Genomic DNA, 57,671 nt, shown 5'->3' with positions numbered 1-57,671 from the left:
TGCGGCGTTTCGTGATGCCCCGGCCGCCGCCATGCCCGACCGCTCCAGAATCGCCGCCGTCTATCTGCTCGGATTCGCGATCGATCTCGCGAACATGTTCATGCTGAACGCCGCGTATCCGGCGCTGCAGCGTGAATTGCACGCATCGGTCGCGCAGCTCGCGTGGGTCGGCAACATGTACGTGCTCGGGCTGACCGTCGTGATTCCGTTCGGCACGTGGCTGGCGCGTCGCTGCGGCGAGCGGCGCGTGTTCGGCGCGTCGTTGCTGCTGTTCGGGCTCGGCAGTGCGGGCGTCGGCGCGGCGCCGTCGATCGACGCGCTGCTCGTGTGGCGGCTGGTCCAGGGGCTGGGCGGCGGGCTGCTGATTCCGGTCGGCCAGACGATCGCCTATCGCGCGTATCCGCCGCACGCCCACGCGCGGCTCACGTCGATCGTGATGATGGTCGCATTGCTCGTGCCGGCATTGTCGCCCGCGATCGGCGGCGCGATCGTCGATCGCGGATCGTGGCGTGCGATCTTCTTCGCCATGGTGCCGATTGCGGCTGCGACCGGTGCGCTCGCGCTGGCATGGCTGCCGCGCGACGGCGCACGCGAGCGTCCTCCGCGGCTCGACTGGCGCGGGCTCGGCCTGAGCGCGGCGGCGCTGGTCGCGTTGCTGCTGGGGCTCACCGCGGCGGGGCAGTCCGGCGCAACGGCATTTCCGTGCGCGATGCTGGCGGCCGCGGCGGCAGCCGGCATCGGTTATGTGCGACACGCGCGCCGTGCAGCCTCTCCGCTGCTCGACCTGCGTCTGCTCGCGCAACCGTGGTTGCGGACGGGCGTGGTGGTTTATCTCTGCGTGCCGGGCGTTTTTACCGGTGTCAATCTCGTCGCGTCGCTGTACCTGCAGAACGCCCTCGCATTGAGCGCCGCGCATGTCGGCGCGCTGATGCTGCCGTGGGCGATCGCGGCGTTCTTCGCGATCGCGACGACACGTCGCTGTTTTCCGCGCCACGGCGCGAAGCCATTGTTCGCGTGCGGAATCACGATCGATTGTGTCGGCATCGCGCTGCTCGCGACGCCGTGGGCGCGCGTCGAAGCCCTGCGCGTCGCGGCGTTCGTCGCGATGGGATTCGGCGCCAGCCTGTGCACGAGTGCGTCGCAAAGCGCGGCATTCGCCGATGTGCCGCCCGATCGGATGGGCGATGCGAGCGCGCTCTGGAACATCAATCGCCAATTGAGCTTTTGTGTCGGCGTGGCCGTGCTCGGCAGCGCGCTGAATGCGTTGCTGGCCCTCGATGCAGGCCCGTCGTCGCCGGCCCCGTACCGCTGGTGCTTCGGGCTGGCGGTGCTGCTGACGTTGCTGCCGCTCGGCTGCGTCGTGCGGCTTCCCGCGCATCGCACGCCGGCCGTGCAAGCCGTTTCATCCCGCCCTGAGAACCTGAGAACCTGAGAACCTGAGAACCTGAGAACCTGAGAGACCCATGAATCTGCCGAATCCGTTTTTCAATGAAGTCGTCGACACGCACGTCGACATCGAACGCTGGTTGTCGGGCCGTGCGGAGCACGGGCGGCTCGCGATGCTGATGGCGCGTTTTTCGCCGGGATTTTCGATGATCACGACGTCGGGCACGGTGCTCGACTACGCGGGCGTCGATGCGCTGTTTTCACGCGGGCACGGCGCGCGGCCCGGGCTCGTGATCGGCATCGACGAATTGCGTGCCCTTGCGGTGTGGTCCGACGGCGCGGTGATCGGCTATCGCGAGACGCAGACCGACATGGACGGGCGGCGCACGGTGCGACGCTCGACGGCGTTGTTCCGGCGCGAAGCGGATGGCGTGATCGTATGGCGCCACCTGCACGAGACGCCGGTCGCCGCGTAGACGGCGAGCTGCGCGCCCGCGGGGCCGTTACTTGTCGAGCTCGGGATAGTGCCGGAAGATCCCCATGTCGTTGAACGGGATGCGGCGCTCCGATTCCAGGTAGCGCGCGACGGGCGGGTGCTGCGCGACGCGATCGTGCAGCGCGACGAGCGCCGCGATCTTGCGCTCCGCGCGCTTCATCGCTTTCGGAAACGCATAGCGCAACCCCTCGATCAGCTGGAACATCGTCAGATCCGCATAGCTGAGCGCGTTACCCGCGATATAGCCGTTCTCGTGCGGATTCTGTTCGAGCAAGCGATCGCAGTAGCCGAGGAATTTCGGCAGCCGGTTCTCGAGGAAATCGGCCGCGCGCTCGGCCGCTTCCGCTTTCTGATCCTCGTAGTACAGGCCGCTGCCGATCGGATGGTGCGTGTCGTGGATCTCGGTGATGAAATCGGCGGCGGTCAGCTGGATCTGGTGGACCCACAGCCGGCCGGCTTCGTCGTCGGGCGCGAGCCCGAGCCGCGCGCCGAGAAACAGCAGGATGTTCGCGGTCTGCCCGACGACCACGTCGCCCGCCTTCAGGAACGGCGGCGCGAACGGCACGCATTCCGCTTTCGTGCTGTCCATCATGCGCATCATCGCCGACACGCCCATGCCGCGCCCCGATTCGCGCGCGACGTCGACATAGTCGGCTTCGGCCGCTTCGAGCGCGAGCCGCACGTATTCGCCGCGTCCCTGGATCTCGGGCCAGTAATAGAGTTCGTATCGCATGCTGTTCTCCTGTTCGTTGCACCGGATGCTGCCGGCTGCTTGACGGTGGGGCGGCCATGCGGCGCCCGCTGCGAATAGACAGTCTAGGAGATCGCCGGAAAAGTGCCGTGTGCGTCGTGCGTCACGCGCCGCGTTCGCGGTCTTCGGCGCCGCAAAAGAACGAGAACACCCATGTCGAGAAATCGTCGGTGAAACAGGAGAAGCGATGCCCGGCGTGCGCGTGCACGAACAGCGCGTCGCCGATCACGACGTCGCATTCGCTTCCGTCGACGACGAAGCGCGACGTGCCGGCGGCGATCACGTCAACCTCGCCGCGCGTATGCGGCATCTACCCGTCCTCGATACGCGGCCGGTACCGCACGGCTCGCGCGTGCCGGGCCGAAACGGCGTCGTGAACAGCGTGCCTTCTTCATCGAGCCGAGCAAGCGATTCGTTCAGGCCGAACGCCATCGTCGCGTGCTCCGGATCGGATCGTGGGAACGCGCGTTGCGCCCTCGTATCGCGAAATCCGGAGAGGGCCGTGCGACGCGCGACGATGCCCGCGCGTCGCGTGCTCGCCACCGGTGAAACGGCGGCTGCGTTCGCTCGCCACGGATGAAACGTACGCGTCCGTCGATGAAACGGCATGACGATCGTCAGCCTTCGATCGACAGGTTCACCGCCATTTAATAAACGCCCACTACGATCCAGCATCGTCGATCGACGGGGTGCCGCGATCCGATCCGCGCGTCGATCCTGTCGCCCGCTTTCCAGCCGTGCGACGTGCCCGATGGTCATTTCCCTGAACCCGCGATTTGCAACGCCGCGACTTGCTGCCGGCGTCGTTCGCATCGTTTCCTGTCTGTTATGAATCTGAACACGCCGGCTTCTTCACGAAGAAAATTTCTTGCTGTCGCGCCCGCCATCGCGGCAGCACCGCTGCTGAGCGCATGCGGTGGCGACGACGTCACGTCGGCACCCGTTACCGATGGCGTACTCGCCGCGCAGATGTCCGCGAAGCTGAATGCGCAGCTCGGCGATCGCGCAACGGCCGACGCGATGCTGCCGGCGCTGACCGACGTCGGCTTCACGTGGGCGCTGCCGACAATTCCGGCCGCGCAGATCGGCGCGATCGTCGCGTACAGCTTCGGCAACCGGCCGAACGCGCAGAGCGGCAACACGTCGAGCACGGGCGGCAATCAATCCGCGCTGCCCGATCCGGGGCCCGTGAACGAAGCGCTGGCCGATGCCGTCTACCGCATTCGCCAGCTCAAGCCCGTCAAGGTCTACGCGCAATGGGAAATCGCGCGCTTTCTCGTGTCGAAGTACGGGATGGGCGCCGACGTGCTGACTTCGATCGAACCGACGATCGCGAGCGACGGCTCGATCGTGTATCTGAGCACGGCCGGCGTCGCGGCCGTGGCCGTGCAGCGCGCAGGCGGCGCGGCTGCGATGGGCAACGTCGCGGTGGTCGGCCATCGCGATCACGCGAAGCGCTGCATCCAGACGTCGCAGCAGGCGGGCATGAAGGCGGCGGCGGTCGCCGAGGTAACGCTGCCGACCTTGTACGACCCGCAGTCGGGCCAGCCGTGGACGCGCAACCGCAGCCTCTACCTCGTGCACGACATGTATGCGCAGCTGCTTGGCCGCGCCGTCGCCGCGACGATGCAGGCGTTTCCGAAGGGCTGACGCCTTCCGCTTTCCCACCCGAATCCGATGACCATGACGACCCGCCGCCATTTTCTGACTTCCACTTCGTTGTTCGCCGCATCGTGCGCCGCCGCTGCACCCGCGTTTGCGGCCGATGCTCCCGTTTCGGATGCCGAACTGCAGCGCCAGATGCTCGGCAAGCTGACGAAGGAGCTGAACGATTCCGCAGTAGCCGCCGACGAGACCGGTTACTTGTTCGACACGTTTTTCTCGTGGACGCCGCCCACCGTCGATGCTGCCGCCGTCAACACGATCGCTGCGTTCAGCTTCGGCGGCCGCGCGGCGGGATCCGGCGCCGCGCCGGTGCCGGGTCCGGTGAACGAGGCGATCGCCGACGCCGTGTTCGCGTTCCGGCAGAAGGCTGCCGTGCCGATCTACGCGCAGCAGGAGGTCGCGAGCGTGCTCGCGTCGAAATACGGTCTGACGGCCGGCGTAACGTCGATCGCAACGCCGGCCGCGAGCGCCGGCAACCCGATACCGACGCCCGACGGCGTCGCCGCCGCGATCGTCAAGCAGGCCGGCTCCGCCGCCGCGCTCGGCAAGGTCGGCGTGATCACCCATGCGGATCAGGCGTCGATCGCCGTCCGCGTGTCGAAGGCGGCGGGGATGCAGGCTGCAGTGCCGGCCGGCGTGATGCTGCCGGCGCTGTACGACACGGCCGCGCAGTCGCCGGCAATGCGGCGCCGCGACCTTTACCTGCTGAACAACGCAGGCGTGCAACTCGGCATGCTGCGGCTCGACCTGATCAACCGCGAATATCCGAACGGTTGACGCGGCCGGCAGGGGGCGGCGCGCGCCGGCGGGCGCTGCCGGTGGCAATGCGCGGCCGTTCGCCACGGCCGCGCAGCAGAGACGGCAGCGCAGCGGCAGCACGCCCGGGTGTCCCGCGCCCCATTTGCCGGGTAATGCCGATACAGGTATTGGCACTACCAGCCAAACCACTGTTTTTAATGGGTTTTTTCGCGTCCGGCCTGCGCCGTGGCGCGTTGTGCGTGGCATAATCGACCGCATCCGCAAGGCTTGTAGTCACAACGACCCCGCATACCCATGGCACAGACGCTCTACGACAAACTGTGGAACACCCACGTGGTCCACACCGAGGAAGACGGCACGACCCTGCTCTACATCGACCGTCAGCTGCTGCATGAAGTCACGAGCCCGCAGGCATTCGAAGGGCTGAAGATCGCGCAGCGTCCGGTGTGGCGCATCAGCGCGAACCTGGCCGTGTCGGACCACAACGTGCCGACGACGGACCGCAGCCACGGCATCGCCGATCCCGTCTCGAAGCTGCAGGTCGACACGCTCGACGCGAACTGCGACGCCTTCGGCATCACGCAATTCAAGATGAACGACGTGCGCCAGGGCATCGTCCACATCATCGGGCCGGAGCAGGGCGCGACGCTGCCGGGCATGACGATCGTGTGCGGCGATTCGCATACGTCGACGCACGGCGCGTTCGGCGCGCTCGCGCACGGCATCGGCACGTCGGAAGTCGAGCACGTGCTCGCGACGCAAACGCTCCTGCAGAAGAAGAGCAAGAACATGCTCGTGAAGGTCGAGGGCGCCCTGCCGCGCGGCTGTACCGCGAAGGACATCGTGCTCGCGATCATCGGCAAGATCGGCACCGCGGGCGGCACGGGCTATGCGATCGAATTCGGCGGCTCGACCATTCGCGCGCTGACGATGGAAGGCCGCATGACCGTCTGCAACATGGCGATCGAGGCCGGCGCGCGCGCGGGCATGGTCGCCGTCGACGATACGACGATCGATTACCTGAAGGGCCGTCCGTTCGTGCCGACCGGCGCGGAATGGGATCAGGCCGTCGAATACTGGCGCCAGTTCAAGTCGGACGAAGGCGCGCAGTTCGACCGCGTGGTCGAGCTGAACGCGGCCGAAATCGTCCCGCAGGTCACGTGGGGCACGTCGCCGGAAATGGTCACGTCGATCGACGGTCGCGTGCCCGATCCCGAGCGCGAAAAGGATCCGGTCAAGCGCGACGCGATGGAGCGCGCACTGGCCTACATGGCGCTCGAACCGAACACGCCGATCGAATCGATCAAGGTCGACAAGATCTTCATCGGCTCGTGCACGAACGCGCGGATCGAGGACATCCGCGCGGCGGCGTACGTCGTGAAGAAGCTGAACCGCCGCGTCGCACCGAACGTGCGGCTCGCGATGGTCGTGCCGGGCTCGGGCCTCGTGAAGGCGCAGGCCGAGCGCGAAGGGCTCGACAAGGTGTTCACCGATGCGGGCTTCGAATGGCGCGAGCCGGGCTGCTCGATGTGCCTCGCGATGAACGCCGACCGGCTCGAGCCGGGCGAACGCTGCGCGTCGACGTCGAACCGCAACTTCGAAGGGCGGCAGGGCGCGGGCGGTCGCACGCATCTCGTGAGCCCTGCGATGGCGGCGGCCGCGGCGATCGAAGGTCACTTCGTCGACATTCGCCAGCTGGGGTAACGCATGACGGCATCGAAGCTCATCGCGCGGCTGGTTGCCGCGCTGGCGCTTGCGGGGCTGGGCGTCGGCCTGGCCGGTTGCAATACCGTCCGAGGCTTCGGCGAGGACGTCCATGCCGCCGGCAACGCGCTGCAGCGCGCCGCGGACTGACGCCACCCGAGAATTTGTCGATGGGCGCCGGCCGCGTGCCGGCCCTTCAACCGGATAGACGGATCATGGAAAAATTCACTGTACATACCGGCGTCGTGGCGCCGCTCGATCGCGAGAACGTCGACACCGACGCGATCATCCCGAAGCAGTTCCTGAAGTCGATCAAGCGCACGGGCTTCGGTCCGAACGCATTCGACGAATGGCGCTATCTCGATCACGGCGAGCCGGGCCAGGACAACTCGAAGCGTCCGCTGAACCCGGATTTCGTGCTGAACCAGCCGCGCTATCAGGGCGCATCGGTGCTGCTCGCCCGCAAGAACTTCGGCTGCGGCAGCTCGCGCGAGCACGCGCCGTGGGCGCTGCAGCAGTACGGCTTCCGCGCGATCATCGCGCCGAGCTTCGCGGACATCTTCTTCAACAACTGCTACAAGAACGGTCTGCTGCCGATCGTGCTGACCGAGCAGCAGGTCGATCACCTGTTCAACGAGACGGTCGCGTTCAACGGCTATCAACTGACGATCGACCTCGACGCGCAGGTCGTGCGCGCGGCCGACGGCCGCGAGTATCCGTTCGAGATCGCCGCGTTCCGCAAGTACTGCCTGCTGAACGGCTTCGACGACATCGGCCTCACGCTGCGCTACGCGGACAAGATCCGCCAGTTCGAAGCGGAGCGGCTCGTGAAGCAGCCGTGGCTCAATACCAAGCTGGTCGGCTGATCGCGTTGCGGGCGCGCCGCGCGTGCGCTCGCCCGCCTGCTTTCCCAATACCCTACCCAGTCAGGAATTTCGCATGAAGATTGCAGTGCTGCCCGGCGACGGCATCGGTCCGGAAATCGTCAATGAAGCGGTGAAGGTGCTGAACGCACTCGACGAGAAGTTCGAACTCGAACAGGCGCCGGTCGGCGGCGCGGGCTACGAGGCGAGCGGCCATCCGCTGCCCGACGCGACGCTGACGCTCGCGAAGCAGGCCGACGCGATCCTGTTCGGCGCGGTCGGCGACTGGAAGTACGACTCGCTGGAGCGCGCGCTGCGCCCCGAGCAGGCGATCCTCGGGCTGCGCAAGCACCTCGAACTGTTCGCGAACTTCCGCCCGGCGATCTGCTATCCGCAGCTCGTCGATGCGTCGCCGCTGAAACCCGAGCTCGTCGCGGGCCTCGACATCCTGATCGTGCGCGAACTGAACGGCGACATCTACTTCGGCCAGCCGCGCGGCGTGCGTGCGGCGCCGGACGGCCCGTTCGCCGGCGAGCGCGAGGGCTTCGACACGATGCGCTATTCGGAGCCGGAAGTGCGCCGCATCGCGCACGTCGCGTTCCAGGCCGCGCAAAAGCGCGCAAAGAAGCTGCTGTCGGTGGACAAGTCGAACGTGCTGGAGACGTCGCAGTTCTGGCGCGACATCATGATCGACGTGTCGAAGGAGTACGCGGACGTCGAGCTGTCGCACATGTACGTCGACAACGCGGCGATGCAGCTCGCGAAGGCGCCGAAGCAGTTCGACGTGATCGTCACCGGCAACATGTTCGGCGACATCCTGTCGGATGAGGCGTCGATGCTGACGGGCTCGATCGGCATGCTGCCGTCGGCGTCGCTCGACAAGAACAACAAGGGCCTGTACGAGCCGTCGCACGGCTCGGCGCCGGACATCGCGGGCAAGGGCATCGCGAACCCGCTCGCAACGATCCTGTCGGCCGCGATGCTGCTGCGCTACTCGCTGAATCGCGCGGAGCAGGCCGATCGCATCGAGCGCGCGGTGAAAACGGTGCTCGAACAGGGTTACCGTACGGGCGACATCGCGACGCCGGGCTGCAAGCAGGTCGGCACGGCTGCGATGGGCGACGCGGTGGTCGCCGCGCTGTAAGCGGACGGACATGAAGTCCGGCAATTAAGATGAAAAGGGCGCGAACGGGCCGTAACAATCGGCCGATTCGCGCGCGGTTGGCCGTTGTGCGGGCCACCGGCTTTGTGTAGACTCGAACGATGGCGCTGATTTCCCTGATCTCCCCGGTCCTGAAACTCCACGGCAACACTGCCCGTGCGGGTGCGCGCGCCATCGTCATCACGAAAACCATTACCACGAAAACGATCATTAAACGCTGATCGCCGTCGTGCCCGCCTGTTTCCCCGCGCGGTCACGCGGGGACGGAAATGGCGGGGAAGCTCCATTCAAGCAAAGGGTTAGTCATGAACGTAGGTTTCGTAGGTTGGCGCGGCATGGTCGGCAGCGTCCTGATGCAGCGCATGCAGGAAGAGGGCGATTTCGACCTGATCGAACCGGTGTTCTTCAGCACCAGCAACACGGGCGGCAAGGCGCCGTCGTTCGCGAAAAACGAGACCACGCTCAAGGACGCGACCAACGTCGACGAGCTGAAGAAGTGCGACGTGATCATCACGTGCCAGGGCGGCGACTACACGAACGACGTGTTCCCGAAGCTGCGTGCGGCCGGCTGGAACGGCTACTGGATCGACGCGGCATCGTCGCTGCGGATGAAGGACTACGCGGTCATCATCCTCGACCCGGTCAACCTCGACGTGATCAAGGACGCGCTCGTCAAGGGCACGAAGAACTTCATCGGCGGCAACTGCACGGTCAGCCTGATGCTGATGGCGCTCGGCGGCCTGTTCCGCGAGAACCTCGTCGACTGGATGACGGCGATGACGTACCAGGCCGCGTCGGGCGCGGGCGCGCAGAACATGCGCGAGCTGCTGTCGCAGATGGGCACGCTGAACGGCGCGGTGCAGGAACAGCTCGCCGATCCGGCTTCCGCGATCCTCGACATCGACCGCCGCGTGCTGGCCGCAATGAACAGCGATGCGATGCCGACGAGCCACTTCGGCGTGCCGCTCGCCGGTTCGCTGATTCCGTGGATCGACAAGGATCTCGGCAACGGGATGTCGAAGGAAGAGTGGAAGGGCGGCGCGGAAACCAACAAGATCCTCGGCAAGCCGGCGATGGGCGAGCCGGGTTCGATCCCGGTCGACGGCCTGTGCGTGCGGATCGGCGCGATGCGCTGCCATTCGCAGGCGCTGACGATCAAGCTGAAGAAGGACGTGCCGCTCGACGAGATCAATGGCATCCTCGCGTCGGCGAACGACTGGGTGAAGGTCGTGCCGAACGAGCGTGAAGCGTCGATGCGCGACCTGTCGCCGGCGAAGATCACCGGCACGCTGTCGGTGCCGGTCGGCCGCCTGCGCAAGCTCGCGATGGGCGGCGAATACCTGTCGGCGTTCACGGTCGGCGATCAACTGCTGTGGGGCGCGGCCGAGCCGCTGCGCCGCATGCTGCGCATCCTGCTCGACAAGTAAGCCCGCGCGCTGTCCGGCCCGCGGGCCGGGCTGCACGACACGACGCGCCGCGTCGGCCTCGAGATTCGGGGCCGGCGCGGCGCGTTTTTTCATGCGCGGTTCAGCGCAGACTCAGCGCAGGTTCAGCAGTGTCTGATCGACGGCCTGCTGGGTCTTGATCGTCTGTGCATTCGCCTGGTAATTGCGTTGCGCGGTGATCAGGTTTACGAGCTCGTTCGTGAGGTTGACGTTCGAGTTTTCCAGCGCGCTGCCCTGCAGCGTGCCGTGGTTCGTGCTGCCCGGCGCGGAGATCTGCGGCACGCCCGACGCGGCGGTTTCCGCATACTGGTTGCCGCCGATGTTCACGAGCCCGTTCGGGTTGTTGAAGTTCGCGAGCGCGATCAGGCCGAGCACCGCGCTCTGGCCGTTCGAGTAGTTGCCGGTCAGCTTGCCGTCGGCGCCGATCGAGAACGTCGTCAGCGTGCCGCTCGCGAAGCCGTCCTGCGCAAGATGGGTCACGCCGTCCTTGCCGCCGTACTGCGTCGTGCCGCCCAGATCGAGCGCCAGGTTCTGCGGATTGGCGCCGCCCGTCGTGTTCGGGATCGAGAACGCGAACTGGCCGAGGCTCGGCGTCGGCCGGCCCGTCGCGGCCGACGTCGTCGCGCTGATCCGGCCCGATGCGTCGAACGTGACGGTGCCGAGATGCGTCGGCGTCTGGCCCCGCACGCCCGCGTAGGCCTGCCACGTGCCGGCCGCGCTCTTCGCGAAGTACATCGTGACCGGTTGCGAGCCGCCGAGCGTGTCGTAGACCTGGATCGACGCGTTGTAGTTGTACGTCGTGTTGTCGGTTGCGTTGAACGGCGTCTTCGTCGGCACCTTGTCCTGCGCGTTCAGGTTGAACTGGCCGGTGATCCTGTTCGTCGCGCGCGGCGCGATATTGGCGGTCGGCGCCTGCAGCGGCACCGTTTGCGCGATGTCGATCGCGCCGCCGGCGCCTGCCGCATAGCCCATCAGGTTGCGGCCGTGCGCGTCGACGATTGCGCCATTCTTGTCGCGGTGGAACGTGCCGTCACGCGAATACGTGGTCACGCCGTTGCTCGACATCTGGAAGAAGCCGTTGCCGTTGATCGCGACGTCGAGCGACGACTTCGTCGAATCGATCGTCCCCTGGCCGAAATTCTGCTGCACCGACGCGAGCCGCGTGCCGATGCCGATCTGTGTATTGACCGACGTCGCGACCGAATTCGCGTACATGTCGGCGAAATTCGCGCGCCCCTGTTTGAAGCCGACCGTGTTCGCGTTCGCGATGTTGTTGCCGATCACGTCGAGATGGCTCGACGCACCGGCCAACCCGCTCAAACCCTGCTGATAGCCCATGTTCGGTCCCCGTAACGAGCTGGTGAGTGAATGCAGTCGTGCGACTGCGCGATGACCTTCCGGTACTTCACGGCAGCAGCCTGGCCGAGCGGGCTCCCGCCTTTCCGGCATGGGCAGGCGCTAGGCCGGAATGCGCCGATTCCTGTTTAGGGGCGATCGTATCGACGGTAATTAATTGATCTGTGTAATTTTGTGTAATGAAATTGAATTCATGTGAAAGTGGCCGCTTTCATATGAATGGTGGGGCATGCGGAAGGCGCTGAAAGCCTTGTGGGGTGGTGCTTCGGTAGTGTGGATTTTCATTTCTTCGATAAGAGCGGGAAATTGCCTTCTTATCGAAGAATTGGACGTGATTGGGGCGAGATCGATCGCCGGTCGCGATTTATTCTGATTTTCGGCTGTCGATTCATTAACCGCGGCCGGGGCGGATCGTCGAGGGGACGTTGGCGTTTCTGTCGCCGCGATCCTGCGGCGTACACGAGGCGAACACGCGGTGAACGTCAGAAAGCAGCCATTCGAACGGTGGGGCGATGCCGCTGTGAGACGGTTTTCGACTGCGCGCGCAGGTTGGCTTCGATCGATCGGATGCATGGGCCGAGGCAGGCGGACCCGCGCGGCACGAGCCTGCGCCCGCCGCCCGTTGCATCGACGGGCGACGAATTCGGCCGGAACCCGATCGTGTGAAGTAAACTACGCGGTTACGACGCACAGACCCGCCGAAAGCGTCGCGTTCCGCGCGACGCTTTTGCATTTCTGCAGCCACTTTATTGACGCTTCCAACCGCGAATCCGAGCCGCGCCCGCGCGCGGCGATAGAGCCAACGATGTCCCGAATTTCCTTGTTTCCGCGTCAGTCCCGTCTGTCGCGCGCCGTGCGTGGCGCGCTGGCGATCCTGGCGCTCGGCGCAGCCGCATCGGCATGGGCAGTCGGCACCGGCGAACTGCCGGCGTCCGCCGCCGGCGGCGCCGCTCCGCTTACCGTGACGGTCCAGCCGGGCCAGTCGCTGAACGACATCGCGAAAGCGGCCACGCAATCGCACGATCCGGCCGTGCTCGCGCGCGCGGGCCGCGCGCTGTTCGACGCCAATCCGCAGGCGTTCATGAAGCGCGACGCGAGCCGCCTGAAAGTCGGCGCGACGTTGACCTTGCCCCCGCTCGACGCCACCGGCGCGGCGCTGGTGCCGGCAGGCGCGTCCGCTGCGTCCGCCGCGTCCGGTACGGCGGCCGCTTCCGCACCCGCCGCCGCATCGGGCGGGGCGGCGAACGCGCAGCACGGCGCATCCGCGCCGCATCCCGGCTCGACCGCGCAGCCCGCGCCGATGGCGCCGGCCGTGCATGCGGCTCCGGTGAGCGGGGCGAGTGCCGCGACGGCGGCGGGGGCGTCGGCTTCGAGCGGTGCTTCGGCTTCGAGCGGGGCGTCGGCCGCCCGTGGCGCGTCGGCCGTCGACGGCATTCAGGCGGCGGCGCCCACCGCCGGTGCAAGCGGTCCGCATGTATGGAGCGGTGCGATCCAGTCGGCGCCGTCGTCCGCGAGCGAGGCCGCGGCGCCGTCGGTGCCGGGCAGCCCGGTCTTCGGCGTGCATGAACCGGCCGCGCCCGCCGTGGGTGCGTCGCAGCCGCGGCCGTCGAGCCTGCAGCAATTGCTGGCATTGAAGAATCGCGTGCTGATGGAATTGCAGAAGCACGGCATCGGCAAACCGGCAACGACGACCGGCGTCGCGCCAGCGCCCGCTTCGGCGCCTGCCGCGCCGCGTGCGGCCGCGAATGACGCCGGTGCGTCGGCCGCTGCATCGACGGCAGGCGAAGCCGCGTCGGACGCGGCAGCCAGTGCGCCGCAACCGGCATCGGCTCCGGTGCGACCGGCCGCCCCCGTCGCGATGCCTGCACGTCGTACCGAACAGATGGACTGGCGCCCGGCCGCCGTGGCCGGCGCCGCTGTGATCGTGCTCGCGGCCGGCTTCGCATGGCGCAAGCGCCGCAAGAGTCGCCGCCCGGACGATGCGGGGACGGCAGCGGCCGCAGCAGGCGGTGCCGCGGTTGCAGAAGCGGAAGCCGCGCCGTCCGTCGAACGCGAACTGCCGATCACGCCCGAGATGCCGGTCGCACGCGATGCGGCGTCCGACATGAATCTCGCCGCGGCGACTGCCGCTGCGGCGGAGACGGTCGAGCCGCCCGCCGCGGACGCATCGTCCGCGCCCGACATGACGGCGCCGCGCGACGAGTCGCCTGAATCTCCGCTTGCGCACGCTGCGGTGCCGGCCGAGGCTTCGCACGATAAGGAGCCGGCCGAAAAAGCCGCTGCCGCCGACGAGCCGGCCCAGCAGAGCGAGCCCGCCGAGCCGACCTCCACATCCGCCGCACCTTCGACGACCGAAGCGCAGCACGCGACGCTGATGCAGAACGCGATCAGCGCGCTCAATAGTCTCGACATGCCGTTGCCGCCGCGGGCAGCAGGCGAACTGTCGTCGACAGCGGAAGAGGCGTCTGCGCGGGCGGCACAGATCGAAGCCGATAAAATCGCAACTAACGGTCAATCCGTCGAGCGCCCGTCGATGGGTTCGAGTGAGAGGACACTAGAACATCCGGCCGACCAGGAAGACGACCTCGATTGGGATCCGGATGTGGCGACGCCTGCCGGCCACGCGGGCAGCCCGCCCGCGACGTCGTCGCTGCCGCCGCTCGGCGGCGCGCAGTTCGGCGCGCTGAAGCTCGACTTCGATCTCGACCTGCCGGCCACGCCGGGCGCCGCGCTGCCTGCGCTGACCCCGGACGAGCTCGCGCGCATCGCCCGCAACAAGCTGGACCTCGCGGCCGAATATGTCGAGCTGGGCGACTTGTCCGGCGCGCGGACGCTGCTGCAGGAAGTGGTCGACGCGAACGACGCCGCGACGCGCGACGACGCACGCGCGCTGCTCGCGAAATTGGCGGACGAGGCGTGATGCGGATCGCGCTGGGCATCCAGTACGACGGCGCGGCGTTCTGCGGCTGGCAGGCGCAGCCGCACGGCAAGACCGTGCAGGACCGGCTCGAGCATGCGCTGGCCGAGTTCGCGCGGGTGCCGCTGCACACGACGGTTGCGGGGCGGACCGACACCGGCGTGCACGGGCTCGGGCAAGTCGTGCATTTCGACACCGATCTCGAGCGCGAAGCGTTCTCGTGGGTGCGCGGCACCAACGCGTTCCTGCCGCCGACCGTGTCGGTGCAGTGGGCGAAGCCGATGCCGGACACGTTCCACGCGCGTTTCTCGGCGTTCGAGCGCACTTACTACTACGCGCTGTACGTGCACCCCGTGCGCTCGCCGATGCTGGCCGGCCGTGCGGGCTGGATCCACACGCCGCTCGACGACGACGCGATGCGCGCCGCCGCCGCGCACCTGATCGGCGAGCACGACTTTTCGTCGTTCCGGTCGTCGGAATGCCAGTCGAAGACGCCGGTCAAACACCTGTATCAGATCGACGTGCGGCGCGCCGGGCATTTCATTCATTTCCGCTTCCGCGCGAACGCGTTCCTGCATCACATGGTGCGCAACCTGATGGGCTGCCTCGTCGCGGTCGGGCGCGGCCGCTACCCGGCCGACTGGCTCGCCGACGTGCTGGCCGGGCGCGACCGCAACCTCGCGGCGCCCACGTTCATGGCCGATGGGCTGTACCTCGCCCACGTCGGCTACCCGGCGGAATTCGCCGTCCCGCCCGCGCAGCTCGGCAGCGTGCCGTGGAGCAGCGTCTGGGCCGATCTGGACCCACTATCATGACGGATCACGACGTGTCTTCTTCGAATTCCGCCGCGGCGGCCCTGGCGCCGCGCACGCGCATCAAGCTGTGCGGGCTGTCGCGCCGAGAGGACGTGCTGCACGCGGCGGCGCTCGGTGCCGATGCGATCGGTCTCGTGTTCTACCCGAAAAGCCCGCGTGCCGTGACGATCGCGCAGGCGGCCGAGCTGGCGAGTCTCGCGCCGCCGTTCGTGTCGGTGGTCGGGCTGTTCGTGAATGCGACCGAAGCCGAGATCGAGGCCGTCGTGCGCGACGTGCCGCTCACGGTGCTGCAGTTCCACGGCGACGAGACGCCGGAGCAGTGCGATGCGCTCGGCCGCGCGGCGCGCCTGCCGTGGCTGCGTGCGGTGCGCGTCGGCCCCTCGACGCAGCCGTCCGATTTGGTAGAATCGGCTCTTCATTATTCGAAAGCGCGCGGCCTCCTGTTCGACACCCTGGTGCCGGATTACGGCGGTAGCGGCAAGGTCTTCGATTGGTCTCTTATTCCCGCAGAGCTCGCGCGTCGGGCCGTTTTGAGTGGTGGCTTGAACGCGCAAAACGTCGGTGATGCGATCCGCCAGTTGCGTCCGTTCGCTGTCGATGTCTCGAGTGGCATCGAAGTGGCGGGCGCGAAGGGCGTGAAGGATCACGCCCGGATGGCGGCGTTCGTGCGCGCGGTGCGCGAAGCGGACGCCGGATGACGCAAGCCGGTGCGGCCTGACGAGCGGGCGCACCGACCGATCGAGAGAGACACCATGTACAACCTTCCCGATGATCGCGGCCATTTCGGCCCGTATGGCGGCGTGTTCGTCGCCGAGACGCTGATTCACGCGCTGGACGAACTGCGCGCGGCGTATGAAAAGTTCCAGAACGATCCCGACTTCGTCGCCGAATTCGAGCGCGAACTGAAGTATTTCGTCGGCCGCCCGTCGCCGATCTATCACGCGCAGCGCTGGAGCGAGATGCTCGGCGGCGCGCAGATCTACCTGAAGCGCGAAGACCTGAACCACACCGGTGCGCACAAGATCAACAACGTGATCGGCCAGGCGCTGCTCGCGAAGCGCATGGGCAAGAAGCGCGTGATCGCGGAAACCGGCGCGGGCCAGCACGGCGTCGCGACCGCGACGATCTGCGCGCGCTTCGGGATGGAGTGCGTGGTCTACATGGGCGCGGAGGACGTGCGCCGGCAGGCCGCGAACGTCTACCGGATGAAGCTGCTCGGCGCGACGGTCGTGCCGGTCGAATCGGGTTCGCGCACGCTGAAGGACGCGCTGAACGAAGCGATGCGCGACTGGGTCACGAACATCGAAAGCACGTTCTACATCATCGGCACGGTCGCGGGCCCGCATCCGTACCCGATGATGGTGCGCGACTTCCAGCGCGTGATCGGCGACGAGTGCAAGATGCAGATGCCCGAGCTCGCGGGCCGGCAGCCGGACGCGGTGATCGCGTGCGTCGGCGGCGGGTCGAACGCGATGGGCATCTTCTATCCGTACATCGATGATCGATCGGTGCAGCTGATCGGCGTCGAAGCGGCCGGCGACGGCATCGACACGGGGCATCACGCGGCATCGCTGATCGCCGGCAGCCCGGGCGTGCTGCACGGCAACCGCACGTATCTGCTGCAGGACGACAACGGCCAGATCATCGAGACGCATTCGGTGTCGGCGGGCCTCGACTATCCGGGCGTCGGCCCCGAACACGCATGGCTGAAGGACAGCGGCCGCGCGCAGTACGTGCCGATCACCGACGACGAGGCGCTGAAGGCATTCCACGACTGCTGCCGGATCGAGGGGATCATCCCCGCGCTCGAGTCGAGCCACGCGATCGCGTATGGCGTGAAGCTCGCGCCGACGTTGCCGAAGGACAAGATTCTGCTCGTCAACCTGTCGGGCCGCGGCGACAAGGACATGCACACGGTCGCCGAGCGATCGGGCATCGAGCTCTGACCCCGACCGATGCGTGACCTGATCGAAGAGCCGGGCGGCGGCGCCGCGAGCGAGGCGGAGGCGGTTCAGCCCGTCGCTGCCGTGCCGCGCGTGCTGCCTCACGGTATCGAACTGCACAACCGCGATTTCCTGACCGATGCCGCGCACTTGCCGGATGCGTCGATCGACCTGATCGTTGCCGATCCGCCGTACGGGCTCGGCAAGGACTACGGCAACGACTCGGACAAGCGTTCGGGCGACGATTTCCTCGCGTGGACGCGCGAGTGGCTCGAGCTCGCGATTCCGAAGCTGAAGCCGAGCGGGTCGATGTACATCTTCTGCACGTGGCAGTACGCGCCGGAAATCTTCAGTTTTCTGAAGACGCAGCTCACGATGGTCAACGAGATCATCTGGGACCGGCGCGTGCCGAGCATGGGCGGCACGACGCGCCGTTTCACGTCGGTGCACGACAACATCGGCTTTTTCGCGGTTTCCAAAGCGTATTACTTTGATCTCGATCCGGTCCGCATCCCATACGACGCCGACACGAAGAAGGCCCGCTCGCGCAAGCTGTTCGAAGGCAGCAAGTGGCTGGAGATGGGCTACAACCCGAAGGACGTCTGGTCGGTCTCGCGCCTGCACCGGCAGCACGCGGAGCGCGTCGATCATCCGACCCAGAAGCCGCTGGAAATCATCGAGCGGATGGTGCTCGCGAGCTGCCCGCCGGGCGGCCGCGTGCTCGATCCGTTCATGGGCAGCGGCACGACCGCGGTGGCCTGCGCACGGCAGGGGCGCGACTTCGTCGGCTACGAGATCAACGAAAGTTATTGTGCGATTGCGCACGAGCGCGTGAGTGCGCTCGTCGCGCCGGCGTGCGCGTGAGTCGCGCCGCCGCGTCGCCGAACGCATCCAGGAAAATTGCCATGTCCCGTATTCAGCAGACCTTTGCCGCGCTCGCCGAACAAGGCCGTAAGGGCCTGATCCCGTTCATCACCGCCGGCGACCCCGATCCGGCGAAAACCGTCGAATTCATGCACGCACTCGCCGCAGGCGGCGCGGACGTGATCGAACTCGGCGTGCCGTTCTCGGACCCGATGGCCGACGGCCCGGTGATCCAGCGCTCGTCGGAACGCGCGCTCGCGCGCGGCGTCACGTTGAAGAGCGTGCTCGCCGACGTGAAGCGTTTTCGCGAAACCGACCAGAAAACCCCCGTCGTGCTGATGGGCTATGCGAACCCGATCGAGCGGATGGGTGTCGACGCGTTCGCGGCCGAAGCGCACGCGGCCGGTGTCGACGGCGTGCTGGTGGTCGACTATCCGCCGGAAGAAGCGGGCGTGTTCGCCGAGAAAATGCGCGGCGCGCAGATCGATCCGATCTTCCTGCTCGCGCCCACGTCGACCGACGAACGCATCGCCGACGTCGGCAAGATCGCGAGCGGCTACGTGTATTACGTGTCGCTCAAGGGCGTGACCGGCGCCGGAAATCTGGATGTTTCGAGCATTGCAGGTAAAATCCCGGCCATCAAGTCGCGCGTGCCGGTTCCGGTGGGCGTCGGCTTCGGGATCCGCGACGCCGAAACGGCGCGCGCGGTGGCCGAAGTGTCGGACGCCGTCGTGATCGGCAGCCGCCTGGTGCAGCTGCTCGAAAGCGCCGCGCCGGAAGGCGCCGCCGCCGCGCTGAAGGCGTTCATCGCCGAGCTGCGCGCCGCGCTGGACGGCGCCGCCAAGGCAGCGCGATAAACACAACACAGGAAGCGGGAACGAGCCGATGGGCCCGCCCCGCCACGGAACAGGAAACCATACGATGAGCTGGCTCGACAAACTGTTGCCGCCGAAGATCAAGCAGACCGACCCGAAAAGCCGCAAGGGCATTCCGGAAGGCCTGTGGGTCAAGTGCCCGTCCTGCGAGGCCGTTCTCTATCGCAACGACGTGGACGCGAACCTTCACGTGTGCCCGAAGTGCGATCACCACATGCGCATCGGCGCGCGCGAGCGTCTCGACGGGCTGCTCGATCCGGAAGGCCGCTACGAGATCGGCCAGGAAATCGTGCCGGTCGACTCGCTGAAGTTCAAGGACAGCCGCAAGTACCCCGATCGTCTGAAGGAAGCGATGGACGAAACCGGCGAGACCGACGCGATGGTCGTGATGGGCGGCGCGATCCACACGCTGCCGGTCGTGGCTGCCTGCTTCGAGTTCTCGTTCATGGGCGGCTCGATGGGGTCGGTCGTCGGCGAGCGCTTCGCGCGCGGCGCGCAGAATGCGCTGGAACAGCACGTGCCGTTCATCTGCTTCACCGCATCGGGCGGCGCACGGATGCAGGAAAGCCTGCTGTCGCTGATGCAGATGGCCAAGACCACCGCGATGCTGACCAAGCTGGCCGAGGCCAAGCTGCCGTTCATCTCGGTGCTGACCGACCCGACGATGGGCGGTGTGTCGGCGAGCTTCGCGTTCCTCGGCGACGTCGTGATCGCCGAGCCGAAGGCGCTGATCGGCTTCGCCGGTCCGCGCGTGATCGAGCAGACGGTCCGCGAGAAGCTGCCGGAAGGCTTCCAGCGTGCCGAATTCCTGTTGAAGACCGGCGCGATCGACATGATCGTCGACCGTCGCAAGATGCGCGACGAGATCGCGCAATTGCTCGCGCTGCTGCAGCGACAGCCGGCCGACGCGCTGGCTTGACCGGCGCAAGGTTGTGACTCTGCGCGTCGCCTGGCTCGAGCGTCAGGCGGCGCGCTTCGTTTTTTGGCGTAGTGGCGGTACCGATCCAGATTTGATCCGATGAGCACTTTTCCCACTCTCGACGCGTGGCTTTCGCATCTCGAACGCGCGCACCCGGTCGGCATCGACATGGGCCTCACCCGCATCGGGCAGGTCAAGGCGGCGCTGCAGCTCGAATTCGCATGCCCGGTGATCACCGTCGGCGGCACGAACGGCAAGGGCTCGACCTGCGCATTCCTCGAGACGATTCTCGTGCGCGCGGGCTACAAGGTCGGTTGCCACACGTCGCCGCACCTGCTCGAATTCAACGAGCGCGCCCGCGTGAACGGGCACAACGTGACCGACGACGAACTGCTGCCGCATTTCGAGGCCGTCGAAGCCGCGCGCACGTCGCTGGCCGAGCCCGTGTCGCTCACGTATTTCGAATTCACGACGCTCGCGATCCTCCACCTGTTCGCGTCGCGCGGCCTGGACGCGGTGATTCTCGAAGTCGGCCTCGGCGGCCGGCTCGATGCGGTCAACATCATCGATACCGATTGCGCGATCGTCACGAGCATCGACATCGACCACACCGAATACCTCGGCGACACGCGCGAGAAGATCGCGTTCGAGAAGGCCGGGATCTTCCGCGCGGGCAAGCCGGCGATCTGCGGCGATCCCGCCGCGCCGCAGACGCTGATCGACCACGCCGAAGCGATCGGCGCGGATCTGTGGCTGGTCGGCCGCGATTTTCGCTACGAAGCGCAGGCGGGCGCCGAACGTCAGCAATGGAGCTACCTCGGCCGCGAGAAGCGCTATCCGGCGCTCGCGTATCCGGCGCTGCGCGGCGCGAATCAGCTGATCAACGCGTCGGCCGCGCTCGCCGCGCTCGAGGCGCTGCGCCCGGTGCTGCCGGTGTCCGCGCAGGACATCCGGCTCGGGCTGGCGAACGTCGAGCTGCCGGGGCGCTTCCAGGTGCTGCCCGGCAAGCCGGCGATCGTGCTCGACGTCGCGCACAATCCGCATGCGTCGGCCGTGCTCGAGCAGAACCTCGGCAACATGGGCTTCTTTCCGTACACGTACGCGGTGTTCGGCGCGATGCACGACAAGGACATCGACGGCGTGCTGCAGCATCTGAAGGGCGAGATCGACCACTGGTGCGTGACCGATCTGCCGCTGCCGCGCGCGGCTTCCGCAGAGCAGCTCGAAGCCGCGCTGCGCAAGGCCGGCGTGGCGGAGGGGCCCGATTCGAGCGTGACGCGTTACGCGTCGCCCGCGGAAGCGTTTCGCGATGCACTAAAAAGAGCATCCGAGAATGATAGAATCGTGGTTTTCGGCAGTTTCCATACGGTTGCCGGCGTGCTGGCCTACCGTAAATCGCAGCAACACTGACTGACGGGCAGTTTCGGACTCAGCCATTCATGGGAATTTTCTCGTTCGGCAAAAAAGACGACGACGCGCCCCCGCGGCGCGGCGGTCGTACCGGGACCTCCCGGAACGTGCGCACGGAGCGCACTGAACGCGTCGAGCGACGCTCGCGCCGCACCGAGCGTCCGGAATCGGACGCACTGCTCCTCGATCCGACCCTTCCAGAAAAGCAACGCGCGCGCCGTCGCCTCGTCGGCGCGATCGCGCTCGTCGTGGCCGCGGTGATCGTACTGCCGATGGTGCTCGATTCGCACCCGAAGCCGGTCACCGACGACATCGCGATCGACATCCCGAACCGGCCCGCGCACCAGGCGGTCGCCCCGCGCGACGACGATGCGGCCGACGTGCAGGCGGGCGTCGCGCACGACGAACCGCCGGCCTCCGACACGGCCGTTGCGGCCGCACCGGCGCCCGCGCCGAAGGAGGCCGCCAAGCCGGCCGCGAAACCCGATACGACGACCACCGCGAGCGTGACGCCGCCGAAGCCCGCAGCGAAGCCGGCTGCTCCCGCGCCGAAGCCGGCCGCGCCGAAGCCTGCGCCCGCAACCGTCGCGAATGCCGACGCCGCCAGCCCGGACAGCGGCGACGCATCGTCACCGGCATCGCCGGCCGGTGCGCGCTTCGCGGTGCAGCTCGGTTCGTTCAAGGACGACGCGACGGCCCGTTCGTGGGCGGCCAAGTTGAAAACGGCGGGGGTGCCCGCATATGTCGAGCATCGCAAGCAGGCGGATGGCAGCACGGCTACACTGTTGCGTGCCGGCCCGTTCGCGGATCGCTCGGCGGCCTCCGCCGCGATCGCGAAGGTGCGCGAAGCCGGTCTGACGCAGTAATGCCACGATGCTGACGGCTTTCGACTACGCTGTATTGGCGGTGATCGCGTTGTCGGCGCTGCGCGGCGCGTGGCGCGGCTTCGTGTCCGAGATTTTCGGGCTGATCGGCTGGATCGCGGCGATCGTGATCGCGAGCCGCTACGTCGGGCTGGTCGTGCCGTATATCCCGGCGAACTGGCCGGGCGGCGCGCTGACGCAGTGGGTGATCGCCTTCGCGTTGCTCGTGATCGGCGTCGTGCTGGTCGCCGGCGTGGCGAACGCGCTGCTGTCGCGGATCGCGCAGGCGAGCGGCCTGGGCGGCGTCGACCGCTCGCTGGGCATGATGTTCGGGCTGGTGCGCGGCTGCGTGCTGGTGGTGCTGCTGGTCGCGGCGGCCGGGCTGACCGAACTGCCCAAACAGGATTTCTGGCGCAATGCGCTATTGCGTCCTTTTGCCGAACAGGGCGTGCACGAGCTGAAGCAGCTCCTGCCCGACGGCATGGCCCAGTACGTACGCGTGTGACGACGCGGCCGGGCAGGACGGAACCGATTTTGTCATCTTGAAGGACATGCCATGTGCGGCATCGTAGGTGTTATCTCCCAATCCCCGGTCAATCAGCTGATCTATGACAGCCTGCTGCTGCTGCAGCATCGCGGTCAGGACGCGGCGGGCATTGCGACGGCGGACGGCAGCAATTTCCACATGTACAAGGCGAACGGCATGGTGCGCGACGTGTTCCGCACGCGCAACATGCGCAGCCTGCCCGGCACCTACGGCATCGGCCAGGTGCGCTACCCGACGGCCGGCTCGGCGTCGAGCGAGGCCGAGGCGCAGCCGTTCTACGTGAACGCGCCGTTCGGGATCATACTCGCGCACAACGGCAACCTGACGAACTGGCAGCAACTGAAGGACGAGATGTTCCGGATCGACCGCCGGCACATCAACACCAATTCCGACAGCGAAGTGCTGCTCAACGTGTTCGCGCACGAGCTGCAACTGTCGACCACGGGCCTCGAGCTCGATCCGGCGTCGGTGTTCAAGGCGGTGTCGGGCGTGCATCGCCGCCTGCAGGGTTCGTACGCGATCGTGTCGCTGATCGCCGGCTACGGCCTGCTCGCGTTCCGCGACCCGTACGGCATCCGGCCGCTGTGCATCGGCAAGCTCGAGACCGAACACGGCACCGAATGGATGGTCGCGTCGGAGTCGGTGGCGGTCGAAGGCATCGGTTTCGAATTCGTGCGCGACCTGGAGCCGGGCGAAGCGATCTTCATCGACAAGGCCGGCAACTTCCACAGCCAGCAGTGCGCGGAGAACCCGACGCTGAATCCGTGCATGTTCGAATACGTGTATCTCGCGCGTCCGGACTCGTGCCTCGACGGCGTGCCGGTCTACAACGTGCGCCTGCGCATGGGCGACTATCTCGCCGAGAAGATCAAGCGCGAACTGCCGAACGTGCCGATCGACGTCGTGATGCCGATTCCCGATTCGTCGCGCCCGGCTGCGATGCAGGTCGCCGCGAAGCTCGGCGTCGAGTATCGCGAAGGCTTCTTCAAGAACCGCTACGTCGGCCGGACGTTCATCATGCCGGGGCAGGCCGTGCGCAAGAAGTCGGTGCGGCAGAAGCTCAACGCGATGAGCATCGAGTTCAAGGACAAGCACGTGCTGATCGTCGACGATTCGATCGTGCGCGGCACGACCTCGCACGAAATCGTGCAGATGGCGCGCGATGCGGGCGCGAAGTCGGTGATCTTCGCGTCGGCGGCGCCGCCCGTTAAGTTCCCGAACGTGTACGGCATCGACATGCCGACGCGCGGCGAGCTCGTCGCGCACGGCCGCACCGACGAAGAAGTCGCGAAGATCATCGGCGCCGACCACCTGATCTACCAGGACGTCGACGACCTGCGCCGCGCGGTGCGCGACATCAACCCGAAGCTCGAACGCTTCGAGGCGTCGTGCTTCGACGGCAACTACATCACCGGCGACGTGACGCCCGAGTATCTCGATGCGATCGAGCGCGCGCGCCTCACGCCGGCGTCGCAGGCCGATCGCGACACGGCCGGCGACACCGAGCGTTCGCAGATGAACCTGCAACTGTCGGTCGAGTAACGCCGGCGCACGCTTTTATCGAGGCGTGATAGGATGTGGCCTTGCGTCGATTTGATATCAGCTTGCGGACGCGGGGCAACTTCCCAAAACAGCTAAAGCGAAGGCCGGCGGCAGCCGGCCCGAGTCGATCGCTGTCGTACCGCACCGAAGCCCGCTGATGCCGACGCATAGCGGGCTTTTTGTTTTTGGCCTGGGTTTTGACCGGGTCCGCGCCGCATGCACGACCGTCGGCGCGGCCATCGAATACGGAAAACGGAACATGGACGACTCCCTCAACTTCGACACGCTTGCCGTGCGCGCGGGCACGCTGCGCAGCGACTTCAACGAACATTCGGAAGCGCTGTTCCTCACGTCGAGCTTCTGCTTCTCGAGCGCTGCCGACGCGGCCGAGCGCTTCGCGAATTCGGAAGACTATTTCACGTACTCGCGCTTCACGAATCCGACCGTCACCATGTTCCAGGAGCGTCTCGCCGCGCTCGAGGGCGGCGAGGCGTGCATCGCGACGGCGTCGGGCATGGCCGCGATCATGTCGGTCGTGATGTCCGCGCTGCAGGCGGGCGACCACCTCGTCAGCTCGCGCAGCCTGTTCGGCTCGACGCTCGGGATGTTCTCGCAGATCTTCAGCAAGTTCGGGATCACGACGACCTTCGTCGACCCGACCGACCTGAACGCGTGGCAGGAAGCCGTGCGGCCGGAAACGAAGATGTTCTTCCTCGAGACGCCGTCGAACCCGCTGACCGAGCTCGCCGACATCGAGGCAATCGGCAGGATCGCGAAGGCCGCGAACACATTGTTCGTCGTCGACAACTGTTTCTGTAGCCCGGTGCTGCAGCAGCCGCTGAAGCTCGGCGCGGACGTCGTGATGCACTCGGCGACGAAATTCCTCGACGGGCAGGGCCGCGTGCTCGGCGGCGCGCTGGTCGGCTCGAAGGAATTCATCATGGGCAAGGTGTTCCCGTTCGTGCGCAGCGCGGGGCCGACGCTGTCGGCCTTCAACGCGTGGGTGCTGCTGAAGGGGATGGAGACGCTGTCGCTGCGCGTCGAGAAGCAATCGGCGAACGCGCTGGAGATCGCGCGCTGGCTAGACTCGCATCCGGCGGTGGCGCGCGTGTTCTATCCGGGGCTCGAATCGCATCCGCAGCATGAACTCGCGAAGCGCCAGCAGAAGGCGGGCGGCGCGATCGTGTCGTTCGAGCTGAAGGGCGACACGCCCGAGCAGCAGCGCGCGAACGCATGGCGCGTGATCGACGGCACCCGGCTGGTGTCGATCACCGGCAACCTCGGCGACACGCGCACGACGATCACGCATCCGGCCACCACGACGCACGGCCGCATCACGCCGGAAGCGCGCGCGGCGGCGGGAATCACCGAAGGGCTGATCCGCCTCGCGGTCGGCCTCGAGCACGCGGGCGACATTCGCAACGATCTGGCGCGCGGGCTGGACGGCTGAGCGATACGGCCGAGGTTCGTTCGGCATCGATGAAACGGGCCGCTCGAAAGAGCGGCCCGTTGTCGTTTCGGCGCATGCCGTCGCGCGCGTGTTTTCCCGTTCAGCCGGCGGCGTGCTGCCCGTGCGGAGCGGCACGCATTGCGTCCACCATCCATCGCAGCGTTTCGTCGAGCGGCGTGACAGGCAATTCGCCTACCGCGCGCCGCAGCTTGTCGCGCGACCCGCTCAGGCTTTTCACTTCATTGTGTCGCACGAAGCGCGGATCGATCGTCACGTCGATCACGTAGCCGGCGATGCGCGACAGCATCGCCAGCACTTCCTTCAGCGAATACGCGCGCTCCGAGCAGACGTTGAACGTCTCGCCGGCTGGCGCGGTTTCGACCAGCTTCAGATAGGCGGCCGTCACGTCGCGCACGTCGGAGAAATCGCGACTCACGTCGAGGTTGCCGAGCGAGATCCGCGGCGCGTTGGACGCATAGTGCGCGACGAGTTTCGGCAGCAGATACGCATCGCTCTGGCCGACGCCCGTGTAGTTGAACGGCCGTGCGATCACGATCGGAAGCCGGTCGGCCCATAGCTTGGCCGCATATTCCATCGCGAGCTTGCTGACCGCGTAGTCGTTCGCCGGGGCAGGCGCGACGGTTTCGTCGAGCACGCCGGCCGTCGAGTTGCCGTAGACGTTCGCGCTGCTTGCCAGCAGCACGGCCGACGGGCGGCGGTCGAGGCCGGCGAGCGCCGCCAGCAGATTGCGCGTGCCGACGATGTTGACCGCGTAGGTCTGCGACGGCTCGTCCTGGGCGACATGCGCGCGCGCGGCGAGATGCACGACCGCGTCGGGTCGCGCGTCGGCCGCGGCCGCGCGCATTGCATCCGCGTCGAGCAGGTCGACGGGCACCAGCGTGCAGTGTGCGAACGCCGGATCGGCGGGGCGGGGCGCGCCGGGCGCGATCGTGCCCCAGACGTCATAGCCGGCCGCCTGCAGGCGTTCGGCCATGTAGCGACCGGTGAAGCCCGTCAGGCCCGTGACGAACGCACGGCGCGACGGACGCCCGGTTTCAGAACGTGTCATGGTGTTGGTTCCGCGTCAAATCCGCTTCGACCATCATCTGGCAAAGTTGTTCGAGCGTCGTCCTGGGTGCCCAGCCGAGTTTGCTTTTCGCCTTGTCCGCGCAGCCGATCAGCAGATCGACTTCGGCCGGGCGGTAGAACTTCGGGTTCACTTCGACGAGCACGTTGCCGGTCGATGCGTCGAGGCCGCGCTCCTGCTCGCCCTTGCCGCTCCATTCGATCTGGTAGCCGGCCGCCGCGAACGCCATCCGCACGAAGTCGCGCACGGTTTCGGTCCGGTTGGTGGCCAGCACGTAGGTGTCGGGCTCGTCGGCCTGCAGCATCCGCCACATGCCTTCGACGTATTCGAGCGCGAAGCCCCAGTCGCGCTTCGCGTCGAGATTGCCCAGTTCGAGGCGGGTCGCCTTGCCCAGCTTGATCTTCGCGATCGTGTCGGTGATCTTGCGCGTGACGAATTCCCGGCCGCGCAGCGGCGATTCGTGGTTGAACAGGATCCCGCTGCTGCCGAACAGGCCGTACGATTCGCGGTAGTTCACGGTCATCCAGTGCGCGTACAGTTTCGCGACGCCGTACGGGCTGCGCGGATAGAACGCCGTGGTTTCCGTTTGCGGAATGGCCTGCACCTTGCCGAACATCTCGGACGTCGACGCCTGGTAGAAGCGCGTCTTCGGGCTCACGACACGAATCGCCTCGAGCAGGTTCAGCGGGCCGATGCCGGTCACTTCGGCGGTCGTCGCCGGCTGGTCGAACGACACGCCGACGAAGCTTTGCGCGGCGAGGTTGTAGAGTTCGTCCGGCTGCGTGCGTTCGAGCAGGCGCAGGCTCGAACCGGCATCGGTCAGGTCGTGTTCGACGAGCGTCAGATTCGGATGCGTGTCGACGCCAAGCTCGGCGATGCGCCAGAAATTCACCGAGCTGGTGCGGCGGTAGGTGCCGGTGACTTCGTAGCCCTTGTCGAGCAGCAGTTTGGTCAGGTACGCACCGTCTTGCCCCGAAATTCCGGTGATGATGGCCTTTTTACGCGTTTGGCTCATGGCGTTGTCCTGGTAGAAGCGATGGATGATGAAATTCAGGCGGTCGTGCCGGCGGCAGCCGGCAACGCACGGCGCGCAGGCCCGCGCGTCAGGCGCCGTTCGAAGCCGTACCAGCTCAGCGTGGCGTAAGCGAGCGTGATCGCGAGCGCGAGCGCGGCCGTGACGAAGCGGTTCAGGTGCAGCGGCCACAGCGCGTACAGCACGCTCAGGTGGATCAGGTAGACGGTGTAGCTGACGGTGCCGACGTAGACGAGCAGCGGGTTCGTCAGCACGCGCTGCACGAGGCCGCGGCCGCGCAGCGCGATCACGACGATCGACGTGCAGAGCAACAGCGAGATGCTGTAGAGCGCCGCATTCGACAGCGGCGTGTTCGCGGCGCGAAAGCGCGGGAACGACAGGTGCAGCCAGCCGAGGATCGCCAGCGACACGAGCGCGCCGACGATCGCGAGCGGATAGAACGGCTCCAGCGCGCGCCGGTCGCGGCGCAGCACGATCGCGAGCAACGCGCCGGCCGCGAGCAGGTCCATCCGGAACGGCGTCAGGTAGTAGATCGGCCAGAACGAATCGAACCACGGTGTCGCGATCGCGCGCAGCACCGGCGCCGCGACGATCAGCGCGGCGGCGACCCACAGCAGCGCGCGCTCCGAGCACCAGAGCACGACGAACGGCCAGAAGATGTAGAACTGCTCCTCGACCGCGAGCGACCACAGCACGTTCAGGCTGTCATGGCCGATGCTGCCGAGCGACAGCCCGATATTGGTCGAGAAGAACGCGAACCACGGCCAATGCGGCAGCCAGCTCGCGCCGAACAGCAGCGTCGACACCGCCAGCAGCAGCACGTACGGGGGCAGGATGCGGCGTACGCGGCGCGCATAGAAATGGCTGAAGTACGACTGCCCGCGCGCCTTGCGATCGAGCAGGATGCCGGTGATCAGCAGGCCGCTCAGCACGAAGAACAGATCGACGCCCATCCACAGCGGCGCCTTCAGCGCATGCTGCAGGAACACGGCGCCGACCGCGATCGCGCGCAGCCCGTCGAGCTGGACGATGCGGCCGTGTTGCGGCGGGGCGAGGTCGGCGGGGCGCGACAGGGCCGTCATCGCGCGGCTCCTTCACGACCCGCATCCGATGCGTGTACGTATTGCATGCCTTTAAATGAAATATGAAATCGAAATCGATTCTAGGGAAAAGAAATCGGTAAAAAAACGCGCGACATTTATCTGCCGGCGAACATCCAAATGCCGGTTATCACGATCGCGAGATGAAAGGTTGGCGGCCGGGCGGGCACGACGGGCGGCGCAGAGCGGAATTTTCTACACGGCGACGGCCGACGGGCGGTCGTTATTGCCGTTTCCGGGCGTCATTTACAGGCTGTTCCGGTTCGATATTTCAGGCAGAAACATCCCCAAATATTTCCAAATTTCTTGTGATTATTTTTGCTTGTAACCTGCATCGCGACGTTTGAAACCCATTTAGCGACAGGGCGCGGCCGCGGGCGATCCGTGGCGGCGCCGGTCGCTGTTGTATCGAGTCTGGAGAAGCGCATTGCGACGTCTGATTCTGGTTGGCATGACGGTATGCGCGGCACTGCTGACGAGCGCCGTGCCGGCCGAAACGGTGTTGCCCGCGACGACGTCGTGGATCGGCAACACGTTCGGCTATGGCGACGGCGCATGGACGCAGATCGACATCCGCGCGATCGCGGTGACGCCCGAGGGCAAGGTGTATACGAATGCGCCGTGGGACGAGAGCGGCGCCGAGGCGAGCGTGTACCAGGACGGGAAGATGCTCGGCTTCGCCGGCGGCACGCACGGTTGGGGCAATCTCGGCGGCAACGCGATCGCGGTCAACAGCAAATATGCGTACGTCGCGATCGGCGTGGGCAACGAGCGCGGTCACCTGCAGTCGCCCGGCATCTGGCCGGACAAGGGCAAGCAATGGTTCGGCATCTCGCGGCGCACGATCGGCGACATGAAGCAGCCGGCGCCGTTTCGCGCGTCGCCGCAAGTCGCGCCGGGCGGGCGTGCCGACGCCGGCCGCGCGCGGATGGCCGCGAGCTTCATGGTGATGAACGAGGTGCCGGCGCCCGCGCGCTCGGAAGTGGGCGACGCGAAGGCGGAGGTGGGCGGCCTCGCGGCCGACGACAAGTCATTGTTCGCGACCAATCCGTCGCGCGACGCGGTCGAGGTGTACGACGCGGAGACGATGCAACGGAAGGGCACGTGGAGCGCCCACGAGCCGGGCCGCATCGCGCTCGCGGGCGACGGCACGCTGTGGCTGCTGACCGATACGCTGGGCGGGCCTGCGCATCTGGTGCACGTGCGGGCCGACGGCAGCAAGCTCGACGACGCGCCGGCGTTGCCGGAAGGCACCGACGCGGTGGACGTGGCGGTCGATGCGAAAGGGCGCGTGCTGGTCGCGGACAACGGGCCGCGCCAGCAGATCCTGATCTTCTCGAAAGGCGGCAAGGGCTATGCGCAGTCGGGCACGCTCGGCGAGCGCGGCGGCATTTTCGCGGGCCCGGTGCCGGGCCGGCCCGGGCCGCAGCGCTTCAACGGGCTGACGGGCGTCGGCGTCGACCGTGTCGGCAACATCTATGTGTCGATGAACGGGATCGGGCCGCGCCACGACACGATCGGCGCGGGGCTCGGCGCGGTACTGGAAAGCTATACGCCGGACGGCAAGCTGCGCTGGCAGGTGCAGGGGCTGCTGTTCGTCGACGGCGCATGGCTCGACCCCGCGCGGCCGAACAGCGTGTACACGGGCAACAAGCGCTTCGAGCTCGACCTGTCGAAGCCGCCGGGCCAGGACTGGAAGTACGTCGGCTTCCTGTCGAACCGCTTCAAGTATCCGGACGATCCGGTGTTCCACACGGACCAGTATCCGGGCATGCCGATCGCGCGGCGCGTCGACGGCCGCACGTTCCTGTACCTGACCGACATGTACGCCGATCACCTGAAGATCTACCGCTTCGACGCGAAGCGGGACGGCGAGGTCGCGATTCCGTCCGGCCTGATCGCGGGCCGAGCGCGGCCGGTCGACAAGGTGCCGAACAAGCCGCCGGGCGGCGACTGGCTGTGGCGCGACGCGAACGGCAACGGCCGGATCGACGCGGACGAGTTCGAGATCAACACGACCGGCAAGGCGAAGGCGGGCGGCTGGGGCTGGTGGGTCGACACGAAGGGCGACATCTGGCGCACGAGCGACGTGCGCGGCATCCACCGCTTCCAGTACGGCGGTGTCGACAAGGCCGGCAACCCGATCTATTCGTACGACAAGGTCACGACCTACCCGATGCCGCAGCCGTTCACGCAGCTGCGCCGTGCGATCTACGAGCCGCAGACCGACACGCTGTACGTGACCGGCTACACGGCCGACGCGCCGCCGCAGCCGGGCATCAACAAGGAAGTGGGGCGCGTGCTGATCCGCTTCGACAAGTGGTCGACGGGCTCGCCGGTCCTGCGCTACCAGGTGGCGCTGCCGTGGAAGCTCGATGCGAAGCCGATCTTCGACCTGATCGGGATCACGGTCGAGGGCCGCTACATCTTCACCGTGGAGCCGGTCGGCAAGATCCACGTGTACGACAAGGACACGGGCAAGGAAGTGGGCGTGATGAGCCCGGGCGCGGAGGTCGGCAAGGCGTCCGGCTGGGTCGACGTGCCGTTCGGCATCAGCGCATTCCGGCGCGAAAACGGCGAATACCTGGTGTTCGTCGAGGAAGACGCGCGCGGCAAGGTGCTGATGTATCGCTGGAAACCGTGACGGGCGGCGCGCCGCTCGCGACGTCGTCGCCGTCACACAAGGCATGAGCATGGACAAAGGCATACTCAAGAACGTTTCGATCAACTTCATCGGGCTGATCCTGCCGACCTTCGTGTCGCTGGTGACGGTGCCCGCCTATATCCATGCGCTCGGCGTCGAACGCTACGGCGTCGTCAGCCTCGTGTGGACGCTGATCGGCTATTTCGGGATCCTCGATCTCGGGATGAGCATGGCCGCGCAGAACCACATCTCGAAGGCGCTCGCGAGCGGCAACGCCGACGAAAGCGCGCGGGTGTTCTGGAGCGCGTTCTGGCTGAATCTCGGCACCGGCATCGCGGGCGGGCTGCTGATCTACTTCGGCGCGTTCGTCTACACCGCGTATTTCACGAAAGTGTCGGCCGCGATGCAGCACGAGGTGTATCTGGCGCTGCCGTGGCTCGCGCTCGCGATTCCGCTCGCGAACGTGTCGTGGGTGTTCGCCGGCGCGATCAATGGCGCCGAACGGTTCGGCGTGTTCAACACGAACCAGACGATCGGTACGTTCCTGTTCCAGTTGCTGCCGCTCGGCGCCGCGTGGTGGATCGCGCCGAACCTGCAGACGGTGCTCGCCGCGGCCGTCGTCGCGCGGCTGATCGCCGCGGCGATGCTCGGTCACGCGAGCATCAAGGTGCTCGGGATCCGGCGCATCGACCCGCCGCAGTGGGGCACTGCGAAAGGGCTGTTCAACTTCGGCGGCTGGATGCTGATCGCGAGCATGACGAGCATGATCGCCGACACGCTCGATCGCGTGATGCTCGGCGCCGGCATGGGCGCGAAGTTCGTCACCTATTACACGGTGCCGCAGAACCTCGTCACGCGCCTGAACATGCTGCCGAACGCGCTGGTGCGCACGCTGTTTCCGCGCCTGTCGGCGGTCGGCCGCGACCATGCCGACACGCTCGCGCGCCAGTCGCTCGAATTCCTGAACGGCGTGTTCACGCCGGTCGGCATCGTCGCGATCTTCGCGCTCGCGCCGTTCCTCACGCTGTGGGTGGGCGCCGATCTCGCCGCGCATTCGGCGCCGGTGGGCCGTGTGCTGGTGATCAGCGTGTGGCTCGTCGGTCAGGCGAGCGTCACGCGCATCCTGATCCAGTCGCAGGTGAACCCGGCCCGCGCGGCATTCGCCGGGCTCGTCGAGATGCCGTTCTTCGTCGGCGGCCTGTGGCTCGGCATTCATCACTTCGGGCTGATCGGCGCGGCGGTGGTCGTCGCGGCGCGCGCGCTCGTCGACTACGGCGTGCTGCTGTACCTGTCGGCGATCCGGATGCGCGCGATCGTGCTCGACATGCTCGCCCATCTCGCCTTCCTGCTCGCCAGCCTATTTCTGGCGCAGGCGTGGTCGGGGCTCGGCGAGTCGATCGGCATGTGCGCGGTCGTGCTGGTGCTGAACGTCGCGTGGTCGCTCACGATGACCCCGGGGCTGCGCGCGCTCGTGCGCGACCTGTTCGTCCGTCTCAATGCGAGGAAAACGACATGAATCGCGATCTGGCGGAACACGCCGTCCTGAATCTCGCCACGGCCGATGCCGCCGTGGCCCACGCGGGCGATGCCGCCGCGCTGCACCGCGCGGTGCCGGCCGAGCGCGCCGGCGCGCGGCAGCCGGCGCGCGCGCTGCGCGTGGCGATCGTCCACGACTGGCTCGTCACCTATGCGGGCGCCGAGCGCGTACTCGAACAGATCGTCGCGTGCTTTCCCGACGCGGACCTGTTCAGCCTCGTCGATTTCCTCGACGACCGCGCGTTCGTGCGCGGCAAGCGGGTGACGACGTCGTTCATCCAGAAACTGCCGTTCGCACGCACCAAGTACCGCAGCTACCTGCCGCTGATGCCGCTCGCGATCGAGCAGCTCGACGTGTCCGAGTACGACCTCGTGATCTCGAGCAGCCACGCGGTCGCGAAGGGCGTGCTGACCGGGCCGGACCAGGTGCACATCAGCTACGTGCATTCGCCGATCCGCTATGCGTGGGACCTGCAGCATCAGTATCTGGAACAGTCGAACCTCACGCACGGGCCGAAATCGCTGCTCGCGCGGATGATCCTGCACTACATCCGCAACTGGGATACGCGTACCGCGAACGCGGTGGACGGCTTCGTCGCGAACTCCGCGTTCATCGCGCGGCGCATCAAGAAGGTCTATCACCGCGACGCGGCGGTGATCTTCCCGCCGGTCGACGTCGACGCGTTCTCGCTGAACGCGGTGAAGGAGGATTTCTACCTGACCGCGTCGCGGATGGTGCCGTACAAGAAGATCGACCTGATCGTCGAGGCGTTTTCGCGCACGCCCGAGCGCAAGCTCGTCGTCATCGGCGACGGCCCCGAGATGCAGAAGATTCGGGCGAAGGCCGGCCCGAACGTCGAGATCATGGGCTACCAGCCGTTCGCGGTGCTGCACGACCGGATGCGGCGCGCGAAGGCGTTCGTGTTCGCGGCCGAGGAGGATTTCGGGATCTCGGTCGTCGAGGCGCAGGCGTGCGGCACGCCGGTCATCGCATACGGCAAGGGCGGCGCGCTCGAAACGGTGCTCGATCCGCAATCGAACCTGAATCCGACCGGTCTCTTCTTCGACGAACAGACGCCGCACGCGATCGTCGCGGCCGTCGACGACTTCGAGCGTGCACCGCAGCGCTTCACGCCGGACGCCTGCCGCGCGAACGCGGAGCGGTTTTCCGCCGATACGTTCCGGCGGCGCTTCCTCGACTACGTGGAGCAAGCGCTGCCCGGCTCGACCGCGCAGCGCGGCACGGCCGCACCGATGCCGGCCGCGCGCGGCCCGGCGACGCTCGTGCTCGATCAGAGCGGCGTGCTCGGCGGCGCCGAGCTGTCGCTGCTCGAGATCATGAAGCACATGCGCGCGAACGCCGACGTGCTGCTGTTCGACGACGGCCCGTTCCGCGCAGCGCTCGACGAGATCGGCGCGCGCGTCGACGTGGTCGAGCAGGGCGCGCTCGCGGGCGTGCGCAAGCAGGGCGGCGTGTCGTTCGGCGCGGTGAAGCAGCTCGTGCGGTTGGTGCGCGACGTCGCCCGGCGCGCGCGCCGCGCCGAGGTGATCTACGCGAACACGCAACGCGCGATGGTGGTCGCCGCGCTCGCCGGGCGGCTCGCGCGCAAGCCGGTCGTCTGGCACCTGCGCGACATCGTCAGCACCGACCATTTCGGCGGCAAGCAGCTACAGGCGATCAAGTACTGCGCGCGGCTCGGCGTCACGCGCGTGATCGCGAACTCCGACGCCTCCGCGCAGGCGTTTCGCGCGCTGACCGGCTTCACGCCGCAGCACGTCGACGTCGTGTTCAACGGCATTTCGGCCGAACCGTTCGATGCGCTGGAAGGCGTGAGCCAGGCCGCGCTGCGCGCGCGCCTCGGGTTGCCCACGGACGCCTGGCTGGTCGGCTCGTTCAGCCGCCTCGCGCGCTGGAAGGGGCAGCACGTGCTGCTGGAGGCCGCCGAGCGGCATCCCGACATGCACGTGGTGCTGGTCGGCGCGCCGCTGTTCGGCGAGGACGAGTATGCGGCGCAACTGCACGAATACGTCGCGCAGCACGGGATGGACGAACGCGTGCATTTCCTCGGGTTCCAGCGCGACGTGGCCGCCTGCATGACGGCGGTCGACGTCGTCGCGCACACGTCGATCACGCCGGAGCCGTTCGGGCGCGTGATCGTCGAGGGGATGCTCGCGCGGCGGCCGGTCGTCGCAGCCCGCGCGGGCGGCGTCGTCGAGATCATCGAGGACGGCGACAACGGGCTGCTCTGCGAGCCGGGCAACGCGGCCGCGCTGGCCGATGCGCTGGCGGCGCTCAAGCGCGACGGCGCGCTGCGCGAGCGGCTCGTCGCGAGCGGGCGTGCGACCGCGGTGCGCCGGTTCGGCACCGAAACCTACGTGGAGCGGGTCGAGAAGATCCTCGCGGATACCGCCAAGGCGGCCAAGGCCGCGAACGCGAAGAAGTAGCAGTCGGTAGCGGTCGGCGCGAGCCGGCGGGAAACGGGCCCCCATGCGGCGTCGCGCTGCGCGGGGGCTTTGCCGTTCGGCGGGCGACGCGTGTGGTTTTGACGGAGAGGCGGGTTTGCGCCCCGGCGTCGGCGTCGGTCGCGAAGCGTGGCCGGTCGTCATCCGGAACGGAATCGGGCCGTCAGGAGCATGGGGCGATCGGGCGCTGCAGCCGCAGCTGCGGATATCGCCACGAGCCGCCCACGCGGGCCGTAGCGCGGTCGGACGGCAGCAGGCTGCCGTTCCCCTGGCGACGCGGCCCCAACCGCGTGACGGCCATGAAAAAACCCCCGCACGGCGAGACGCCGCGCGAGGGCTCCGGACGGGCCGACCGCGTCGGCCGGCCCGCTTCAGACGGCCTGTTCGGGCGACGACGCGACGACGCGGGCGGCGCGGGTCGGCTTGAAGCTGGCCGACCACATCATCGCCGGCCGTTCGAACATCCGGTAGAACAGGTACGCCACCGGAATCGCGACGGCCATGAATGCGAACGACGGCCAGATCGACAGTTGCAGTTCGGAGTGGAACAGCACCGAGCCGAGGCAGACGAACAGCGGCAGGTGGACGAGGTACAGCGAGTAGCTGAAGTCGCCGAACCAGCTCAGCACGCGCAGCGGCGGGGTCGGGCGGGGCGGCCGGGCGAGCGCGCGGTACAGGAAGCACGCGAAGCCGGCCGACCAGAGCTGGAATGCGCCGTACTGGCCGAAATGGAATGCGCCGCAGCCGGCGGCCAGCAGCACGGCGGCCGCGACGTACCACGCGCGCGACGGCACGACGGCCGTGCCGCGGGACTGCTGCGCGCGCACGTCCGCGATCCATGCGCCGATCGTCCAGGACAGCCAGTACGACGTGAAGAACTGCAGGTCGTGCCGTTCGAGCAGCCACGCCGACGCGACGTTGACGAGCGCGACCGCGGCCACGACGGCCGGCATGCCGATGCGCCGGCGCAGCGCGAACAGCAGCGGGTAGATCGCGTAGAACTGCACTTCGAGCGACAGCGTCCACAGCGCGCCGTTCGACCCGTACGTGTAGCCGGCGACGCCCTGCAGCGAGAACAGGTTCACGAGGAACGCGACGAGGCCGACGTCGCGGATCTTGTGGCTGACGGGCTCGATCTGCAGGCTGACCGCGTCGAGCGCGAGCGTGAACAGCAGCGCGGCGAGCAGCACCGGATAGATGCGCGCGAAGCGGCGCACCCAGAAGTTCGGCGCGTCGAGCCGGTACGCGGGGTTGGCCGCGAGCTTGAGTGCCGCGTTGCGGTGGATGCAGTAGCCGCTGATCACGAAGAAGATCGGGACGCCGGCGGAGCCCCACGCGAACGGGAAGGTCAGGTAACCGGCGATCGCACCCGGGCTCAGGGCATGACCGTAAGCATGATGGAAGCTCTGCATGCCGACCCAGACGACCTGGCGGCAGTGGAAATAGGCGACGAGCAGCGCCGCGAAGCCGCGCATCGCGTCGATCACGTGTTCCTTGTGATCGGCGACGGGCGGCGCGGCCAGAGACGATCCGCTGAAAGCTTGCATGCGATTCGGTTCCTTGCGACGGATGGACGGGAAGTTTCATCCAATCGTAATGCGCAAGAATTCGGTCAATGAATAAAAAAATCCCGCCCGAAAATTCCGGTATTCCACATCATGGGTTTATTCAGGGATGAAAGCGGGCCCGCGAGGGGCGCCAATTATTTGTCGATTTTTTTCTGATAGTTTGAAGCTCCAGTTGATTGATGCAAGGAGCGGCAAGATGGACATGCATTGGATCGCGAGCGCTGCAGTACTGTTGGTCATGGCCGTGCTGTCGGCGTACCGCGAGGCGCTGAAGAACGAACCGATCCGCCCGGGCCTCGAGCGGGGCGGCGTGCCCTATATCGAGGAATTCGAATCGTAAGAATTTGTATCCGGAAAATCGGTAATTTGTTTCTGCTTCGGCAATCGGTTCGGCAATATCGACCGGATTGAAGCGATTATATTTTTTCCGAAATAATTGGGCAATCAGTCCATATCGAAAATGAGCGGAGTGGAATTGGCAGTACCGTCGATTCTCGATATGCCGTTCGGAACACAATCGCGCCGGGTCGCGGGTCGACGCGGCGCAGTCAACGCTATCAGGATGCGAACATGTTGAAAGTCACCAAGGCCGTGTTCCCCGTTGCCGGTCTCGGCACGCGGTTCCTCCCGGCAACGAAGGCGAGCCCGAAGGAAATGTTGCCCGTCGTCGACAAGCCGCTGATTCAGTACGCGGTCGAGGAAGCGATCAACGCCGGCATCACCGAGATGATCTTCGTGACCGGGCGCAGCAAGCGCGCGATCGAGGATCATTTCGACAAGTCGTACGAGATCGAGGCCGAGCTCGAGGCGCGCGGCAAGGAAAAGCTGCTCGAACTCGTGCGCAGCATCAAGCCGAGCCACGTCAACTGCTTCTACGTGCGCCAGCCGGAAGCGCTCGGCCTCGGCCACGCGGTGCTGTGCGCGGAGAAGCTCGTGCACGGCGAGCCGTTCGCGGTGGTCCTCGCCGACGACCTGCTGCACGGCGAACAGCCGGTGCTCAAGCAGCTCGTCGACGTGTTCGACCACTATCACAGCTCGGTGATCGGGGTCGAGACGATCCCGCGCGAGGACAGCCGCTCGTACGGCGTCGTCGAAGGCCGGGAGTGGGAAGAGGACATCATCAAGCTGTCGGGCATCATCGAGAAGCCGGCGCCCGAGGACGCGCCGTCGAATCTCGGCGTGGTCGGCCGCTACGTGTTCATGCCGACGATCTTCGATCACCTGCGCAAGCTCAAGCCGGGCGCGGGCGGCGAACTGCAGCTCACCGACGCCGTCCAGTCGCTGCTCGCGAACGAGCAGGTGCTCGCGTACCGCTACTACGGCACGCGTTTCGACTGCGGCAGCAAGATCGGCTATCTGAAGGCTACCGTCGAGCTCGCGCTCCAGCATCCGGAAGTGAGCCGCGAATTCGAGGCGTACCTGCGTACCTGCTTGCCCGCGCTGGCTGCCGTCGCTTAAGCGGCCGCGCGCTCCGTCGTTTCAGGTGGTGGTTGTTCCGTTGGCCCCGGCCGCTCGCGCGCCGGGGCTTTTTTGTGTTTGCGCGTGCACGAGCCTGGTGCGCGACGCCTGCATGTGGTGCCGGCAATGTGCGGAGGGCGGCGCCGCGCGGCGCGCGAAATGTGCCGATGACGCGGGATGTCGCGCGTGAAACCGGTGCCGAAGCATGCATCGCGTGACCGGATCGGTGGACGGGTTGCGCGGCATGCATGACGCGCGCGTGGGCGTTGCCCGATGACGCAACGTGGGCTGCGATGCCATCGGCCGCCGACTTCATCGCCGGTATCGCGGCGTTGCGATTCGGCGTCCGCCGCGTGCCGCGTCCGTGTGCCGCTCAGCGCGGCGACGCGCTCGGCTGCGCGGCGAAGTGCCGGGCCAGCATCGCGGCGATCGGCTTCTTGAAGTCGAGCAGCCGCTTTTCGAGATAACGCCAGGACAGGTGCGCGAGCAGCACGGCGAGCGCGAATTGCAGCACTTCCGGCAGCGCGTCGCGGACGATGTCCGGTATCGGCACGTGCGCGAACGACGCGGGCAGCACGCCGAAGCGCGCCGGAATCAGGTTGTGGAACAGGTAGAAGCCGTAGCTGATCGTGCCGAGATAGACGAGCGGCGCCCAGTCGAGCAGCGCGACGACCGGATGCTCGGGCTCGCTGACGATCCACAGCATCAGCGCGCCGAGCGACGCGGACAGGCCGAGATCCGCGAGCCCCGCGACCGCATCGGGCAACGCCGTGCAGGCGGGCAGCACGAGGAAGAACGCGACGCCGGCCGCGCCGAGCCAGCCGGGCGGCACGCGGCGCGCGGCGGCCGCGCCGCGATCGGCGAGCGCCATCGCGCCGACGCCGCCGAGCGCGATCAACGCGAAATTCCACGGGGAAAACGCGTAGATCAGCACCGGCGACGCGTCCGACAGGTAGAGCGCGAGATGCGCGAGCGCGCACAGCGCGACGGCCGCGACGCCGAGCGCGACGTGTCGCGCGGCGGGCACCGCGAGCAGCGCGAGCGGGGCGATCAGATAGAACTGCTGTTCAACGGCGAGGCTCCAGAAGTGCGACGTGGAGCCCGGCCAGCCGTCCTTGACGACGCCGATCCAGTAATTCGACAGGAACGCCGCGTGCCACGCGAGCCCGAGGTTGACGCCGCGCTGGTAGAACAGTGCGTGCGCGATCGCGAGCGCCGCGAGCAGCAGGTAATACACGGGAAAGATCCGCAGCGCGCGCTTCGCGAGGAACAGCGCCAGCGCGTGGCGGCGCGTCATGGTGCCGCGCTCGACCGCCTGGCGGTTGCGATGCAACTCGCCGACGATCAGGAATCCGCTGATGAGGAAAAACGTCCACACGCCGAGCTTGCCGACGTCGACGGCAAGGACATGGCCCTTGTGGGACAGGAAAACGAGGATGACGGCGAGGGCTCGCAGGCCGTCGAGTCCTTTGACGTATCTGACTTCGCGCATGGAGGCATCCGGGCATTGAGCGAGCCCAGTATAGGTGCGCAAATATCGAACGTAATTCGCGTTCGGACGTATACGTGAAGGCGTTTTTCGACGTGAGGGGCGGTTTGCGCATGTGCGCTCCCTGCGTAAAACGGACCCTCGAGCGTCGATGAAGTCGGTCGCGCGCAACAAAACCTGCGGGAAACCCCGTGAAAACGCATAAAAGTACTGCACGAAGCGTCAAGGCGCTTGTAGAATCCGGCGTTGAAGCGCGCGCGTTGCACGCTTCGTGTATCCAACGACCACACCTGGTAGGAGAAACATGGCGACTTCCGCAAAAAAGGTGGCCAAGAAGGCTGCCGCACCGGCCACCAAGAAAGTGGCTGCCAAAAAGGCTGCGCCCGCGAAGAAAGTAGTGGCCAAGAAGGCTGTCGCGAAGGCAGCACCGGCTGCTCCGACGCCGCTGAAGGACAAGTTCACGAAGGCATCGCTCGCAACGCACATCGCTGAGCGCGCAGCTGTCGAAGTGAAGGCGGTCAAGGCAGTGCTCGTCGCACTCGAGAACGTCGTGCTGGGCTCGGTTCACAAGAAGGGCGCAGGCGAGTTCACGCTGCCGGGTCTGCTGAAGATCACGGCACAAGTCGTGCCGGCGAAGAAGAAGCGCTTCGGCAAGGATCCGTTCACGGGCGAAGAGCGTTGGTTCCCGGCGAAGCCGGCCAGCGTGCGCGTGAAGGCACGTGCGCTGAAGAAGCTGAAGGACGCGGCAGCGTAATGCCGCGCAACGACTGCCGAATGCAAGTCGGCAGCCGTTGCGATGTCCCGCGATCCCCGTACGCGACAGCGTGCGGGGATTTTTATTGCGCTGCGTAAATCGCGCGGCAGCAAACCGCCGGCGTGGCGACGAGCGGTTGCCCGACGCACGACGGGCAGCGGGTCGCATGCCGCGCATTCGCATCCGTATGCGCATCGCCGAGCGGCGACCTTCATGCGTGCGACGCGTTGTTTCGTCGCGTTCCGTAGCGAGCGCATCGCGGGTTTGCCGTCGTGACCGAGACCATCGCGCACGACATCGCCGGCCAGGTCGCCGCTGCGCGCGCCGCGATCGAACGGCGGTTCGGTGCGATGCTGCAAGCGATCCACCTGTTCGGATCGGCGCTCGATGGCGGCCTGAAACCGCGCAGCGACATCGATTTGCTGGTGACGGTCGCGGTGCGCCCGGACGAAGCGGCGCGCCGCGCGCCGATGTCGGATCTGCTCGGCGTGTCGGCGCCGCCCGGTAGCGGCGGCATGCGTGCACTGGAGGTCACCGTCATCGCGCACGGCGACGTGATGCCGTGGCGTCATCCGGCGCGACGCGAACTGCAATTCGGCGCATGGCTGCGCCGCGTTCCGGAAACCGGCATCGTCGAGCCGCCACGGGTCGATCACGATCTGGCGATCCTGCTGACGAAGGCGCGACAGCACGGTGTCGCGCTGGTCGGGCCGCCCGCGAACGTGCTGTTCGAGCCGGCGCCCGCGCGCGACTTCGCCGCCGCGCTGCTCGCCACCGTTGCGCAGTGGCAGGCGACTGGCGCGGCGACGCGTGCAACGTCGTGCTCGCGCTCGCACGCATCTGGTACAGCGCCGCGACCGGCGGGATCGCGTCGAAGGACGTCGCCGCGACGTGGGTGCTGGAGCGCTTGCCGGACGCGCGCCGGCCGGTCGTAGCGGCTGCGCGTGCCGCCTATCTCGATGGCGAAGCGGGCGCGGCGATCCTGTCGGACGAGCCGCTGGCCGAATTCATCGGCTACGCGCGGCGGACGGTCGAGTCGATGCTGTCGCGATAGCATCGGCGCCGACGATGCGCGCTACCGGTTGAGCGGCCAGCCGCGGATAGCGAACGCGCGCGAGCCGACTCCATGCGCGGACCGTCGAGCCGGACTGCATGCCGGCAACCCGGCGCGGCGTCGCGCGAGCGCTGGCCGCCTCGTCGTCAGCCCGCCGTGCCCGCAAAGGCGGCCTTCAGCGCGGCGTCGTCGAACTTGGTCATCTGCATCATCGCGGCGGCCACGCGCGCCGCCTTGACCGCGTCGCGATCGGCCATCATCGGGATGAGCGCTTCCGGAACGATCTGCCACGACACGCCGTAACGATCCCTCAGCCAGCCGCAGCCGTCGGCCGTGCCGCCGTTGTCGAGCAGGGCGCTCCAGTAGCGGTCGAGTTCCGCCTGGTCCGCGCAACTGACGAGCAGCGAGATCGCGTGGTTGAACGTCTCCGTGCGCGGATGACTCATCGCAAGGAACGGCTGCCCGAACAACTCGAATTCGACCATCCGCGTGCCGTCGGTGCCGGGCACCGCCGTGACGCGCACGATGCGCGAATCCGGAAAGATGCCGGCATAGAAGGCCGCTGCTTCTTCGGCTTCCGTCGAATACCAGAGAAAAGGCGTGATCTTCTGAATCGTCATGACGAGTCTCCTGTCTGTATGGGTCCGGGGCAAACCGTGTGCCGCCATCGATACGACGGACGACGCTTGCCGGAATCGACGCGCGGCGCGAACAAATTCCGCATCGGTCGAGCCGGGCGACGCCGGCTGTGCGGATGGTAGTCGTCCTACGGAGAAACGGCGACCTCTCCGGACAGGGAAAACGGCGTTGCGGGGGCATTGCAGCCGCCAGGTGCCTCTGCCGGGCCACCGACCTATGTCGGGGCCCGGCTTTGCCGCGGTGGCGGCGGCATGCGATGTCGGCTCCGCCGGCCGGAGCCGGACGAAAAAAAGCCAGCCGCGGCCGAAACCGGGGCTGGCTTTCCAGGTCGGCGGCAACGCGTCGGAGACGCCATGCCGCCGGATACTTCGTTTTTAGAACTTGTGACGCAGGCCGAGTGCGACGATTTCCTGCGAGCTCTTGCCGGCGATGCCGTACGAGCCGACCGACGCTTGCGCATCGCTGCCGTCGGCGTTGTGGCCGCTTGCGTGCTGGTATGCGCCAACCAGGTAGATGTCCGTACGCTTCGACAGCGAGTAGTCCGCGCCGAGCGAAACCTGGTGGTACTTGGCGTCCGTCTGGCCGCTACCCTTCGTGTAGATGTAGCCGACGCCCAGCAGCAGCGGTGCCGATGCCTGGTACGTGACGAACGCGCGGCCCGTGTTGTACTTCTGGTTCGTGCCGAAGCCCGAGTTCGCATCCGCCTTGTACTGCGCGTTGCTGTAGCCGAGGCCGAACGTCACCGGGCCGAATGCATACTGGCCAGCGACTTGCGCGATGCCGATCGACGATGCCGACGTGTACGCGTTGTTGATGAACGCGCCCGAGCCGTCGAAGATCGCGTCCGACGTGCCTGCCCAGCCGGTGCGCTGGCCGGTTGCGCTCAGCGGAGCCGAGTTGTTCGCGTGGAAGTAACCTGCAGCCAGGCCGAGCGGGCCGTTGTTGTACGCTGCAGCTGCCGCCCACGTCTGACCCTTGCCGGTTGCGCCGGCGACGCCGCCGAGCGCGTACATCGCTTCGACCTGCAGGCCTGCCCAGACCGGCGACGTGTACTTGATCGCGTTGCTGACGCGCAGGCTGTTGTCGTTGTTGTCGACGTCGCCCGGCGTGGCGAACACGCTGCCGAAGTAGTTGTCAGCCGTGACTGCCTGAACCAGGTCGACGAGCGGGTCGTACTGGCGACCCAGCGTCAGCGTACCGTACTGGTCGCTTTGCAGGCCGACGAAAGCCTGGCGGCCGAACATGCGCTGGCCTTGGCCCAGTGCACCCGATGCCGAGTTGAAGCCGTTTTCCAACTGGAAGATCGCCTTCAGGCCGCCACCGAGGTCTTCCGAACCCTTCAGGCCGAAGCGGCTGCCTTGCAGGTTGCCGCTACCCATCGACCACGAATTGTTACCTTGACCATCGTTGCCGTGAACATAGGTGATCGACGTGTCGATCACGCCGTACAGCGTCACGCTCGACTGAGCTTGAGCAGCGCCGGCCGCGCCCAGCAGGGCGAGCGAGAGGGTCGAGAGAGCAAGTTTCTTCATCGTTGAGTTTCTCCACGCAAGTGATTCATCGTTATTTGTTGCGGATTGGAGAATAGCTCAGTGCCATACACGCAAGAAAGCTTAAAAAATAAAGTGTCTCGAAAAGGTAACAGCGGGAAAAAGTCCATATATATCAAGCACATCAACGACTGTTCCTGTTTATGAAATAGTTGACAATTGCTGCGCCGCGATTGTTTCAATAGTTGATGCGCATGCCGGCAGACCCCCTGTTTCGGCCCATTGCGGCAGGAAAACGAGGGTGTGCAAACGTTTGCGATTGCAGGTGCGTGCGCGTCGACGTGTCGAGAACGCGCCGGCGCCGCACGTATGCGCGGCGGACGTCGGGACTGCAAAGCCGCGAGCGGGTGTGCCGGGGCCGCCGCGAGATCGATGCGCGGCGTTTTTCAGCGGGTGGGCAAATCAGTTGTCGCGCGGGCGATGCTCGGCTTGACCGGCTTGACCGGCTTGATGGGCGACTTGAGCGGACGCAGCCGGTGCCGCATGCTCGGCCGCCCGATGCGCATCGCCGCGGGCGGCCGCGAACTCCGCGCCGAGCAGCAGCACGATCGCGGAGAAGTACAGCCACATCAGCAGAACCGCGAACGATCCGGCCGCGCCGAACGCACTCGCGGTGCCCGCATGCGCGAGATACAGCGCGAACAGCTTCTTGCCGCCGGAGAACAGGATCGCCGACACGATGCCGCCGATCGCGGCGTCGCGCCACGCGACACGCGCATCGGGCAGGAATTTCATCAACGACGCGAACGCGGCCGCGAGCACCGCGATGCCGACGAAGAACTGCACGAAGTTCGTGACGACCACGTACGGCGAATTGCCCAGCAGCCAGGTGCCGATGAAGGTGATCGCGGTGTCGAGCACGAGCGACACGATCAGCAGGAACGCGACGCCGAGCACGAGCCCGAACGAGATCAGCCTTACCCGCACCAGCCCGAGCATGCTCGACCAGCGGCTTTCGGTGGCCGGCCAGATCACGCTGAGCGCCGCGCTGAGCGACGCGAACGTGGCCGATGCGCCGATCGCGAGCGCGGCGAACGAGATCAGCGTGGCGAGGCCGCCGCGCTCGCCCGCGCGGTGCGCGTTCTGCACGATCGTCTGGATACTGGCCGCCGCGTCGTCGCCGATCAACTGGTGCGCCTGTTCGAACACCTGGCCGCGCGCGGCGTCGTCGCCGTAGAACCAGCCGGCCACCGCGATCACCATCACGAGGGTCGGCGCGAGCGAGAACGCGGAGAAAAACGCGATGCCCGCGGCCATCGCGGAGCAGCGGTCGGACGAGAAGCGCTTGAACGCGGTGAGGGCCCAGTTGGCTTGCTGCTGGGCGAGACGGGTGGCTTCGGAAGTGATCTGTCGTTTCATGACGGTTCGGTTGCGCGCGGAACGCGGATCATCGCAGTTAGTCGGACAAATCGGTATTGATCCGAGGATTCGATCATAGTTGCCTGAACTGTCTATAATTCCTTTCAGTTTCACCCCACCCCACAATAACGCCGAGACCGCCATGCTACAAATGTCCCGGCGCCAGTTCCTGAAGGTGACGGCCACGTCGCTTGCCGGATCGAGTCTTGCCCTGATGGGCTTTTCTCCGTCCGACGCGCTGGCCGAAGTCCGACAGTACAAACTGGCGCGCACAGTCGAAACGCGCAACACCTGTCCTTACTGCTCGGTGGGTTGCGGCATCCTGATGTACAGCCTCGGCGACGGGGCGAAGAATGCGCAGCCGAGCATCATCCACATCGAAGGCGATCCCGACCACCCCGTCAATCGCGGCACGCTGTGCCCGAAGGGCGCGAGCCTGATCGACTTCATCCACAGCCCGAACCGCCTCACGCATCCCGAGTATCGTGCGCCCGGCTCGGACAAGTGGGAACCCATCTCGTGGAACGACGCGCTCGATCGTATCGCGAAGCTGATGAAGGCCGACCGCGACGCGAACTTCGTCGAGACGGCCGAAGATGGCGCAAAGGTCAACCGCTGGCTCACGACCGGCATGCTGGCCGCGTCGGCGGGCAGCAACGAGGTCGGCTACCTGACGCACAAGACCATCCGCAGTCTCGGGATGCTCGCATTCGACAATCAGGCGCGTGTCTGACATGGCCCGACGGTGGCAGGTCTTGCCCCGACGTTTGGCCGTGGAGCGATGACGAACCATTGGGTCGACATCAAGAACGCGGACGTGATTCTCGTGATGGGCGGCAATGCAGCCGAGGCCCATCCGTGCGGTTTCAAGTGGGTAACGGAGGCAAAGGCGCACCGCAAGGCGCGGCTGATCGTCGTCGACCCGCGCTTCACGCGTACGGCCTCGGTGGCCGATTACTACGCGCCGATCCGCACCGGCACCGACATCGTCTTCCTGGGCGGGGTCATCAATTATCTGCTGACGAACGACAAGATCCAGCATGAGTACGTGAAGAACTACACGGACTTCTCGTTCATCGTGCGCGAGGATTTCGCGTTCAACGACGGCATCTATTCCGGCTACGACGCCGAGAAGCACGCGTACCCCGACAAATCGAGCTGGGACTACGAGCGCGGCGACGACGGCTTCGTGAAGGTCGACCCGACGCTGCAGCATCCGCGCTGCGTCTACAACCTGCTGAAGCAGCACTACGCGCGCTATACGCCGGACATGGTCCAGCAGACGTGCGGCACGCCGAAGGACAAGTTCCTGAAGGTGTGCGAGATGCTCGCGAGCACGGCCGTTCCCGGCCGCGCCGGCACGGTGCTGTACGCGCTCGGCTGGACCCACCACTCGATCGGCGCGCAGATCATCCGCACCGGCGCGATGGTGCAGCTGCTGCTCGGCAACATCGGCATCGCCGGCGGCGGGATGAACGCGCTGCGCGGCCACTCGAACATCCAGGGGCTGACCGACCTCGGGCTGATGTCGAACCTGCTGCCGGGCTACATGACGCTGCCGATGCAGGCCGAGCAGGACTTCGACGCGTACATCAAGAAGCGCGTGCAGCTGCCGCTGCGGCCGAACCAGTTGAGCTACTGGAAGAACTACAAGGCATTCCACGTCAGCTTCATGAAGTCGTGGTGGGGCGACGCGGCCACCGCCGAGAACAACTGGGCCTACGACTACCTGCCGAAGCTGGACAAGCAGTACGACCTGTTGCAGGCGATCGAGCTGATGAATGCCGGCAAGATGAACGGTTACATCTGCCAGGGCTTCAATCCGCTCGCGGCGGCGCCGTCGAAGGTGAAGACGGCGGCAGGTCTCGCGAAGCTGAAGTGGCTCGTGATCATGGATCCGCTCGCGACCGAGACGTCCGAGTTCTGGAAGCATCACGGCGATTACAACGACGTCGATGCGTCGAAGATCCAGACCGAGGTGTTCCGCCTGCCGACCACCTGCTTCGCGGAGGAAAACGGCTCGCTCGTGAGTTCGAGCCGCGTGCTGCAGTGGCACTGGAAGGGCGCCGAGCCGCCGGGCGAAGCGAAGAGCGACCTCGAGATCATGTCGGGGCTGTTCCTGCGCATGCGCAAGATGTACCAGAAGGACGGCGGCAAGTACCCGGACCCGATCGTGAACCTGACCTGGCCGTACGCGAACCCGGAAAGCCCGACGCCCGAGGAACTGGCGATGGAGTTCAACGGCAAAGCGCTCGCCGATCTGCCCGATCCGAAGGATCCGGCGAAGACGCTCGTGAAGAAGGGCGAGCAGCTCGCCGCGTTCGCGCAACTGAAGGACGACGGCACGACCGCGAGCGGCTGCTGGATCTTCTGCGGCGCGTGGACGCAGGCCGGCAACCAGATGGCGCGGCGCGACAACGCCGACCCGACCGGCATCGGCCAGACGCTGAACTGGGCGTGGGCGTGGCCGGCGAACCGGCGGATCCTGTACAACCGCGCATCGTGCGACGTCGCCGGCAAGCCGTTCGACCCGACCCGCAAGCTGATCGGCTGGAACGGCAGCGCGTGGAAGGGCGTCGACGTGCCGGACTTCAAGGCGGACGAACCGCCCGAAAACGGGATGGGGCCGTTCATCATGAACCCGGAAGGCGTCGCGCGCTTCTTCGCCCGCGCGGGGATGAACGAAGGTCCGTTCCCCGAGCACTACGAGCCGTTCGAGACGCCGCTCGCCGCGAACCCGCTGCACCCGGGCAACCCGCTGGCGCTGAACAACCCGGCCGCCCGCGTGTTCCCGGACGACCGGGCATCGTTCGGCAAGGTGTCCGAGTTCCCGCACGTCGCGACGACGTACCGGCTGACCGAGCATTTCCACTACTGGACCAAGCATGCGCGGCTGAACTCGATCATCCAGCCCGAGCAATTCGTCGAGATCGGCGAAGACCTCGCGAAGGAAGTCGGCGTCGCGCACGGCGAGCGCGTGAAGGTGTCGTCCAAGCGCGGCTACATCGTCGCGGTCGCCCTCGTCACGAAGCGGATCAAGCCGCTGACGATCGACGGCAAGAAGGTCCAGACGGTCGGCGTCCCGTTGCACTGGGGCTTCAAGGGCCTGACGAAGCCCGGCTATCTCGCCAATACCCTGACTCCGTCCGTGGGCGACGGCAACTCCTATACACCGGAATTCAAGTCGTTCCTGGTGAAGGTCGAAAAGGCGTAAGGGGGAGAGATGGCATTGCAATCGCTGGATATCAAGCGGGTCTCGGCCACCACGACGCCACCGCCCACGGTGCGCGAACCGGTGACCGGGAGCGTCGCGAAGCTGATCGACGTATCGAAGTGCATCGGCTGCAAGGCATGCCAGACGGCGTGCATGGAGTGGAACGACCTGCGCGACGAAGTCGGCACCAACGTCGGCGTGTACGACAACCCGGCCGACCTGACCGAGCATTCGTGGACGGTCATGCGGTTCTCCGAATACGAGAACCCGGCGGGCGACCTCGAGTGGCTGATCCGCAAGGACGGCTGCATGCACTGCGAGGATCCGGGCTGTCTGAAGGCGTGTCCGTCGCCGGGCGCGATCGTGCAGTACAACAACGGGATCGTCGATTTCCACGAGGAGAACTGCATCGGTTGCGGCTACTGCGTGACCGGTTGCCCGTTCAACGTGCCGCGGATCTCGAAGAAGGATCATCGCGCGTACAAGTGCACGCTCTGTTCCGACCGCGTCGCGGTCGGCCAGGAACCGGCCTGCGTGAAGACCTGCCCGACGGGCGCGATCGTGTTCGGCACCAAGGAGGACATGAAGCAGCACGCGGCCGAGCGGATCGAGGACCTGAAGGAGCGCGGCTTCGAGCATGCGGGGCTGTACGACCCGCAGGGCGTCGGCGGCACGCACGTGATGTACGTGCTGCACCACGCGGACAAACCGTCGCTGTACCACGGGCTGCCCGACAATCCGTCGATCAGCCCGATGGTGAAGCTGTGGAAGGGCATCGCGAAACCCCTCGCGGTCGCGGGCCTCGCGCTGACCGCGCTGACCGGGTTCTTCCACTACACGCGGGTCGGTCCGAACGAGGTCACCGACGACGAGGAAGCCGCCGCGCGCGACGAAGCGCGACGCATCAAGGAGGACGCGAAATGAGCCACGACGACCCCAACCTGATCGTCCGCTACACGCCGAACGAGCGCACGAACCACTGGATCACCGCGATCACGTTCGTGCTGCTCGCGTTGTCCGGGCTCGCGCTGTTCCATCCGTCGATGTTCTGGCTCACCGCGCTGTTCGGCGGCGGTCAGTGGACGCGGATCCTGCATCCGTTCGTCGGCCTCGTGATGTTCGTGTCGTTCGCGATCCTCGTCGTGCGCTTCTGGCACCACAATGCGCTCGACGCGGACGACCGGCAGTGGCTGAAGCAGATCGGCGACGTGCTGACCAACCGGGAAGACAAGCTGCCGCCGGTCGGGCGCTATAACGCCGGGCAGAAGCTGCTATTCTTCACGCTGGTGGCGTGCCTGCTGCTGCTCCTGTTGTCGGGAGTCGTGATCTGGCGGCGCTATTTCTCGTTCTACTTCCCGATCGGGGTCATCCGCGCGGCCGCTGTCGTGCATGCCGTGGCGGCCTTCGTGCTGATCGCGAGCATCATCGTGCACATTTACGCGGCGTTGTGGGTGAAGGGTTCGATCGGCGCGATGGTGCGGGGCACCGTCACGCTGGGCTGGGCCCGCAAGCATCACCCGAAGTGGTTCCGTGAAAGCGTGAAGTGACGCAGCGGAGCGGGGCGGTACGCCGATTGCGGCGTATCGTTCCGCCCACCGCCGGAATCGCCCGAAAGCGCCGATTCGTCGGCGCTTCGTTTTTTGGAAGATATTTTCGTGACACAACGCATTCTGGAGCCGACCGAGATCTCGGCACTCGATCATTCGGCCATTCCGCGCTTTCGCCTGCCGGAGCGTGCGACCGCGTTCGCGGCGCGCGCCGCGCGGCTGCGCAAGCTTGCCGACCTGAACCCGATCAGCGGCTATCTGCGGCTGATGGCCACCGTCGCCGACGCGCAGCACGCGACGCTGCAGACGCTGGAGCTGCCGCTGCCGTCGAAGGAAGCGATCGCACGCGCGCAGGAACATTCGATGCCGCTCGTGCCGGCGCTCGACGGCCAGCGCGATTCGCGGTGGCGCGCCGTGCTGTATGAACTGCTCGATCGCGTCGAAAGCGCCGGGCTCGTCAATCCGCAGCTTGCGAAGCTGCTCGACCGGCTGCGCCTGACGGCGCCCGCCGAACTCGACGCGCAGGCCGATGCGATCCTCGCGCTGCGCTTCGCGGAAGTCGACCCGGCCACCGCGCCGTTCCTGATGGCCGCGCTGCAGGTCGCGTGGACGGACCTCGCAAGCCGCGTGACGCCGGCCGATGTCCCGTATCTCGACCAGCCGGGGCTGTGCCCGGTGTGCGGCACGCATCCGGTCGCGAGCGTCGTGCGGGTCGGCGGCCAGTACCAGGGCTACCGTTTCCTGCAGTGCGGGCTGTGCACGACCGAGTGGCACATGGTGCGCACCAAGTGCTCGCACTGCGATTCGACGAAGGGCATCGCGTATCACGGGATCGAAGGCGGCAGCGAAGCCGTCAAGGCCGAATCGTGCGACGAGTGCAAGACCTATCGCAAGATCGGCTATCAGGAGAAGGACTACGAGTTCGAGCCGCTGGCGGACGACCTCGCGAGCCTCACGCTCGACCTGCTGATGAACGAAGCCGGCTACCAGCGCAGTTCGCCGAACCCGCTGCTGTGGCCCGACGTGCCGCGCGAAGCGGACTGACGGCACGGGGCCGCGGCGGCGCGCGAGCGCCGGCCCCGGCCGACTGCGGAGCATGAGACTGGAGCTACAACGACGTGACCGAACCGGGTGTGAATGAATTGAATGCCGTGCTGGCGCGCGTGCCGTCGGTCGAGCGCGTGCTGTCGTCGGCGCCGCTGCAGCCGCTCGTCGCGGACTATGGCCGCACGCGCGTGCTCAATGCCGTGCGCGCCGAACTGGAACGCTGGCGCACGGCGGCGCAGCACGATCCCGCGGCCGCCGAACCGCTCGACGAGCCGCGCATCGCCGCGGCCGTCGCGCACGCGTTGGCCGCACAGAGCGCGGGGGCGGTGCGCCCCGTGTTCAACCTGACCGGCACCGTGCTGCACACGAACCTCGGGCGAGCGTTGCTGCCCGACGAGGCGGTGCGTGCCGTGGTCGACGCGCTGACGCGGCCCGTCAACCTCGAGTTCGATCTCGCCACCGGCCGCCGCGGCGACCGCGACGACCTGATCGACGCTCTGCTGTGCGAACTGACGGGCGCGGAAGCCGCGACCGTCGTCAACAACAATGCGGCGGCCGTGCTGCTGACGCTGTCGGCGCTTGCGACGAAGCGGGAAGTGGTCGTGTCGCGCGGCGAGCTGGTCGAGATCGGCGGCGCGTTTCGCATTCCCGACATCATGAGCCGTGCCGGCGCGAAGCTGCGCGAGGTCGGCACGACCAACCGCACGCATCCGCGCGACTACGCGGACGCGATCGGCCCGCGCACGGCGCTGCTGATGAAGGTGCATTGCAGCAACTACGCGATCAGCGGCTTCACGAAGGAGACGACGCTCGCCGAACTCGCGCCGCTCGCGCGCGAGCACGGGGTGCCGGTCGCCGTCGATCTCGGCAGCGGCACGCTGGCCGACCTGTCGCAATGGGGCTTGCCGCACGAGACGACCGTGCAGGAAACCGTCGCCGCCGGCGCGAACGTCGTCACGTTCAGCGGCGACAAGCTGCTCGGCGGCCCGCAAGCCGGCCTGATCGTCGGCGATCGGGCGCTCATCGCGAAGATCAAGAAGCATCCGCTCAAACGTGCGCTGCGCGTCGGCAAGCTGACGCTCGCGGCGCTCGAACCCGTGCTGCGCCTGTACCGGTCGCCCGAATTCCTGCGCGACCGGCTCACGACGCTGCGATTGCTGACGCGCCCGCAGCGCGACATCGCCGAGGCCGCCGAACGCATGCGCCCGGTGCTGCAGGCGGCGCTCGGCAGCGGTTTCGACGTGACGGTCGAGCCGATGTTCAGCCAGATCGGCAGCGGTGCGCTGCCGGTCGACCAGTTGCCGAGCGCCGGGCTCGTCGTGCGCGCCGCGGACGGCAAGCGCAGCGGCCGCGCGCTCGTGCAGCTCGAAAAGCGCCTGCGCGAATGGCCGCGCCCGGTGATCGGCCGCGTGGCCGACAACGCGCTGCGGCTCGATCTGCGCTGCCTCGAAGCGGCCGACGAAGCGGCATTCGTCGCGCAATGCGCGCCGCTCGCGGGGCCGGCCGCATGATCGTCGGGACCGCTGGACACATCGACCACGGCAAGACCACGCTCGTGCGCGCGCTCACGGGCGTCGACACCGATCGGCTGAAGGAAGAGAAGGCACGCGGCATCTCGATCGAGCTCGGCTACGCGTATACGCCGCTCGACAACGGCGACGTGCTCGGCCTGATCGACGTGCCGGGCCACGAGAAACTGATTCATACGATGGCGGCCGGCGCGTGCGGCATCGACTTCGCGCTCATCGTGATTGCCGCGGACGACGGCGTGATGCCGCAGACGCGCGAGCATCTCGCGATCCTGCAACTGCTCGGCGTCACGCACGGCGCCGTCGCGCTGACGAAATGCGATCGCGTCGATGCTGCGCGCGTTGCCGAGGCGCGCGACGAGATCGCCGCGTGGTTGCACGATTCGACGCTGGCCGGCGTGCCGATCTTCGAAACGCGTGCCACGGTGGCCGACGATCCGGGCGTCGCCGCGTTGAAGCAGCACCTGGCCGACGCGACGATCGCGTGGCGTGCGCGTCGCGACGACGGGCTGTTCCGGCTCGCGGTCGATCGCGTGTTTACACTCGCCGGGCAGGGTACCGTCGTGACGGGTACCGCATTCGCGGGCCGCGTCGCGACGGGCGACACGCTCGCGATCGTGCGCACGGGCGACGCCGCCCGCGTGCGCAGCATCCATGCGCAGAACCGGCCGGTCGAGGCCGGCCGCGCGGGCGAGCGTTGCGCGCTGAACCTGGCCGGCGTCGACAAGGCCGACGTCGAGCGCGGCGACACCGTCGCCGATGCGCGGCTCGTCGCGACGTCGCCGCGTCTGGACGTCGACCTGACGCTGCTCGCGGACGCGGGGCTGACGCTGACCCACTGGGCGCCGCTGCACGTGCATCTCGGTACGCTGCATCGCGTGGCCCATGTCGCGTTGCTCGACGGCGACACGCTCGCGGCCGGCCAGCGGATGCGCGTGCAACTGGTGTTCGACGAGCCGGTGTTCGCGCTGCCGGGCGATCGTTTCATCGTCCGCAATCCGCAGGCGACGCGTACCGTCGGCGGCGGCCGGGTGCTCGATCCGTTCGGGCCGGCACGCAAGCGCCGCACGCCTGCGCGCCGCGCGTGGCTCGATGCGCTCGCGGCGTGGCTCGACGAAGGGCGCCTCGATGCGCTGCTCGCGCAAGCGCCGCTCGGCATTGCGCGCGCGACGCTCACGCATCTGACGGGATTCGCGCCCGATGTGCTGGCGTTGCCCGGCGATGCGCTGGCGATCGGACAACGCGATGCCGCGTCGAGCGAAGGCGCGGTGATTTCGCATGCGCACTGGCGTGCGTTGCAGACGCGGGCGGTCGATACGCTGCGCGCGTACCACGAGCGCATGCCCGACGAGCAGGGGCTCGACGCCGCACGCTTGCGGCGGATGGCTGCGCCGCTCGTCGGCGATGCGCTGTGGCGCGCGCTCGTCGAGGCGCTGGTGGCGGGCGGCGAAGTCGCGCGCAGCGGGCCGTGGCTGCATTTGCCGTCGCATTCCGTGAGCCTCGAGCCGCGCGAGGAAGCGCTGGCGCAGCAACTGCTGCCGTTGATCCACGCGGGGCGCTTCGATCCGCCGTGGGTGCGCGACCTGGCCCGCGACACCGGGGCGGCCGAGGACGCGGTGCGCGTGCTGCTGCGCAAGCTCGCACGGCGCGGCGACGTGCATCAGGTCGTGCGCGACCTGTTCTATCATGCGGACGTCATGCGCGAACTGGCGGAACTGGTCGCGCATCTCGCACCGTTGCGCGGCGGCGGGCTCGATGCCGCGACGTTCCGCGATGCGACGGGGCTCGGCCGCAAGCGCGCGATCCAGATTCTCGAGTTCTTCGATCGGGTTGGGTATACTCGCTTCCGCCGCGATCTTCACTACCTGCGGCCTGACAGCGGTTGGGTGGATGTTCAGGCGTAGGCGCTCGTCGTTCTTTTCGGTTTTTTCCCTGCGGAAGGCATTCGTATCCGGTGGTACGGCCGGGCTTCAAACCCGGTTAGGGGCGTCAGCCGCTCCTGGGTAGGTTCGACTCCTGCTGCCTTCCGCCACATGGCTTAAAGCGGATCTCGCGCTAGCAAACGTAGCGCGATTGATTTCGGCACATCGAGATGCATGACGCGAATTCCATCGATCGCGTGACGTAGCCCATCGTCGGCAATGACGCGATGTGCGGTGTTTGCGCCGGCCGCCGTCGACGCTGGCAATTGCCGAATTCCGGTGTGTCCCGCGGGAAAACGTTCCAAATTTTGACAGTTTTTAACCGCTCCGAAAATGTGGAGCGCGCTATGATTTGCATCTATTTGACGAGCACACCGGACCCCCAATGAGTTCCGCACGATCACTCAACATCGGCATCACGATCGGCCTTCACCACGCGACCGAGAGTCTTTGGGTCAACGGCATCAAGCAGAACGCCTTGTATCTGATGAAGCTCTTTCAACACTCGCCGCTCGGTCATCAAGTCAAGCTCGTCAACACAACGAGCGTCGAGATCACGTCCGCTCTTCCCTGGGATATCAAGCAGTTTCCGGTGTGTTCCTTCGACGATGCGAAGGATTCGCTGGATGTCCTGATCGAGCTCGGGGGGCAAATCGATCAACAGCAAACCTCGTATCTGCAGGCACGTGGCGCAAAAGTCGTAAGCTATTGTTGTGGTCCGGAATACGTGCACATGACGCAGGCGATGATTTTTGGCAGACGGCACGCCGAAACGGTATTCATCAACCAGCGTTACGACCAAGTGTGGATCATCCCACAAGTCGTCGATACCAGCGCCGGCTTCTTTAGCGTATTGCGACGCCAGCCTGTTCGCGAGGTGCCGTTTGTTTGGGACCCGATCTGCGTGGAAGAACGATCGGCCGCACTCCCGCATCGCGGGGAATATCGCCCGACCGGACAACCGAAGCGGTTGTCCGTGATGGAGCCGAACATCGACGTCACCAAGTTCTGCCTCTATCCGATCTTGATTGCGGAATTGGGTTATCGGAAGCTGGGCGAGAAAATATCCTACGTGCACGCGACGAACACGGAGCACCTCGCGAAAGGCAGCCCCGAATTCATCGGTATCGCAAGTCATCTGGATCTTGTGCGGGATTCGAAGATAAGCTTTGTCGGTTATTACAATACGCCTCAATTTCTTTCGGAATACACCGACATCGTCATTTCTCATCAATCCGGCCTCGCGTTGAATTATTTCTATTTCGATGTTTGCTGGAACGGTTACGCGATGGTTCACAACGCCGACCTATGCCGCGAACTGGGCTACTTTTACAATAAAAACGACGTGGATGAAGGGTGCCGTCAACTCGAGCGAGCCGTCGAATTTCACGATGAGGATTGGCAGGGTTATCGAATTCGGCAACGAGAGCGGATCGGGCGGTTTTTGTCCACCAATCCGAAACAGGTGGAAGCGTATGACAGGTTGCTTCTCGGGCTTTTCGAGTGAAATCGATCGTCCGGCTTCGGGAAGCGTGTGGCCGCGATGTATAGCTGTTCGGCATGGCGTGCTTGAGCGGCCTGGATCCCGCGGCGTATCGTGGCTACGTGCCTGACCGCATTGCCGATCGTCAGTGAGCCGCATAGGCCAAATGCTACCTTGGCACGTGGCGCCATTGCTGCTCTCTACTGCTTCGCGTCGAGCCCATCCGATAGCATCGCGGACTCCGCAGTCGACAACCTGCAGGTTTCCGCTGGCGAATCTGCTCCCGTTGATGGGCGACACGAAAGCTGCGCGACGGACCGGGAAACGGGCCAGCGCTCGATACCGCGCACCGCGCACGACGCCGCGCAACGGTCGCGACCGCGCAAACTTGATGGGGAAAAGCACTAGAAGTACGAGATTTATTTCCCGGCTATAGTGGAATGACTGAAGGTAGACGCGGCGAGTTTTTGCCGATACCGATCAGGCCATGACTGTATAGATGGGTTGCCGTATGAAAAATAAGACCGACAAGACCGACAAGACCGCCGGACCGATCTGGGGCGTGGCAGCAGGATTGCTTCTTGCTGGCACGGGATTGAGTCTCGGTATTTTCCCGGCGGCGCTGCACGGTGCGGGAAGCGCAAACGACTTCCTGGCATCCGGCGTCGCGATGCTGGGCATTTTCCTCGTCGTCTATTCCACGCACGAACTGCGAAGAAAGCGCTCGTACTGAACGTTCGCTCACCTCCGATCACGACAATCGACTCGAGCCGGCCGACGGCTCGGAGCGCGCTACGCCTTGCGGATTTCGTGGTTGTAGACGAGTTCGACGATGCGCTTCGTCGGAATACTCGCGCGCAGACGGTCGATATTGTCGATCGGAAACCACTTGCATTTCTCGATCTCGTTGTTCGCTTGCGGCGTCTGGTTCGGCCCGACTTCCGCGAAGAACACGTGATGGATCTTCGCGAGCCCGGTGAACTGCATCGAGTAGATCAGATCCTGGCCGGTCATGCCGGTTTCTTCGCACAACTCACGATGCGCGGCTTCTAGCGGCGTCTCCCCGCGCTTGATCGTGCCGCCCGGAAGCGCCCAGCGCGACGCCGCACGCGCGACGAGCAACACGCGCTCGTCGCGATAGCAGACGACGGTCGCGCGTTCCTTGATCGGGGCGGCAGTCGTTTCGGGGGCGTTGTCGGGCGCGAGGATCTGGGGCATGTCGTGATTCTAACCAGCGCGACTCGATCGGCCAAGGCAGCCTGACCGGGTTTGACGATTGCCGGTCGCCGACGCGTGGTCGGCCATCGCGTGACACGCCGAAAGCGCAAGCCCGGCGGCAGGGCCGTACGTCGGCCCCCGATGCCGTTCGGCTCTGGCGCGACGACCGGCGCGGCCCATCACGCCCCATCGCGCCCGGCACGTCGTCATGCGGTTCGCACCGCGATTGCCTTTACTTCTTTTCA

At 66.5% G+C, this 57,671-nt stretch carries 49 protein-coding genes, 1 tRNA gene and 1 pseudogene (1 of these 51 only partly in view); 38 read left to right on the top strand and 13 right to left on the bottom strand.

Features of this window, described 5'->3' with window-relative positions:
- Positions 1 to 31: 31 nt before the first annotated feature.
- Complete coding sequence (locus WT53_RS22585) at positions 32 to 1,432, top strand: MFS transporter (protein WP_060261614.1); 1,401 nt, start codon at positions 32 to 34, stop codon at positions 1,430 to 1,432.
- Between the two features lie 31 nt (positions 1,433 to 1,463).
- Entirely contained in the window at positions 1,464 to 1,862 is a 399-nt protein-coding gene (locus WT53_RS22580) for a hypothetical protein (RefSeq protein ID WP_034205178.1), read from the top strand.
- A gap of 27 nt (positions 1,863 to 1,889) precedes the next feature.
- Here WT53_RS22580 and WT53_RS22575 read toward each other — a convergent pair whose 3' ends face one another.
- Together WT53_RS22575 and WT53_RS34205 are read right to left on the bottom strand one after the other, a co-directional pair.
- Positions 1,890 to 2,615 (bottom strand): glutathione S-transferase, encoded by a 726-nt coding sequence (locus tag WT53_RS22575; RefSeq protein WP_034205177.1) that lies wholly within the window; start codon positions 2,613 to 2,615, stop codon positions 1,890 to 1,892.
- 121 nt (positions 2,616 to 2,736) lie between these two features.
- Entirely contained in the window at positions 2,737 to 2,943 is a 207-nt protein-coding gene (locus WT53_RS34205) for a hypothetical protein (protein WP_230624803.1), read from the bottom strand.
- A gap of 518 nt (positions 2,944 to 3,461) precedes the next feature.
- On the opposite strand from WT53_RS34205, the gene WT53_RS22565 reads away from it, so the two are divergent.
- From WT53_RS22565 to asd, 8 genes are all read left to right on the top strand, one after another.
- Positions 3,462 to 4,283: a hypothetical protein gene (locus WT53_RS22565; protein ID WP_034205176.1), complete on the top strand. Its 822-nt coding sequence runs from the start codon at positions 3,462 to 3,464 to the stop codon at positions 4,281 to 4,283.
- Positions 4,284 to 4,316: 33 nt separating this feature from the next.
- Complete coding sequence (locus WT53_RS22560; protein WP_034205175.1) at positions 4,317 to 5,075, top strand: hypothetical protein; 759 nt, start codon at positions 4,317 to 4,319, stop codon at positions 5,073 to 5,075.
- A 276-nt stretch (positions 5,076 to 5,351) separates the two neighbouring features.
- Positions 5,352 to 6,761, top strand: coding sequence for a 3-isopropylmalate dehydratase large subunit (gene leuC / locus WT53_RS22555; protein ID WP_034205174.1), 1,410 nt, complete (start codon positions 5,352 to 5,354; stop codon positions 6,759 to 6,761).
- 3 nt (positions 6,762 to 6,764) lie between these two features.
- Entirely contained in the window at positions 6,765 to 6,911 is a 147-nt protein-coding gene (locus WT53_RS22550) for an entericidin A/B family lipoprotein (RefSeq protein WP_034205173.1), read from the top strand.
- Positions 6,912 to 6,976: 65 nt separating this feature from the next.
- Positions 6,977 to 7,627, top strand: coding sequence for a 3-isopropylmalate dehydratase small subunit (leuD, locus tag WT53_RS22545; protein ID WP_034205172.1), 651 nt, complete (start codon positions 6,977 to 6,979; stop codon positions 7,625 to 7,627).
- 73 nt (positions 7,628 to 7,700) lie between these two features.
- Positions 7,701 to 8,768 (top strand): 3-isopropylmalate dehydrogenase, encoded by a 1,068-nt coding sequence (gene leuB / locus WT53_RS22540; RefSeq protein ID WP_034205171.1) that lies wholly within the window; start codon positions 7,701 to 7,703, stop codon positions 8,766 to 8,768.
- Between the two features lie 119 nt (positions 8,769 to 8,887).
- Positions 8,888 to 9,007 carry a hypothetical protein gene (locus WT53_RS22535; protein ID WP_006756675.1) on the top strand — a complete coding sequence of 40 codons (120 nt, stop codon included), beginning with the start codon at positions 8,888 to 8,890 and terminating at the stop codon, positions 9,005 to 9,007.
- An 84-nt stretch (positions 9,008 to 9,091) separates the two neighbouring features.
- Complete coding sequence (asd, locus tag WT53_RS22530; protein WP_060261611.1) at positions 9,092 to 10,213, top strand: aspartate-semialdehyde dehydrogenase; 1,122 nt, start codon at positions 9,092 to 9,094, stop codon at positions 10,211 to 10,213.
- Positions 10,214 to 10,324: 111 nt separating this feature from the next.
- Here asd and flgE read toward each other — a convergent pair whose 3' ends face one another.
- Positions 10,325 to 11,569 carry a flagellar hook protein FlgE gene (flgE, locus tag WT53_RS22525; protein ID WP_034205169.1) on the bottom strand — a complete coding sequence of 415 codons (1,245 nt, stop codon included), beginning with the start codon at positions 11,567 to 11,569 and terminating at the stop codon, positions 10,325 to 10,327.
- 823 nt (positions 11,570 to 12,392) lie between these two features.
- Between flgE and WT53_RS22520 the strand changes: the two genes are divergently transcribed.
- The 12 genes from WT53_RS22520 (at position 12,393) to WT53_RS22465 (ending at position 25,732) form a co-directional block, all read left to right on the top strand.
- The gene (locus tag WT53_RS22520; RefSeq protein WP_060261607.1) at positions 12,393 to 14,507 is read left to right on the top strand and encodes a FimV/HubP family polar landmark protein; all 2,115 of its coding nucleotides are present in this window, start codon (positions 12,393 to 12,395) and stop codon (positions 14,505 to 14,507) included.
- Positions 14,507 to 15,319: a tRNA pseudouridine(38-40) synthase TruA gene (gene truA, locus WT53_RS22515; protein WP_034205167.1), complete on the top strand. Its 813-nt coding sequence runs from the start codon at positions 14,507 to 14,509 to the stop codon at positions 15,317 to 15,319. The genes WT53_RS22520 and truA overlap by 1 nt, the downstream gene beginning before the upstream one ends.
- Complete coding sequence (locus WT53_RS22510; RefSeq protein WP_034205166.1) at positions 15,316 to 16,017, top strand: phosphoribosylanthranilate isomerase; 702 nt, start codon at positions 15,316 to 15,318, stop codon at positions 16,015 to 16,017. Before truA ends, WT53_RS22510 begins: the two co-directional genes overlap by 4 nt.
- 54 nt (positions 16,018 to 16,071) lie before the next feature.
- Positions 16,072 to 17,265: a tryptophan synthase subunit beta gene (gene trpB, locus WT53_RS22505; RefSeq protein ID WP_034205165.1), complete on the top strand. Its 1,194-nt coding sequence runs from the start codon at positions 16,072 to 16,074 to the stop codon at positions 17,263 to 17,265.
- A 9-nt stretch (positions 17,266 to 17,274) separates the two neighbouring features.
- A complete protein-coding gene (locus WT53_RS22500; RefSeq protein ID WP_034205164.1) occupies positions 17,275 to 18,126 on the top strand; it encodes a site-specific DNA-methyltransferase in 852 nt (283 codons plus the stop codon).
- A 41-nt stretch (positions 18,127 to 18,167) separates the two neighbouring features.
- On the top strand, positions 18,168 to 18,983 hold the full coding sequence (trpA, locus tag WT53_RS22495) for a tryptophan synthase subunit alpha (protein WP_034205163.1): 816 nt from the start codon (positions 18,168 to 18,170) through the stop codon (positions 18,981 to 18,983).
- A gap of 64 nt (positions 18,984 to 19,047) precedes the next feature.
- Positions 19,048 to 19,920 (top strand): acetyl-CoA carboxylase, carboxyltransferase subunit beta, encoded by an 873-nt coding sequence (gene accD / locus WT53_RS22490; RefSeq protein ID WP_009691548.1) that lies wholly within the window; start codon positions 19,048 to 19,050, stop codon positions 19,918 to 19,920.
- 99 nt (positions 19,921 to 20,019) lie between these two features.
- Entirely contained in the window at positions 20,020 to 21,330 is a 1,311-nt protein-coding gene (gene folC, locus WT53_RS22485; RefSeq protein ID WP_034205162.1) for a bifunctional tetrahydrofolate synthase/dihydrofolate synthase, read from the top strand.
- Positions 21,331 to 21,359: 29 nt separating this feature from the next.
- Positions 21,360 to 22,196, top strand: a complete 837-nt coding sequence (locus WT53_RS22480; protein ID WP_034205161.1) for an SPOR domain-containing protein — start codon at positions 21,360 to 21,362, stop codon at positions 22,194 to 22,196.
- Positions 22,197 to 22,203: 7 nt separating this feature from the next.
- Positions 22,204 to 22,698 (top strand): CvpA family protein, encoded by a 495-nt coding sequence (locus tag WT53_RS22475; protein WP_034205160.1) that lies wholly within the window; start codon positions 22,204 to 22,206, stop codon positions 22,696 to 22,698.
- 51 nt (positions 22,699 to 22,749) lie between these two features.
- Positions 22,750 to 24,282, top strand: coding sequence for an amidophosphoribosyltransferase (gene purF / locus WT53_RS22470; protein ID WP_034205159.1), 1,533 nt, complete (start codon positions 22,750 to 22,752; stop codon positions 24,280 to 24,282).
- 259 nt (positions 24,283 to 24,541) lie between these two features.
- The gene (locus tag WT53_RS22465; RefSeq protein WP_034205158.1) at positions 24,542 to 25,732 is read left to right on the top strand and encodes an O-succinylhomoserine sulfhydrylase; all 1,191 of its coding nucleotides are present in this window, start codon (positions 24,542 to 24,544) and stop codon (positions 25,730 to 25,732) included.
- Positions 25,733 to 25,832: 100 nt separating this feature from the next.
- On the opposite strand, the gene WT53_RS22460 is transcribed toward WT53_RS22465, so the two are convergent.
- Genes WT53_RS22460 through WT53_RS22450 form a run of 3 tightly spaced genes read right to left on the bottom strand, consistent with a single transcriptional unit; the run spans position 25,833 to position 28,934 of the window.
- Positions 25,833 to 26,801 (bottom strand): NAD-dependent epimerase/dehydratase family protein, encoded by a 969-nt coding sequence (locus WT53_RS22460; RefSeq protein ID WP_034205157.1) that lies wholly within the window; start codon positions 26,799 to 26,801, stop codon positions 25,833 to 25,835.
- A complete protein-coding gene (gene gmd / locus WT53_RS22455) occupies positions 26,788 to 27,834 on the bottom strand; it encodes a GDP-mannose 4,6-dehydratase (RefSeq protein WP_034205156.1) in 1,047 nt (348 codons plus the stop codon). The genes WT53_RS22460 and gmd overlap by 14 nt, the downstream gene beginning before the upstream one ends.
- Before the next feature lie 35 nt (positions 27,835 to 27,869).
- Entirely contained in the window at positions 27,870 to 28,934 is a 1,065-nt protein-coding gene (locus tag WT53_RS22450) for an acyltransferase (protein WP_034205155.1), read from the bottom strand.
- Between the two features lie 469 nt (positions 28,935 to 29,403).
- Here WT53_RS22450 and WT53_RS22445 point away from each other — a divergent pair, with 469 nt between their 5' ends.
- From WT53_RS22445 to WT53_RS22435, 3 genes are read left to right on the top strand one after another with little or no spacing between them, the layout of a single operon-like run.
- Complete coding sequence (locus WT53_RS22445; protein WP_034205154.1) at positions 29,404 to 31,596, top strand: hypothetical protein; 2,193 nt, start codon at positions 29,404 to 29,406, stop codon at positions 31,594 to 31,596.
- A gap of 49 nt (positions 31,597 to 31,645) precedes the next feature.
- A complete protein-coding gene (locus WT53_RS22440) occupies positions 31,646 to 33,112 on the top strand; it encodes a flippase (RefSeq protein ID WP_034205153.1) in 1,467 nt (488 codons plus the stop codon).
- Positions 33,109 to 35,577, top strand: coding sequence for a glycosyltransferase family 4 protein (locus tag WT53_RS22435; protein ID WP_034205152.1), 2,469 nt, complete (start codon positions 33,109 to 33,111; stop codon positions 35,575 to 35,577). The genes WT53_RS22440 and WT53_RS22435 overlap by 4 nt, the downstream gene beginning before the upstream one ends.
- Positions 35,578 to 35,966: 389 nt before the next feature.
- Here the strand turns inward: WT53_RS22435 and WT53_RS22430 are convergent, their stop codons facing one another.
- On the bottom strand, positions 35,967 to 37,142 hold the full coding sequence (locus WT53_RS22430; protein ID WP_034205151.1) for an acyltransferase: 1,176 nt from the start codon (positions 37,140 to 37,142) through the stop codon (positions 35,967 to 35,969).
- 217 nt (positions 37,143 to 37,359) lie between these two features.
- Between WT53_RS22430 and WT53_RS33905 the strand changes: the two genes are divergently transcribed.
- Positions 37,360 to 37,503: a hypothetical protein gene (locus tag WT53_RS33905; RefSeq protein WP_006479318.1), complete on the top strand. Its 144-nt coding sequence runs from the start codon at positions 37,360 to 37,362 to the stop codon at positions 37,501 to 37,503.
- Positions 37,504 to 37,733: 230 nt separating this feature from the next.
- Complete coding sequence (gene galU, locus WT53_RS22425) at positions 37,734 to 38,621, top strand: UTP--glucose-1-phosphate uridylyltransferase GalU (protein ID WP_034205150.1); 888 nt, start codon at positions 37,734 to 37,736, stop codon at positions 38,619 to 38,621.
- 373 nt (positions 38,622 to 38,994) lie between these two features.
- On the opposite strand, the gene WT53_RS22420 is transcribed toward galU, so the two are convergent.
- Complete coding sequence (locus tag WT53_RS22420) at positions 38,995 to 40,113, bottom strand: acyltransferase (protein WP_034205149.1); 1,119 nt, start codon at positions 40,111 to 40,113, stop codon at positions 38,995 to 38,997.
- Positions 40,114 to 40,414: 301 nt separating this feature from the next.
- Here WT53_RS22420 and WT53_RS22415 point away from each other — a divergent pair, with 301 nt between their 5' ends.
- A complete protein-coding gene (locus WT53_RS22415) occupies positions 40,415 to 40,864 on the top strand; it encodes an HU family DNA-binding protein (RefSeq protein WP_011548077.1) in 450 nt (149 codons plus the stop codon).
- Positions 40,865 to 41,136: 272 nt separating this feature from the next.
- Positions 41,137 to 41,918 (top strand): annotated as a pseudogene (locus WT53_RS22410) (aminoglycoside adenylyltransferase family protein).
- Between the two features lie 146 nt (positions 41,919 to 42,064).
- On the opposite strand, the gene WT53_RS22405 reads toward WT53_RS22410, so the two are convergent.
- From WT53_RS22405 to WT53_RS22395, 3 genes are all read right to left on the bottom strand, one after another.
- Positions 42,065 to 42,538 (bottom strand): VOC family protein, encoded by a 474-nt coding sequence (locus WT53_RS22405; protein WP_034205148.1) that lies wholly within the window; start codon positions 42,536 to 42,538, stop codon positions 42,065 to 42,067.
- A 393-nt stretch (positions 42,539 to 42,931) separates the two neighbouring features.
- Entirely contained in the window at positions 42,932 to 44,089 is a 1,158-nt protein-coding gene (locus WT53_RS22400; RefSeq protein ID WP_034205147.1) for a porin, read from the bottom strand.
- 420 nt (positions 44,090 to 44,509) lie between these two features.
- Positions 44,510 to 45,466, bottom strand: a complete 957-nt coding sequence (locus tag WT53_RS22395) for a YihY/virulence factor BrkB family protein (RefSeq protein WP_060261602.1) — start codon at positions 45,464 to 45,466, stop codon at positions 44,510 to 44,512.
- A gap of 142 nt (positions 45,467 to 45,608) precedes the next feature.
- Between WT53_RS22395 and fdnG the strand changes: the two genes are divergently transcribed.
- The 9 genes from fdnG (at position 45,609) to WT53_RS22345 (ending at position 56,941) form a co-directional block, all read left to right on the top strand.
- Positions 45,609 to 48,680: a formate dehydrogenase-N subunit alpha gene (gene fdnG / locus WT53_RS22385; RefSeq protein WP_082727519.1), complete on the top strand. Its 3,072-nt coding sequence runs from the start codon at positions 45,609 to 45,611 to the stop codon at positions 48,678 to 48,680.
- A 9-nt stretch (positions 48,681 to 48,689) separates the two neighbouring features.
- Positions 48,690 to 49,604, top strand: coding sequence for a formate dehydrogenase subunit beta (gene fdxH, locus WT53_RS22380; protein WP_060261594.1), 915 nt, complete (start codon positions 48,690 to 48,692; stop codon positions 49,602 to 49,604).
- Positions 49,601 to 50,227: a formate dehydrogenase subunit gamma gene (locus WT53_RS22375; protein WP_059783954.1), complete on the top strand. Its 627-nt coding sequence runs from the start codon at positions 49,601 to 49,603 to the stop codon at positions 50,225 to 50,227. The genes fdxH and WT53_RS22375 overlap by 4 nt, the downstream gene beginning before the upstream one ends.
- A 108-nt stretch (positions 50,228 to 50,335) precedes the next feature.
- Entirely contained in the window at positions 50,336 to 51,271 is a 936-nt protein-coding gene (gene fdhE / locus WT53_RS22370; protein ID WP_179949044.1) for a formate dehydrogenase accessory protein FdhE, read from the top strand.
- Between the two features lie 74 nt (positions 51,272 to 51,345).
- Positions 51,346 to 52,785 (top strand): L-seryl-tRNA(Sec) selenium transferase, encoded by a 1,440-nt coding sequence (selA, locus tag WT53_RS22365; protein WP_060261591.1) that lies wholly within the window; start codon positions 51,346 to 51,348, stop codon positions 52,783 to 52,785.
- A complete protein-coding gene (selB, locus tag WT53_RS22360) occupies positions 52,782 to 54,707 on the top strand; it encodes a selenocysteine-specific translation elongation factor (RefSeq protein ID WP_060262120.1) in 1,926 nt (641 codons plus the stop codon). The genes selA and selB overlap by 4 nt, the downstream gene beginning before the upstream one ends.
- Before the next feature lie 32 nt (positions 54,708 to 54,739).
- Positions 54,740 to 54,835: transfer RNA gene (locus WT53_RS22355), tRNA-Sec, on the top strand.
- A gap of 275 nt (positions 54,836 to 55,110) precedes the next feature.
- A complete protein-coding gene (locus WT53_RS22350) occupies positions 55,111 to 56,232 on the top strand; it encodes a DUF2827 domain-containing protein (protein ID WP_060261587.1) in 1,122 nt (373 codons plus the stop codon).
- A gap of 487 nt (positions 56,233 to 56,719) precedes the next feature.
- Positions 56,720 to 56,941 carry a hypothetical protein gene (locus tag WT53_RS22345; protein WP_060261583.1) on the top strand — a complete coding sequence of 74 codons (222 nt, stop codon included), beginning with the start codon at positions 56,720 to 56,722 and terminating at the stop codon, positions 56,939 to 56,941.
- A gap of 59 nt (positions 56,942 to 57,000) precedes the next feature.
- On the opposite strand, the gene WT53_RS22340 is transcribed toward WT53_RS22345, so the two are convergent.
- Both WT53_RS22340 and WT53_RS22335 read right to left on the bottom strand, forming a co-directional pair.
- Positions 57,001 to 57,426, bottom strand: coding sequence for an NUDIX hydrolase (locus WT53_RS22340; RefSeq protein WP_060261580.1), 426 nt, complete (start codon positions 57,424 to 57,426; stop codon positions 57,001 to 57,003).
- A gap of 232 nt (positions 57,427 to 57,658) precedes the next feature.
- Positions 57,659 to 57,671, bottom strand: partial view of a nucleobase:cation symporter-2 family protein gene (locus WT53_RS22335; RefSeq protein ID WP_059783943.1) — the 3' end only. The gene runs 1,376 nt beyond the window's last position; only the last 13 of its 1,389 coding nucleotides appear in the window; its start codon lies off the right edge, out of view; the stop codon is at positions 57,659 to 57,661.

Origin of the sequence: Burkholderia sp. MSMB2157WGS (genome assembly GCF_001532755.1) — a bacterium.
In the GTDB taxonomy this organism is placed as follows: Bacteria; Pseudomonadota; Gammaproteobacteria; order Burkholderiales; family Burkholderiaceae; genus Burkholderia.
Note: the sequence above shows the minus strand (reverse complement) of the source record. Positions and strands in the feature narration are given on the sequence as shown.

Bases quoted from the DNA above. Each gene is read 5' to 3' on its own strand.
- WT53_RS22585 (WP_060261614.1), top strand. From the start codon at position 32: ATGCCCGACCGCTCCAGAATCGCCGCCGTCTATCTGCTCGGATTCGCG.
- WT53_RS22580 (WP_034205178.1), top strand. From the start codon at position 1,464: ATGAATCTGCCGAATCCGTTTTTCAATGAAGTCGTCGACACGCACGTC.
- WT53_RS22575 (WP_034205177.1), bottom strand. From the start codon at position 2,615: ATGCGATACGAACTCTATTACTGGCCCGAGATCCAGGGACGCGGCGAA.
- WT53_RS34205 (WP_230624803.1), bottom strand. From the start codon at position 2,943: ATGCCGCATACGCGCGGCGAGGTTGACGTGATCGCCGCCGGCACGTCG.
- WT53_RS22565 (WP_034205176.1), top strand. From the start codon at position 3,462: ATGAATCTGAACACGCCGGCTTCTTCACGAAGAAAATTTCTTGCTGTC.
- WT53_RS22560 (WP_034205175.1), top strand. From the start codon at position 4,317: ATGACGACCCGCCGCCATTTTCTGACTTCCACTTCGTTGTTCGCCGCA.
- leuC (WP_034205174.1), top strand. From the start codon at position 5,352: ATGGCACAGACGCTCTACGACAAACTGTGGAACACCCACGTGGTCCAC.
- WT53_RS22550 (WP_034205173.1), top strand. From the start codon at position 6,765: ATGACGGCATCGAAGCTCATCGCGCGGCTGGTTGCCGCGCTGGCGCTT.
- leuD (WP_034205172.1), top strand. From the start codon at position 6,977: ATGGAAAAATTCACTGTACATACCGGCGTCGTGGCGCCGCTCGATCGC.
- leuB (WP_034205171.1), top strand. From the start codon at position 7,701: ATGAAGATTGCAGTGCTGCCCGGCGACGGCATCGGTCCGGAAATCGTC.
- WT53_RS22535 (WP_006756675.1), top strand. From the start codon at position 8,888: ATGGCGCTGATTTCCCTGATCTCCCCGGTCCTGAAACTCCACGGCAAC.
- asd (WP_060261611.1), top strand. From the start codon at position 9,092: ATGAACGTAGGTTTCGTAGGTTGGCGCGGCATGGTCGGCAGCGTCCTG.
- flgE (WP_034205169.1), bottom strand. From the start codon at position 11,569: ATGGGCTATCAGCAGGGTTTGAGCGGGTTGGCCGGTGCGTCGAGCCAT.
- WT53_RS22520 (WP_060261607.1), top strand. From the start codon at position 12,393: ATGTCCCGAATTTCCTTGTTTCCGCGTCAGTCCCGTCTGTCGCGCGCC.
- truA (WP_034205167.1), top strand. From the start codon at position 14,507: ATGCGGATCGCGCTGGGCATCCAGTACGACGGCGCGGCGTTCTGCGGC.
- WT53_RS22510 (WP_034205166.1), top strand. From the start codon at position 15,316: ATGACGGATCACGACGTGTCTTCTTCGAATTCCGCCGCGGCGGCCCTG.
- trpB (WP_034205165.1), top strand. From the start codon at position 16,072: ATGTACAACCTTCCCGATGATCGCGGCCATTTCGGCCCGTATGGCGGC.
- WT53_RS22500 (WP_034205164.1), top strand. From the start codon at position 17,275: ATGCGTGACCTGATCGAAGAGCCGGGCGGCGGCGCCGCGAGCGAGGCG.
- trpA (WP_034205163.1), top strand. From the start codon at position 18,168: ATGTCCCGTATTCAGCAGACCTTTGCCGCGCTCGCCGAACAAGGCCGT.
- accD (WP_009691548.1), top strand. From the start codon at position 19,048: ATGAGCTGGCTCGACAAACTGTTGCCGCCGAAGATCAAGCAGACCGAC.
- folC (WP_034205162.1), top strand. From the start codon at position 20,020: ATGAGCACTTTTCCCACTCTCGACGCGTGGCTTTCGCATCTCGAACGC.
- WT53_RS22480 (WP_034205161.1), top strand. From the start codon at position 21,360: ATGGGAATTTTCTCGTTCGGCAAAAAAGACGACGACGCGCCCCCGCGG.
- WT53_RS22475 (WP_034205160.1), top strand. From the start codon at position 22,204: ATGCTGACGGCTTTCGACTACGCTGTATTGGCGGTGATCGCGTTGTCG.
- purF (WP_034205159.1), top strand. From the start codon at position 22,750: ATGTGCGGCATCGTAGGTGTTATCTCCCAATCCCCGGTCAATCAGCTG.
- WT53_RS22465 (WP_034205158.1), top strand. From the start codon at position 24,542: ATGGACGACTCCCTCAACTTCGACACGCTTGCCGTGCGCGCGGGCACG.
- WT53_RS22460 (WP_034205157.1), bottom strand. From the start codon at position 26,801: ATGACACGTTCTGAAACCGGGCGTCCGTCGCGCCGTGCGTTCGTCACG.
- gmd (WP_034205156.1), bottom strand. From the start codon at position 27,834: ATGAGCCAAACGCGTAAAAAGGCCATCATCACCGGAATTTCGGGGCAA.
- WT53_RS22450 (WP_034205155.1), bottom strand. From the start codon at position 28,934: ATGACGGCCCTGTCGCGCCCCGCCGACCTCGCCCCGCCGCAACACGGC.
- WT53_RS22445 (WP_034205154.1), top strand. From the start codon at position 29,404: ATGACGGTATGCGCGGCACTGCTGACGAGCGCCGTGCCGGCCGAAACG.
- WT53_RS22440 (WP_034205153.1), top strand. From the start codon at position 31,646: ATGGACAAAGGCATACTCAAGAACGTTTCGATCAACTTCATCGGGCTG.
- WT53_RS22435 (WP_034205152.1), top strand. From the start codon at position 33,109: ATGAATCGCGATCTGGCGGAACACGCCGTCCTGAATCTCGCCACGGCC.
- WT53_RS22430 (WP_034205151.1), bottom strand. From the start codon at position 37,142: ATGCAAGCTTTCAGCGGATCGTCTCTGGCCGCGCCGCCCGTCGCCGAT.
- WT53_RS33905 (WP_006479318.1), top strand. From the start codon at position 37,360: ATGGACATGCATTGGATCGCGAGCGCTGCAGTACTGTTGGTCATGGCC.
- galU (WP_034205150.1), top strand. From the start codon at position 37,734: ATGTTGAAAGTCACCAAGGCCGTGTTCCCCGTTGCCGGTCTCGGCACG.
- WT53_RS22420 (WP_034205149.1), bottom strand. From the start codon at position 40,113: ATGCGCGAAGTCAGATACGTCAAAGGACTCGACGGCCTGCGAGCCCTC.
- WT53_RS22415 (WP_011548077.1), top strand. From the start codon at position 40,415: ATGGCGACTTCCGCAAAAAAGGTGGCCAAGAAGGCTGCCGCACCGGCC.
- WT53_RS22405 (WP_034205148.1), bottom strand. From the start codon at position 42,538: ATGACGATTCAGAAGATCACGCCTTTTCTCTGGTATTCGACGGAAGCC.
- WT53_RS22400 (WP_034205147.1), bottom strand. From the start codon at position 44,089: ATGAAGAAACTTGCTCTCTCGACCCTCTCGCTCGCCCTGCTGGGCGCG.
- WT53_RS22395 (WP_060261602.1), bottom strand. From the start codon at position 45,466: ATGAAACGACAGATCACTTCCGAAGCCACCCGTCTCGCCCAGCAGCAA.
- fdxH (WP_060261594.1), top strand. From the start codon at position 48,690: ATGGCATTGCAATCGCTGGATATCAAGCGGGTCTCGGCCACCACGACG.
- WT53_RS22375 (WP_059783954.1), top strand. From the start codon at position 49,601: ATGAGCCACGACGACCCCAACCTGATCGTCCGCTACACGCCGAACGAG.
- selB (WP_060262120.1), top strand. From the start codon at position 52,782: ATGATCGTCGGGACCGCTGGACACATCGACCACGGCAAGACCACGCTC.
- WT53_RS22350 (WP_060261587.1), top strand. From the start codon at position 55,111: ATGAGTTCCGCACGATCACTCAACATCGGCATCACGATCGGCCTTCAC.
- WT53_RS22345 (WP_060261583.1), top strand. From the start codon at position 56,720: ATGAAAAATAAGACCGACAAGACCGACAAGACCGCCGGACCGATCTGG.
- WT53_RS22340 (WP_060261580.1), bottom strand. From the start codon at position 57,426: ATGCCCCAGATCCTCGCGCCCGACAACGCCCCCGAAACGACTGCCGCC.